The 57671-nt window shown below is 47.1% G+C and carries 48 protein-coding genes and 1 riboswitch (1 of these 49 running past the window's edge); of the genes, 9 read left to right on the top strand and 39 right to left on the bottom strand.

Translation table 11 applies throughout. The features are described 5' to 3' along the window. The 4 genes from HF638_RS26535 to HF638_RS26520 all read right to left on the bottom strand — a co-directional run. Positions 1 to 1464 carry the 5' portion of an ABC transporter substrate-binding protein gene (locus tag HF638_RS26535; RefSeq protein WP_169482966.1) on the bottom strand. It extends 120 nt beyond the left edge of the window, so only the first 1464 of its 1584 coding nucleotides appear in the window; it begins with the start codon at positions 1462 to 1464; its stop codon lies off the left edge, out of view. Continuing rightward, positions 1461 to 2129: an RraA family protein gene (locus HF638_RS26530; protein WP_169482965.1), complete on the bottom strand. Its 669-nt coding sequence runs from the start codon at positions 2127 to 2129 to the stop codon at positions 1461 to 1463. The genes HF638_RS26535 and HF638_RS26530 overlap by 4 nt, the downstream gene beginning before the upstream one ends. Before the next feature lie 314 nt (positions 2130 to 2443). Continuing rightward, entirely contained in the window at positions 2444 to 3217 is a 774-nt protein-coding gene (locus HF638_RS26525; RefSeq protein ID WP_169482964.1) for a sirohydrochlorin chelatase, read from the bottom strand. A gap of 1 nt (position 3218) precedes the next feature. Further along, entirely contained in the window at positions 3219 to 3509 is a 291-nt protein-coding gene (locus HF638_RS26520; protein WP_017690665.1) for a YerC/YecD family TrpR-related protein, read from the bottom strand. Positions 3510 to 3965: 456 nt separating this feature from the next. On the opposite strand from HF638_RS26520, the gene HF638_RS26515 reads away from it, so the two are divergent. Further along, positions 3966 to 4604: a tyrosine protein kinase gene (locus tag HF638_RS26515; protein ID WP_169482963.1), complete on the top strand. Its 639-nt coding sequence runs from the start codon at positions 3966 to 3968 to the stop codon at positions 4602 to 4604. 133 nt (positions 4605 to 4737) lie between these two features. Then, positions 4738 to 5826 carry a DNA alkylation repair protein gene (locus tag HF638_RS26510; RefSeq protein WP_169482962.1) on the top strand — a complete coding sequence of 363 codons (1089 nt, stop codon included), beginning with the start codon at positions 4738 to 4740 and terminating at the stop codon, positions 5824 to 5826. Positions 5827 to 6229: 403 nt separating this feature from the next. Here the strand turns inward: HF638_RS26510 and HF638_RS26505 are convergent, their stop codons facing one another. The 5 genes from HF638_RS26505 to HF638_RS26485 all read right to left on the bottom strand — a co-directional run bounded on the left by HF638_RS26505 (position 6230) and on the right by HF638_RS26485 (position 11101). Continuing rightward, complete coding sequence (locus tag HF638_RS26505) at positions 6230 to 6691, bottom strand: DIP1984 family protein (protein WP_036606052.1); 462 nt, start codon at positions 6689 to 6691, stop codon at positions 6230 to 6232. A gap of 128 nt (positions 6692 to 6819) precedes the next feature. After that, on the bottom strand, positions 6820 to 7779 hold the full coding sequence (gene corA, locus HF638_RS26500; protein ID WP_169482961.1) for a magnesium/cobalt transporter CorA: 960 nt from the start codon (positions 7777 to 7779) through the stop codon (positions 6820 to 6822). Positions 7780 to 8085: 306 nt separating this feature from the next. Continuing rightward, complete coding sequence (locus tag HF638_RS26495; protein ID WP_036668387.1) at positions 8086 to 9075, bottom strand: inorganic phosphate transporter; 990 nt, start codon at positions 9073 to 9075, stop codon at positions 8086 to 8088. A 14-nt stretch (positions 9076 to 9089) separates the two neighbouring features. Continuing rightward, a complete protein-coding gene (locus HF638_RS26490; RefSeq protein WP_017690670.1) occupies positions 9090 to 9710 on the bottom strand; it encodes a DUF47 domain-containing protein in 621 nt (206 codons plus the stop codon). Between the two features lie 317 nt (positions 9711 to 10027). Next, positions 10028 to 11101 carry a DUF3048 domain-containing protein gene (locus HF638_RS26485; protein WP_169482960.1) on the bottom strand — a complete coding sequence of 358 codons (1074 nt, stop codon included), beginning with the start codon at positions 11099 to 11101 and terminating at the stop codon, positions 10028 to 10030. Between the two features lie 338 nt (positions 11102 to 11439). Here HF638_RS26485 and HF638_RS26480 point away from each other — a divergent pair, with 338 nt between their 5' ends. Further along, positions 11440 to 11979 carry a DoxX family protein gene (locus HF638_RS26480; protein WP_062836230.1) on the top strand — a complete coding sequence of 180 codons (540 nt, stop codon included), beginning with the start codon at positions 11440 to 11442 and terminating at the stop codon, positions 11977 to 11979. 158 nt (positions 11980 to 12137) lie between these two features. Beyond that, positions 12138 to 12350: a hypothetical protein gene (locus HF638_RS26475; RefSeq protein ID WP_017690673.1), complete on the top strand. Its 213-nt coding sequence runs from the start codon at positions 12138 to 12140 to the stop codon at positions 12348 to 12350. A 170-nt stretch (positions 12351 to 12520) separates the two neighbouring features. Here HF638_RS26475 and HF638_RS26470 read toward each other — a convergent pair whose 3' ends face one another. From HF638_RS26470 to HF638_RS26460, 3 genes are all read right to left on the bottom strand, one after another. Next, entirely contained in the window at positions 12521 to 13306 is a 786-nt protein-coding gene (locus HF638_RS26470) for a DODA-type extradiol aromatic ring-opening family dioxygenase (protein WP_169482959.1), read from the bottom strand. 103 nt (positions 13307 to 13409) lie between these two features. After that, complete coding sequence (locus HF638_RS26465; protein WP_036606057.1) at positions 13410 to 14240, bottom strand: alpha/beta hydrolase; 831 nt, start codon at positions 14238 to 14240, stop codon at positions 13410 to 13412. A 253-nt stretch (positions 14241 to 14493) separates the two neighbouring features. Further along, a complete protein-coding gene (locus tag HF638_RS26460; RefSeq protein WP_036606058.1) occupies positions 14494 to 14727 on the bottom strand; it encodes a hypothetical protein in 234 nt (77 codons plus the stop codon). A gap of 411 nt (positions 14728 to 15138) precedes the next feature. On the opposite strand from HF638_RS26460, the gene HF638_RS26455 reads away from it, so the two are divergent. Next, positions 15139 to 15951, top strand: a complete 813-nt coding sequence (locus tag HF638_RS26455) for a DUF1129 family protein (RefSeq protein ID WP_169482958.1) — start codon at positions 15139 to 15141, stop codon at positions 15949 to 15951. A gap of 103 nt (positions 15952 to 16054) precedes the next feature. Here HF638_RS26455 and HF638_RS26450 read toward each other — a convergent pair whose 3' ends face one another. Further along, a complete protein-coding gene (locus HF638_RS26450; RefSeq protein ID WP_169482957.1) occupies positions 16055 to 16960 on the bottom strand; it encodes an AraC family transcriptional regulator in 906 nt (301 codons plus the stop codon). Between the two features lie 415 nt (positions 16961 to 17375). Continuing rightward, positions 17376 to 20540: a stalk domain-containing protein gene (locus HF638_RS26445; RefSeq protein WP_169482956.1), complete on the bottom strand. Its 3165-nt coding sequence runs from the start codon at positions 20538 to 20540 to the stop codon at positions 17376 to 17378. 317 nt (positions 20541 to 20857) lie between these two features. Here HF638_RS26445 and HF638_RS26440 point away from each other — a divergent pair, with 317 nt between their 5' ends. Continuing rightward, on the top strand, positions 20858 to 21826 hold the full coding sequence (locus HF638_RS26440; RefSeq protein WP_169482955.1) for a hypothetical protein: 969 nt from the start codon (positions 20858 to 20860) through the stop codon (positions 21824 to 21826). A gap of 149 nt (positions 21827 to 21975) precedes the next feature. On the opposite strand, the gene HF638_RS26435 is transcribed toward HF638_RS26440, so the two are convergent. The 24 genes from HF638_RS26435 to HF638_RS26320 form a co-directional block, all read right to left on the bottom strand. Then, a complete protein-coding gene (locus tag HF638_RS26435; RefSeq protein WP_169482954.1) occupies positions 21976 to 22563 on the bottom strand; it encodes a GNAT family N-acetyltransferase in 588 nt (195 codons plus the stop codon). 14 nt (positions 22564 to 22577) lie between these two features. Further along, positions 22578 to 23870, bottom strand: a complete 1293-nt coding sequence (gene ilvA, locus HF638_RS26430) for a threonine ammonia-lyase IlvA (protein WP_169482953.1) — start codon at positions 23868 to 23870, stop codon at positions 22578 to 22580. A 62-nt stretch (positions 23871 to 23932) separates the two neighbouring features. After that, positions 23933 to 24823 (bottom strand): alpha/beta hydrolase, encoded by an 891-nt coding sequence (locus HF638_RS26425; RefSeq protein WP_169482952.1) that lies wholly within the window; start codon positions 24821 to 24823, stop codon positions 23933 to 23935. Between the two features lie 368 nt (positions 24824 to 25191). Then, a complete protein-coding gene (locus tag HF638_RS26420) occupies positions 25192 to 27483 on the bottom strand; it encodes a glycoside hydrolase family 3 C-terminal domain-containing protein (RefSeq protein WP_169482951.1) in 2292 nt (763 codons plus the stop codon). Positions 27484 to 27695: 212 nt separating this feature from the next. Then, complete coding sequence (locus HF638_RS26415) at positions 27696 to 28301, bottom strand: alpha/beta hydrolase (protein WP_169482981.1); 606 nt, start codon at positions 28299 to 28301, stop codon at positions 27696 to 27698. Between the two features lie 14 nt (positions 28302 to 28315). Further along, complete coding sequence (locus tag HF638_RS26410) at positions 28316 to 29266, bottom strand: ring-cleaving dioxygenase (protein ID WP_211175800.1); 951 nt, start codon at positions 29264 to 29266, stop codon at positions 28316 to 28318. Positions 29267 to 29668: 402 nt separating this feature from the next. Further along, on the bottom strand, positions 29669 to 30751 hold the full coding sequence (locus HF638_RS26405) for a hemolysin family protein (RefSeq protein ID WP_169482950.1): 1083 nt from the start codon (positions 30749 to 30751) through the stop codon (positions 29669 to 29671). A gap of 243 nt (positions 30752 to 30994) precedes the next feature. Next, on the bottom strand, positions 30995 to 32332 hold the full coding sequence (locus HF638_RS26400) for a hemolysin family protein (protein WP_169482949.1): 1338 nt from the start codon (positions 32330 to 32332) through the stop codon (positions 30995 to 30997). 703 nt (positions 32333 to 33035) lie between these two features. Continuing rightward, a complete protein-coding gene (purD, locus tag HF638_RS26395) occupies positions 33036 to 34301 on the bottom strand; it encodes a phosphoribosylamine--glycine ligase (protein WP_169482948.1) in 1266 nt (421 codons plus the stop codon). Positions 34302 to 34430: 129 nt separating this feature from the next. Continuing rightward, a complete protein-coding gene (purH, locus tag HF638_RS26390; protein ID WP_169482947.1) occupies positions 34431 to 35978 on the bottom strand; it encodes a bifunctional phosphoribosylaminoimidazolecarboxamide formyltransferase/IMP cyclohydrolase in 1548 nt (515 codons plus the stop codon). A 335-nt stretch (positions 35979 to 36313) separates the two neighbouring features. Continuing rightward, positions 36314 to 36931, bottom strand: a complete 618-nt coding sequence (gene purN / locus HF638_RS26385) for a phosphoribosylglycinamide formyltransferase (protein ID WP_169482946.1) — start codon at positions 36929 to 36931, stop codon at positions 36314 to 36316. Next, positions 36931 to 37971, bottom strand: a complete 1041-nt coding sequence (purM, locus tag HF638_RS26380) for a phosphoribosylformylglycinamidine cyclo-ligase (protein WP_169482945.1) — start codon at positions 37969 to 37971, stop codon at positions 36931 to 36933. Before purM ends, purN begins: the two co-directional genes overlap by 1 nt. A 367-nt stretch (positions 37972 to 38338) precedes the next feature. Then, the gene (gene purF / locus HF638_RS26375) at positions 38339 to 39817 is read right to left on the bottom strand and encodes an amidophosphoribosyltransferase (RefSeq protein WP_017690692.1); all 1479 of its coding nucleotides are present in this window, start codon (positions 39815 to 39817) and stop codon (positions 38339 to 38341) included. Continuing rightward, on the bottom strand, positions 39802 to 42045 hold the full coding sequence (gene purL / locus HF638_RS26370) for a phosphoribosylformylglycinamidine synthase subunit PurL (RefSeq protein ID WP_169482944.1): 2244 nt from the start codon (positions 42043 to 42045) through the stop codon (positions 39802 to 39804). Before purL ends, purF begins: the two co-directional genes overlap by 16 nt. Further along, the gene (gene purQ, locus HF638_RS26365) at positions 42023 to 42712 is read right to left on the bottom strand and encodes a phosphoribosylformylglycinamidine synthase subunit PurQ (RefSeq protein WP_169482943.1); all 690 of its coding nucleotides are present in this window, start codon (positions 42710 to 42712) and stop codon (positions 42023 to 42025) included. Before purQ ends, purL begins: the two co-directional genes overlap by 23 nt. Positions 42713 to 42716: 4 nt before the next feature. Beyond that, complete coding sequence (gene purS, locus HF638_RS26360) at positions 42717 to 42962, bottom strand: phosphoribosylformylglycinamidine synthase subunit PurS (protein ID WP_169482942.1); 246 nt, start codon at positions 42960 to 42962, stop codon at positions 42717 to 42719. Positions 42963 to 43521: 559 nt separating this feature from the next. Continuing rightward, positions 43522 to 44394: a phosphoribosylaminoimidazolesuccinocarboxamide synthase gene (locus HF638_RS26355; protein ID WP_169482941.1), complete on the bottom strand. Its 873-nt coding sequence runs from the start codon at positions 44392 to 44394 to the stop codon at positions 43522 to 43524. Between the two features lie 251 nt (positions 44395 to 44645). Beyond that, positions 44646 to 45944: an adenylosuccinate lyase gene (gene purB, locus HF638_RS26350; protein WP_169482940.1), complete on the bottom strand. Its 1299-nt coding sequence runs from the start codon at positions 45942 to 45944 to the stop codon at positions 44646 to 44648. After that, a complete protein-coding gene (gene purK, locus HF638_RS26345) occupies positions 45941 to 47143 on the bottom strand; it encodes a 5-(carboxyamino)imidazole ribonucleotide synthase (RefSeq protein ID WP_248278281.1) in 1203 nt (400 codons plus the stop codon). The genes purB and purK overlap by 4 nt, the downstream gene beginning before the upstream one ends. Continuing rightward, positions 47140 to 47625: a 5-(carboxyamino)imidazole ribonucleotide mutase gene (purE, locus tag HF638_RS26340; RefSeq protein WP_017690699.1), complete on the bottom strand. Its 486-nt coding sequence runs from the start codon at positions 47623 to 47625 to the stop codon at positions 47140 to 47142. Before purE ends, purK begins: the two co-directional genes overlap by 4 nt. Positions 47626 to 47818: 193 nt before the next feature. After that, positions 47819 to 47920: riboswitch (purine riboswitch) on the bottom strand. Positions 47921 to 48190: 270 nt separating this feature from the next. Then, on the bottom strand, positions 48191 to 48625 hold the full coding sequence (locus HF638_RS26335) for a universal stress protein (RefSeq protein ID WP_062836206.1): 435 nt from the start codon (positions 48623 to 48625) through the stop codon (positions 48191 to 48193). Positions 48626 to 48868: 243 nt separating this feature from the next. After that, a complete protein-coding gene (locus HF638_RS26330; RefSeq protein ID WP_017690702.1) occupies positions 48869 to 49132 on the bottom strand; it encodes a DUF1294 domain-containing protein in 264 nt (87 codons plus the stop codon). A 126-nt stretch (positions 49133 to 49258) separates the two neighbouring features. Then, positions 49259 to 49396 (bottom strand): hypothetical protein, encoded by a 138-nt coding sequence (locus HF638_RS26325; RefSeq protein WP_017690703.1) that lies wholly within the window; start codon positions 49394 to 49396, stop codon positions 49259 to 49261. A gap of 164 nt (positions 49397 to 49560) precedes the next feature. Further along, a complete protein-coding gene (locus HF638_RS26320) occupies positions 49561 to 51690 on the bottom strand; it encodes a DNA topoisomerase 3 (RefSeq protein WP_169482939.1) in 2130 nt (709 codons plus the stop codon). Positions 51691 to 52061: 371 nt separating this feature from the next. Here HF638_RS26320 and HF638_RS26315 point away from each other — a divergent pair, with 371 nt between their 5' ends. Together HF638_RS26315 and HF638_RS26310 are read left to right on the top strand one after the other, a co-directional pair. Then, the gene (locus tag HF638_RS26315; RefSeq protein ID WP_169482938.1) at positions 52062 to 53996 is read left to right on the top strand and encodes an amidase family protein; all 1935 of its coding nucleotides are present in this window, start codon (positions 52062 to 52064) and stop codon (positions 53994 to 53996) included. A gap of 181 nt (positions 53997 to 54177) precedes the next feature. Then, positions 54178 to 55401, top strand: coding sequence for a hypothetical protein (locus HF638_RS26310; protein ID WP_169482937.1), 1224 nt, complete (start codon positions 54178 to 54180; stop codon positions 55399 to 55401). Positions 55402 to 55567: 166 nt separating this feature from the next. Here the strand turns inward: HF638_RS26310 and HF638_RS26305 are convergent, their stop codons facing one another. Next, positions 55568 to 56569, bottom strand: a complete 1002-nt coding sequence (locus tag HF638_RS26305) for a ketoacyl-ACP synthase III (protein WP_169482936.1) — start codon at positions 56567 to 56569, stop codon at positions 55568 to 55570. Positions 56570 to 56857: 288 nt separating this feature from the next. Between HF638_RS26305 and HF638_RS26300 the strand changes: the two genes are divergently transcribed. Beyond that, positions 56858 to 57421, top strand: coding sequence for an NADPH-dependent FMN reductase (locus HF638_RS26300; protein ID WP_348982169.1), 564 nt, complete (start codon positions 56858 to 56860; stop codon positions 57419 to 57421). Positions 57422 to 57671 lie beyond the last annotated feature (250 nt).

Here is a 57671-nt window from a genome sequence, read left to right as displayed (position 1 = left end):
CGCTTTAATCAGTTGCAGAGCCTCATTGTACGCAGTTTGGCGTTCTTCCTTATCCAGCGCTTGACCACCTGCAAGAATAAGTTCGTCTACCTTAGGATTGTTGTAGAAGGCGTAATTGGACTTGCTTGTGGAGAGGAAACTGTCCCTAAGCAGAGCATCACCGTCGCCAGTAACGGATGACGCGCCTCTGACAAATAGATCATAGCTGTCCGGATTTTTGAGTGCATCGAGATAAGACGCAAGTTCAAGCACCTGTAGCTCTGCTTTGAATCCCAGCTGTTGAAGGCTGTTCTGAACGAATTCAGCAGCTGGACGATCCTGAACCGTATTGGCTGCGAGAATAATACGCAGTGGCGTTCCTTCCGCAACGCCTGCTTCTTGCAGCAGCTTCTTCGCGGCTTCCACATCGTAAGCGTAGGCACCTACGTCCGCATAACCAAAGGAATTTTTAGAAATAAACGAAGTAGCGACTTCAACACGTCCCTCATACAGTTTCTTGACCAACGTTTCGCGGTCGATCGCCAGATTAAGGGCATTGCGAACCTTCACATCATCAAATGGTGCATGCTTCGTGTTAATGCCGATATATCCCACACGGTTGGTCGAACGGGTATTCACCGTAAAGTTGCTGTCATTGGTCAGCCGCTCAATGTCTGTAGCTGGCACTTTATCGATGATGTCAGCTTCATCGGATTCAAGCATGATGACACGAGCGGCATTTTCAGTGACCGTCTTGAACGTAATGCCACTGACATCAGGTTTGCCACCCCAATATTGCTCATTGGCTTCAAGCACAACCTCATTGCCTGAACTCCAGTTCTTCAGCTTGAAGGGGCCCGTACCTACAGGTTCTTTAGCAATACCCTCCTCATTTTCCTGAATGGATTTGGAGCTAATAATACCACCAGAGGTCACTGCAATATTGTTCAGAAAAGCGCCCTGTGGCTCTTTTAACTGGAACACAACCTCGGAATCACTCGGCGCGGTGACGGATTCAATGAACTGCCCCAACGTTGCATATTGGGAAAGCTTCTTATCCGGATTGATCAGACGGTCGAAGTTCACTTTTACTGCCTCCGCATTGAAGGGTGTTCCATCCTGGAACGTTACATCTTGGCGCAGCTGGAAGGTCCACGTTTTTCCATCTTCCGATGTCTCCCAGCTTTCGGCCAGTTGAGGGACAATCTCAAGTTTGTCATTAAATGTAACCAGGCGGTCATAGATCTGATAATTAATAAAGTTGGAGATGGAGTCGGTGGAGTTATGTGGATCGAAACCAATGGCATCCCCCGTTAAGGCGATGGTCAAATCCTTGAGCGAAGCGTTCTCGGCTGAGCCACTGCTATTGCTCGCAGACGAATTGGCATTCGTGTTCGAATCAGCTCCGTTGCCACAGCCAACTGCAAACAGTGATAAGGCAATCAGGATACCGCTAAACTTGTGGATCAAAGGTCTCTTTTTCATCTCGTGGTTCCCCCTTTATGGTCTGTTGCGTGGTGATGGGTGGAATGGGCTGTAAGGAGCTTCCCATATCCGAGTTCCTGTCGGCGTTGTTCTTCCTTACGCTGTTTGTCCTGAGCAATGACCCCGATCTCCTTGGCGTAGCGCGGATTAATGACAAAGACACCATCATCATCACCAACGATCAGATCGCCGGGCTGGATACTGACGCCGCTGACACTCACTGGTGTGTTGACCTCGCCCTCAAGCTGCAATGAACGAGTCGTTAGTGCACTAATGCCTTTGGAGTAAATGGGAAATCGCAGCTCTGTAATCGGACGAACATCGGTCACACAGCCAGATATAATCGCTCCGGCAATTTTTTTGTCCAATGCTGCATACGTTACAAATTCACCCCAACAAGCGCGTTGCTCATCGCCTGACATGTCCACGACGATAATGTCGTTCGGCTGGGCAATCTCAAAGGCGTGACGGATTGCAGATGCGTCAAGGTGAGGAATGCGAACAGTGACGGCATTTCCCAGTAATCGAATGGGACGGAACAGTGGCTGTAAGCCATTTAGAAAACCAAAATCAGTCATATGTCCGATTGTTGATGGACTAATATCCGAATAAAGCTCTAGCAGCTCATCGGTAACCCCCTGTACTCTTGGCTCAATGCGAAACATAAGATGAATTCTCTCCCCGCTTACTAAAATGGTAAATAATAAATCTTATAAGAATAGTAAGATTTAAACTTAATGAAGAGAATAGCATTGCCTGTCCTTGGCAGTCAATGCATTAGCATATAGATAATTCCAATCGTAGAATAGGCGAAAACTATCGATCTTTGTCGTAAAAATGTGTTATCGACAGGGTATTATTCAAGGGATAAACAAGGGTTGAGACTACTTCAATCATCACAAAAAAAACCACGTCCAAGGACGTGGTTTAATTGTTTTATGAAAAAATTAACCTAATGCGTTCGATTCAAGAAGGAAGCCTAAGCTTTGTTACATCTCTCCAGCAAAATCTGGATCTGCCGCTCCATCCACTGCCCAAGCAATGGATGTGGCAACAGCGTCTCACCGCTGTACACATAATCCAGTTCCTTTAGCCGGTTCGGGATTACGTTCCTCGTGAAGTAACCGGCACTCAAAAACAGCGGCGCCACAATGACTCGGTTCCCCCGCTCTTCGCTCCAATACTTCACTTTGTCGTACACACTCTCTGGATTCAGCAATGCATAATCCGTATGGGCTACGCCACTAACTTCCTGCACACGCTCCGCAAGGGAGGCAATTCCCGCTTCCCAACGCTCACGAAATCCATCATGAATACTACCGTGTCCCACCAGCAGAATCGTTTCCTGCTCCGATTGCTGCGAGAGCGATCGGACTTTGTCCCACACCATCACTGCAATATCCGGATCATTATCTACTGGATAACCAAAGTGAACCCGGGCTGTGACCTGGAACGGTTCCAGATCTGTTTCCCGCTCAGGTGCTTCCTTTGCACCAATGGCAAATTCAATTTCATCCACATGTGTACTCCCGGACGAAACGAATAAAGGTACAACTAAGATATCGGTTACGCCTTGCGCTTCCAGTCGGTCGATACCGTCCTGGATCAGGCGTCCTTCCACCAACTCAAGAAATCCGGCTTCAACCGGCAACGGGAGGGGCAGATTCAACCGGGAGATCGCGTCATCGACGGATTCCACCCAGGTCTGCTCCTGAGAACCGTGACTGATGATGAGTACACCCGGCTTCTTCATGTTAGCGTCCCAGGCGTTCCAACGTCATTTTATAACCATCATTGCCGTAATTCAGGCAGCGTTTGACACGTGAAATCGTGGCTGTACTCGCACCCGTCTCAGCTTCAATCTGGTTATACGTATTGCCTTTGCCCAACATACGAGCCACTTCCAGCCGCTGGGACATGGATTGGATCTCGTTTACCGTGCAGAGGTCATCAAAGAAGACATAACACTCTTCAATATCTTTTAGAGTCAAAATAGCCTCAAATAGTTGTTCAATGCTTTTATCATTTAGCTTTTTCAGCTGCATTTCATCATCATCCCCTAGCGGTTACTGTGTACCTACATTGTACTCACCCTGAGTTGGTATTTCAAGCGTTACCGATTTCACGCACTACAGAATAAAAATACATGTTACCGCTTACAAAAGGTACTATTGTCCTCTCCTCGCGCACAACTAGCGAAATTATAGCGCTATATCCCAGTTTTCACCTGTATATTTCCGATTACTTATGTAGGAATTCAATCAACCTAAATGTTACAATTTTGTGTCTAAACTGCATTTTCCTGTATGAAAACCTCACGGCATGTCTACGCGCCCAAATCCGCAAATATCCCGTTTTCCGGGATACCCGCCTACGCCGTCTCTCCGCTAATGACATACAGTATAGCAAAAGGGAGTTCCACTAGGGTCTATGATGTTCATCTGTCATGCAACTCATGGAACGCAATTCCGAAATCCAACATAGAAGGAACGTGATCGTTCATGCCACAGCATTATTATCACCGCCAGCCAGCACAAGGGCAGCGTCCGTCTTCTCATGCTCATCGGCAGGCACATACTTCTGCCTATATGCCGCCCGGTGTGGTTCCGCGGTCTTTGAATGAAACTCAGATCCAACCGATGTATCCTGGCGTAGAGCCCCATTACCCTGGCTTCGGTGAAGTCGAAGCATCAGCCATTGTACCCTATGGGCAAGGTGTCCCTGGCGGGAACTTTTATGGAGGTGGAGCCCAGGTCGTTCCCCCAGCTCCGGTACAGGCGCCTGCTTCAACAGGTGGTTCCGGCTTTTCGTTAGCCAACATTGGTGAGTTAAAAGGAATGATCGACCGCTTCGGCGGGATTGATGGAATCATGAGTGGAATAGGCAAAATGCAGAAGGTCGTCGGCGGCATCCAGCAGATGGCTCCGATGATGAAGCTCGTTATGGGCATTCTGCCTTTTGGAAAAGGAAAAACGAATGACAGCGCGGCTGATGCAGACTATGAAGAATACACGCCGCCCCGGAAACGTACACGCAAGCGTCGGAACAAACCAACGAGTGTTCCACGTCGCCGCAATACGACGCCAACCCGCCGCAAATCCAATTCCACGAAGCGCCGTCCCAAAAGTCGCAAAGGTTAAAACCATCCAGGCACCCCCTTATAGAAGGTGGGTGCCTCAACTCCTTTCTCCAATATACATAGAAAATTCAGGAACTTATGTTCTTATCCCTGTAATTTGAGGTATACTGAATAGTAACTGAAGGAGGCGGACCATGGAACTTTTCAAAGACAAATACACTCCCGCATTAATCGATCGGACCAGTGAATTGTTGCGTCAATTCTACCCGAAGCTGGATACCCAGCAATTTCGTGAATTGGTGTTCGCAGAAGGCTGGGAACTGTTGGAATTCAAAGCACGGATTCGCAGAATCACACTGGCTTTGACCCAAGTGCTGCCCGACAATTATGAAGAAGCATTACATATCATCGAACAAGCTGCACCCCATATGAGAGGCGTTGAATATCTGTTTATACCGGATTTTATCGAAGTGAACGGACTTGACCCAGAGGATTACGAGTTATCCATGAAGTATCTGACCGTCTTCACACCTTATTCCAGCTCCGAGTTCGCGGTACGCCCGTTTATTGATCGTTATCCCATCCAAACCATGAAACACATGATGACGTGGGCAAGTAGCGACAACGAACATATCCGCAGACTTGCCAGTGAAGGCAGCCGACCCCGTTTGCCATGGGGAGCCAAACTCCAGGGATTCATCACCGATCCAACCCCTGTACTGCCTATTCTGCATGCGTTGAAAGCGGACGAGTCCCTCTATGTTCGCAAAAGTGTGGCCAATCATCTGAATGACATCTCCAAGGACCACCCAGAACTGGTGATGGATCTAGCCACCACCTGGTACGGACAACATACACACACGGACTGGATTGTCCGGCATGCCAGCAGGTCATTACTGAAGAAAGGACATCGCAAAGCGCTAAGTCTTTTTGGTTACAACGAGCAGGATGCGATTCACATTGAGCAGCTTCAGCTTGCTCACGATACAGTCGCTATCGGCGAGGATCTTCATTTTTCATTTGATGTGGTCAATGAGAGTGGCGAGTCACAGATGCTGAGAATTGAATACGAGATGGGCTATATGAAGGCGAACGGCAAGCAGGCTCCCAAACGATTCAAATGCTCCGATAAAATGTACCCGACAGGCACATCCAAGGTAGCCACCAAACAATCTTTCAAAGTCATTACAACGAGAAAATATTATGCCGGTCTGCATACGCTAACCATTCTTGTGAATGGCAAAGAAGCAGCTACAGCTTCTTTTGTTCTTGAAATGGAGTAAAAGGAAGTCATCCTAAGTTATACACAGCTTATTGCAGCGGAATAGTTATACACATGTGGATACAAAACTTTCAACACCTTCAGTACTTTTATAGAAGAATCAGAAAGGCCACCTGGCAAACATCATCTCCCGACAGATATTACTGCCTGAGATCATGGCCCAGTGGCCTTCTTCATATGTAGTTCAAACTGCAATTCCCCTTACCCACCCTCACCGCTATCCAAAGACCTGCATATGGTCGTAACAATTAGAAAGATACACGATACATCCATGCTGCGCATTCTTGTAACAATATTGGGCTAAATGATGATGTGGGTTAGACATGGCCCAGCGTCTACCAGGTTTCCAACTTCCCGTTGGTGGGTTATGCTCGCTTCATTTGGATAGGGTTACCGACGCAGTTTTATTCCTCGATTAAGTCTATGGTCCAGTTCTTCTCCTGAATTTTAAAATCCAGTTCCCGGTAGGATTTCGAAAGGCTATCCACTTTATGTTGAATATCTGCTATGTTCACGGTTCGCTCATACTTCACTTCAGAACGACTGTACCGATCCTGGCGAATGGACGCATTCTGCAAAACTTCGTTAAACGATGCTCTTTCTTGCATGATTCCATCCCGCTCTGCAAGGGCATCAGCAAGCGTAACTCCAGCTGTGAAGTCAGTCTGTGCATTGGTCTTATTAATTTTCTTAACCAATACCGTCAGGCTCCGGATCGTATTCTCCAGGTCAATCATAAGCAACTGTGGGTCCTCTGCTGGCTGTTCACCTTCCTGAACTTTAACTACGCGTTCCAGACGTTGCTTGAGCTGAGCTATCTTCTTCTGCTCATCTGCACGCAGTACAAGAGCCTCTGCCAATCTCATCGTATCCCATCCTTCCACAATGATATGTATGGATAATTCATCCAGAATCTATTCACATATCGTTATATTTTACCTGTGGATACACGTTATTACAAGTTTATGTTACTAACATCTGATTACACTGGTTCTCACTTAAACCAGCCCCGCTTCACAAACCAAGCCACCATGCTTCCGCCAAGCACAAACATCAACAGCAACACAGCCCCATACCCAAACTTCCATTGCAGCTCAGGCATATAGGCAAAGTTCATGCCATAAATACCCGCGATCAGTGTGAGCGGCATAAACACAGTCGTAATCACCGTGAGTGTCTTCATGATCTGATTCATCCGGTTGGAGTTCAGAGAAATATAACTGTCACGCAGGTCCGCCGTCATCTCCCGATCAGCTTCGATCATATCTGTCAGCTTTAACAAATGGTCGTAGATATCGGTAAAATAAGCCGTATGTTCGCCTGTTCGCTGCACATGCTGGGAGTTGACCACCCGATAGAGCAGATCCCGCATCGGTACAACGGTTCGTCTGAGCTTCAGCAATCGACTACGCAGGTCAAACACCTGGTTCATCAGATCTTCAACTGACTCTTGTCCACCACGGTTCTCCAGTTCAGCCAGCTCATCCTCAATGGCAAATAGAGACGGGAAATAATGATCGACCAGCTTGTCCATCACCGTATAGGCTGCTGCCACCGGACCTCGCGCCCAGATGGTTCGTTCATGTGCATGGTGCAACAAGCGTTCCCACGCTTCATCCACTTCCTCCAATACACCATGATGAAAAGACACTAGGAAGTTTGATCCGAGAAACAAGTCAACCTCCTCGGCTTCCAGTGTCGACGGGTTCAGTGCATGCAGCACAAGAAACTGCAGATTATCATAATAATCGAGCTTGGGCCGCTGCAACACATGCAGACAGTCCTCTATAGCTAAGGGGTGAAAATGAAAATATGTATCCAGCAAACGGCTTTCCTCTTCCGTTGGCTGGTTAAAATCCGCCCATACCCAGGCGTAATCGTTCAGATCCAGCTGTGTAAGGGGTACGTTCACGGAGACTTGATGCTCTCGTGTAATGGCGAGTGTACGAATCATAAATTAGACCACGTCCTTGTCCTGTATCTTACGTTATTGTACACAGGTACCTTCAAACTCGACAACAAAAAAAGCCAACCCTGTTGGCTTCTCTCATTTCCCTATCCACAGTTCCCTGTATCCACAGGAATATCTTCTTTTGGTTTATCATTCCACGGATGGCTATCCACATATCCAGCCTGTCCACACGTTCATGCACAGGCGTCTCTTGATTTTGGTTGTATAATTGTCCACATATCCCGATATTCACAATGTTATGAACAGTTTGTCTGGTAACCCCGAATTCGTTCGGGATAACTTCTCTCTTTAGAAAATAATCCAGTATAACAATCCTGCCAGTGCCCCTGTAATCGGAATCGTAATGAACCACGTAATAATGATACGTCCAGCAAGTCCCCATTTCACAGCAGAGAAACGTTTCGCGGAACCCACACCCAGAATAGCCGATGTGATCGCGTGCGTTGTACTCACTGGAAGGTGAAGCAACGTTGCTGTGAAAATAACGGATGCAGCTGACAGATCGGCGGCAAAACCATTAATCGGTTCAATTTTAAAGATTTTGGTACCCATCGTTTTGATGATTTTCCAACCACCAATGGATGTACCCAAAGCCATCGCAGTTGCTGCTGAGATTTTAACCCACAGCGGAACATCCAGATTATCCTGCACACCTGCTGCAACCAGAGCAAAGGTAATAATCCCCATCGCTTTCTGTGCATCATTCGTACCATGCGTGAATGCTTGCAGTGCTGCCGTGAAAATCTGTACCGTACGGAAACCTTTGTTCACGTTATGCGGACTGCGTTTGGCGAAAATATATTTGAGAATCGTCATGACCACATAACCGATCGCAAATGCGATCAGAGGTGATAACAACAACCCGCCGACGATATCAATGAATCCGCTCCATTTCACTTTATCAGATCCTGCGCCAACGAGCACGGCACCTGCAAGGGCTCCAATAAGTGCATGTGAGGATGAGGACGGAATACCGAACCACCATGTAACCAGGTTCCAGATAATCGCTGATATCAAGGTGACTATGACGACCTCTATCCCGTTATCCAGCGTGGTGGGGTCGGTCACACTCCCCCCAATCGTCTTCGCAACACCTGTGAACATCATCGCACCGACAAAGTTCATCACCGCTGCCATAAGAATAGCTCGACGTGGCGTCAGCGCTCGGGTTGAGACCGAAGTCGCAATGGCATTGGCCGTGTCGTGAAAACCGTTGATGAAGTCAAACGCCAGTGCAAGGAAGACGACTATACCTAATACCCAAATCGTTGTTTCCATTATTCTCTGGCTCCTTAAGAATTACGCATAATGATGGATTCAAGCACGTTCGCTACGTCTTCACAAGCATCCGTTGTCGTCTCAAGACGTTCGTAAATTTCCTTACGCTTGATCAGTTCAATCGGATCAGACACGGTAGCGAAGAGATGTTTGATACACATGCGCAGCACTTCGTCGCCTTGGTTTTCCAGATCATTCAAACGAATGGTGTACTCACGGATCGCGAGCAATTTTTTCTGGGACAGCAAATGGATCGCCTTCTGAATTTCGTAGGCAGATTGACGCAAAATTTCAGCAAACTGTATGACGAACTCATCATCTGGATCTGTCAGTTGGTACATATAGAAACGGGAAGCTGTTGCTTCAAGTCCGTCCAATACGTCATCAAGTGTTGTTGTCAGCTCCATGATATCATCGCGTTCGATCGGCGTGATAAATGTTTTGTTGAGTTCTGTAATAATCGTATGCACGTAATCATCACATTTCGACTCGTACTTCTTCATTTCATTAGCGAAAAGAGTCACATCCTGAAGGTTGGAAACATGCTGGGAGAAATAATCTGCCGCTTGAACAACCGTATCTGCCATGTTCTCCAGTGTTTCAAAAAATATATCCTTCTTCTTCTTAAGCTTCATAGCTCTATCCCCTTTACGAGAAAAATTGCTGATAACCGATGAAACATGAAATGACAACCTTTGATATCTTATCATATTTGTTTCATGGTTTGTACAAAAGGTGCGATCCTTTTTTATATTCTTATCACATTAATCTGAAATGAATCTTAATTATTTGGAATAATGGCAAATTCAAGCTAAGATTTTACACTGCGTTTACAATTCGACACCGAAATGCAGATCCGACACCATTCTACTTTTCACGCAAGGTTATAATATGATGCCTTTTCGACGAGAAAATGGATACTTGTTTCATCGTTTTCTTTCATTTCATTCTTTTATTGAACAGCCAGCTTCACATGACTCGCAAATTCCGGTTGATTCGGAACAATGCTGATAAAGGTTTTGCCAGGTACAAGAGCCACTTCACTGCCACCCTGAACAAAACGAATAATGTCCCCCTGCTTCCTCACCCACTGTCCACGGATCATCTTGCCCTTCTGAAACAGCATGGCCTCACCGCCCTGCTCCAGATTGACGGACAATCGGCCTACACTGTCGAGCACCTTATGATCTGCACCCGCCACAATAATGTTCGCTGCGCCAATTGGATTACCGTTATCCAGATCCTGATCTGCCTTGCCATTGACCATTCTCATATATCGTCCGCTAACTTCATCATAATCATACGTCACCCGGTAACTATCCAATAAATAATGGATATCGAATTGTTTCACCGTCTCACCTGCGGATGTCGCGCCTTCTTCATTATAGATGTATACCGGCGACTTGAAGTCATGGCTATAGCCCTTGATATCCGCCCCTTCTCTCAGCTTGTCCGCTGAAGTATACAGATTATGCGGAGCTTTACGATCAGAGGAACGCCAGAAATAAGGCCCTCCATTCGAGATTTCATCCATATGCTGTTTCTGCTGCCTTTGTAAAATGGAATACGCCTCCGGACTACCTCCGGCATGAACAAGTACACCATCATAACTCTCGCCCAGCTCAATCAGGTACGGACGTATGCTGCGTACGGGTCCGACCGTCTCAGCACCGCCTTCACTCTGGAAGATGGCTATGAAACGGGTAATGCCTCCCTCTGCGAGGACTTCTAAAATGATATCGGCTGAACTCAGACCCGATTGGGGCCGAGCTGCTGGAGCATTATTAATCATCACGGCGAGTGGACGCCGCGTAATCGCTTCATCTACAGGCAGCCCTGTCAATGGTGCAGTGTAAAGAGACGTGCTTGGCTCCTCCACATTCTGTTCTTCTTGCACAGGTGCTGGGGCCGGTTCTGGCTGAAGTGGCATCTGGGCCACCTCCTGGTTTTGGCAGGCTGCAAGACTCAATGCAAGAATACAAAGGGATGCAGCCGATGCTGCTTTGTTCCATTTAAAAAGCTTCAATATAGGACCTCCTGAACGATATGGCCTGGTTCTAAGTTGTGATATATGTCTCATGCAGGCAACCATTTCACGTATTTCTTTCCATTTAATCACACACCATCTGATTTGTCTGCGCCCAGAAGGCCTTGATACAACGTGAAATTCACATTTGAAACAGCATATCGCCAGAAAAATATGTCCTAAATGTGAACTTCTCAAACCTTACTTAAAATTTGAACTAGATTGTGATTTTAATCACAAACAAAACGACTTTTGAACTATACAATAAAGACATCAAAGGTGATCACTTAGAAAAAACAAAAACAACACACACTAAATTCCATGAAGGAGTGGTTCATATGTTCAGCTTCAACCAATGGCTTAGAGAAAACAAAGTAGCAATGTGGATTTTGACAGTACTTCGGGTGTATATCGGTTACGATTGGATGACTCACGGATGGAGCAAATTGACCGGCGGATTCCAAGCTGGCGGATTCCTCGCCGGGGCAGTCGGCAAAGCAACGGGTGAAAACCCTACAGTTCAAGCATGGTGGGGAACATTCCTTGAGAAATTCGCTGTACCAAACGCAGGATTGTTCGACTTCATCATCCCGCTCGGTGAATTCCTTGTAGGTGTAGGACTCTTACTCGGCTGCTTCACAACACTGGCTGCACTGATGGCTCTCGTGATGAACTTCGCGTTCCTCTTCTCGGGTACAGTAAGCACGAACGCTCAACTGGTTCTGATGCAAATCTTCCTGGTTGTTGCTGGTGCAAATGCAGGTAAAATCGGTCTGGATCACTGGGTACTGCCTTACCTTCGCGGATTGATCACTCGCAACAAAGGTAATCACCCTAAAGACACACCAACAATTAGCCCGACTCAAAAAACAGCTTAAGCAATCATTCATAACATTCTCGGCCCTGCTCCCAATCCCCCTGGAGAGCAGGGCTTTTTGCTTTTCAAGATTAGCCCGGATGACCCCACTTGACTTGCCCTGCCACAGAAAACCGTATTATGATGAACATAAAGTTGAACTTCAAAGGAGTACACGATATGCCGACCCAGCGACGTCTTGAGACCGATGCGGACTTTCAGGAAGCCATGAACATGAAGTATAAGGTTCGCGTTTTCAAAGATAATCACCAGATTGACTCCGGTGGCATCATTATCCGTTTTGACAGTAATACCGTAGTTGTACAATCCAGTGTCAGTGAACTCGCTTATCATTCACGTACAGACTGTGAATTGTTCGAAATCCGCAAATAAAGACCCATGACACAAATAAATAAGGCATGATATCGAAAAAAGGTTCCTGTAGCCCATCAAGCGGGTACAGGAACCTTCTTTTGTTTATATATTTTAATCGTATACTCTAACCCACGTTATCCATACAAATCTAACTTGTTAGCCATAATCAGGCTCTTGTCTGTTCCAAGTTACACGCCGTCTCCAAACTGCCAGCAGTTCAAACTGAGCGTTCCGTAAGGATAAGACTGGAATAGACGCTTCGCCGATCGGGACATGTCCGCTGTACCCATAGCGTAGAATAAAGGCGCAAGGTGTTCTGTACCATACGACGGAACTGCCGTGCGTGCGTGAGGGGCTTTTTTCTCATATTGAAACAGCTCTCTTGTGTTCCACTGCTCCAAACGCTCCCCGATCCAGTTATCAAATTCCACTGCCCACTCTTGCGGCTCATCCGTATTGCCCAGCAATCGCAAATTGTGGACCGTTCCACCGCTGCCAATGATCAGCACATCATCATGACGCAGCAGTTCCAGCATTCGGCCAATATCATACTGTTCCTGCGGCGTACGCAGCGAGTCTACAGATACGGCGATCACAGGGATATTAGCCTCGGGGTACATATGTAGCAGCGGTACCCATACACCATGATCCAGGCCCCGACCTCGAATCGGCTGATGCGCCAGATTGCTGCGGGTGAACAAAGCACATATCTCATTCGCTAGATCTGGCTGCCCAGATGCAGGGTATTCCATGGTATACATCGTAGAGGGAAATCCGTAAAAATCATGCAAGGTCTGATGTGTATCATCCATCGTCACGGACGGTTCGGGACAATCCCAATGCGCCGTAAATACGACAATGGCTTTCGGAGCCGGCAGCCTGTCTCCAAGCTGGTTCAGAAAATGAGTGTAGTCATTGCTCTCCACCGCCAGAGCGGGAGAACCATGCGCAATGAAAAGTGCGGGTAATGTCATTGCTGCCAACCTCCAGACACGGATAGAATGCTTACTCCTCTATTTTACCCCTAAGAAGGCGCTTTTCCAAGCTGACATCCCCAAACAGTTGCAATCCTGCCACTTATATCATCCAGTGCTGCCAATCCTGCTCGATCTTCTGGCGTTCACCCAGCCACTCTCTGGTACGCGTAATCAGCTGTTCCCGCTCTTTACCTGAAGAGAAGGTGTGATCGCCCTGGAAGATGATCTCCTTGTCGCAACGGCCTTCCTGGCGCATCCAGAATACCTTTTGATACAGGAATGCGTAGTCGACAGGGATAATCTCATCTGACGTGCCGTGCACGACTAGGACATCGCCGCTAAACTTAACTGCTTCCTGGAATGGCTGTTGTTCAGCGAGAGACTCGAAGAACGTCGGTGTGAATTTGTATCCCAGATAGTCAGCCGCACCCAGTTTCACGCCTTCATCGTATACTTCCCGCCCTGTAATCTTCACGATATCATTGAATGGATAACCCACGGAGGACCACATAACCAGATTCTTGACACGTTTGTCGCGCACAGCAGTTAATAATGCAACGGCCCCACCCAGGCTATGACCAATTAGCGTAACACGCGTAGGATCTACATCACTGCAATTCACCGCGTAATCCAGCACCGAACGAGTCTGCAGCACCATGGACTCCAGTCCCTCCGCTCCGTACTCCCCGCTGCTCTCTCCGCAACCGATATAATCGAAACGCAGGACCAGATAACCGTCTTCAGCCAGCTCCCGTGCAGTCTTTACAAACAAACGATCCACGCCGATCCGGCTACCAACGAAGCCGTGGCAGATGACCGCCAGAGGGACTCGCTGCTGACTCTTCTCCTCCTTGATATCTTTCACGACCGGATAATGAATCGTGGCTGTTAATTCTTCCTGTCCATGACGGATACTGATCTGACGTTCCATACCGATTTCCCCTTTCCACGCTTAGCCTGTTAACTTCCATTTATTAAATATATATAATCCGATAAGTTTAGTGTGTATTAAGATGTTATTCATATATTATCATCCCGTAACCTTCAAGTCAACGTAAGTAAAAACCTTTCTACGTCGACTACCAATCTACATTTTATCGGATAATAAGCACAAAAAAATGAGCCACGCTGATGACAGCTGGCCCGGATATCATTTGGAATTCAAACCAAGTGTTGCAGGATCGTTATTCGTAGCTTCTACGGAACATCTCGTGGGTCTCCACCCGTCCATTCCACTCATGCTCATGACCCGAATCAGTATTGTCCCAGAAACTTCTTCCCTTCAAATTGCCATCTGTCAGTTCTTCTGCATACTCCGTATCCTCCAGGTTCTCTTCAAAGGATACAACTTCGTCCACGACTCCACGGGAGTTGCTGTTCAGTAGCAGCTTCCGCGTCAATTCTGTTTGTTTATCCATAACAAGCACACTCCAATCTTGGATTTCTGTTGGAAATGCTACTATTGTGATGGAATTGGCTGCTCTTTATGCATACTTCACACAATCGTTAGATCTGTGAGGCGTGAGGGTATTTTTTCACATGAACAGGGGAAAATAAACCAACAATTATAGGCAACATGTGCCTCGGAATCCTTCTGCCGAAAGGAATGAATTCATGGGACATCTACTGGAATGGATTCAACATCACGGAAAACTGGTGCTGTTATGCACCTGTGTCATACTGGCCTGTGTGTGGATATGGGTCCATCATGAGCAGCTTTTTTATAAGGAATGACTTTGCGAAACGAGAGCCCTTCCCGTATACTAAAATACCGTCAGGGTCTTCAGACATTGGAAGATCAGAACGTGTGTAGACAGGGGGAGCAATCATTGGGGATTTCCTATAAGAAGCTTAAAGAAATACAGAATCGGCAAATAACCGAGATGAGTCGAATGACACCTGAAAATGTGAAACTGTATGACCAGATCAGCACAATTGCGCGCCATGCGCCAGCTGACGAGAGAACACAGGAAGAGTGGATTCTCTCCGCAGGAAGAGCGATCGTACAGGCTCAGAAGGATAATAAGCCCGCTCGTGAGCTATATGGACCTGATCTGGAGCAAGACATCTATGCACAGCTCGGGGTAACAGATACCGCACCGGAGAAGACGGCTGCCGTTGAGGTAGCTGGAGCGGCTACATCCGGTAGTACAAGTCCATCTGCTTCAGCGAAAAAGAAAGCCAACGTTGCAGATGCGCAACCAACCGAGAATTCAGCACCAGTGAAACGAACACCGAAGTGGTATGCCATGATCGCTTGGGCGGCTTTATCCTTTGTCATGTTGATCCAGGGGTGTGCCGGATTGTTTGTGGGTTGGACCGGCGGAGATACGGAACCGTTTCAACACATTAGTCTGTTCTCTCTGATCGTTGCAGCAGTTGGCGGTATCGCATTGGTGGAGATGCTTCGCCGCCTTGCTGAGCGACCGGATGATGAAGGAGCGGACAGAAATGAGGTACCTAAGGTCAATATTCGGGGGATCGTCATCTACATCGTGGTCGTGGTACTCGTGCTGTTCGTGGGGTATCCGCTGCGTGATAAGCTTCCGGTATTTGCCCTCGCTCCATGGGTAAGCGCTGTGATCGGAGTTGTTGGACTTGCAACGTTAAGGCCTTTATTTGGAACAAAGAAAACAGGATAACAAGATACATGGACGATTAAGGGGCCTTTTGGGTCCCTTTTTATATTCTGATTGAATTAATCCTTCTGATAATATTCACGCGAAAAAAGGGCACGTGTTTGCTTCACGAATTCGTGAGGTCTTTTTCCATTTGGAGTTGATTGCGATGTTTGATTCCCTTACCCGGCGTCTCTCCAAATTCCCGCTTGAACATCCGGATAAAATAATTCACTTCCATGCCGATAGTTTCTGCTGCCTCCCGTACACTTGCTCGTGGATGCTTATCCAGCCATTCCGAAGCCTTCTGCAAACGTAATCGCTGCATATACTGATGTCCTGTGACATCATAATGCTGATGAAATAATCGATTGAGATGCTGCACCGAATAACCCACTGCGTCAGCTACATGCTTCAATAACAGGTCGTCCTGATAATGTGTATGCATCAATGCTACTGCTCGGATGAGTGCATCTTTGGCCGGATCAGAATCTCGATTAGAATGTGCTACAGGCCTATCCTGTACCTTAGATGATCTAATACCCCCGCTACCAACATCAGAGAGGATTTTGGATCGCGCTATATCCAAAATGAGCTGGTAGATCAGGGTTGATGTGTTCCACATCTCTGTTGCTCCTTGATCCAGCGCGTGCCAGAGATTGGTCATCCGTGACCAGACGATTTCAAAACCGGAGATGTGGTAAGGCTCGATCTGTAGCAAACCCGCGGATTGAAGTACCGATCCAACTGATGCACCGCCAATACCGATATAACCGAGTTCTCCTTTGGATTTGGAATGAGGCACATACTCATGCGCAACCCCGGGTTCCACCACGAACAACTGTCCTGCTCCCATCGTCCATGTCCCTTTTCCCGGAATCCTGAACTGCCCTTCGCCACCGCGTGACAAAAACAACTGATACACCGGAAATCCATCCGGTCTATGCAGAACTTTCTCTTCCTGCGTGCCCACACAATACAGGTACAGCGGCAACCGGGAATCCGGCAGGCCCGTCAAACGAAATGCAAGCATTCCATCATTCCTTTCGGCTCATAGGCTTCTACATAAAGTGAACTAAAGATATTTACACTGGCCACTCCGATGACAGAACAACCTTCCGATCGCTGTTATCCCCAGATTTTTTTTGGTTTTCCTTTTTTAAAAGGTAAAATCCGGGGATAAAGGCGCACGCTTCGCTTCCTCAGGTTATTTCTGCCCTCTCCGTGTCGTGTAAATGTCTAGTTCGATCTATATAGCCAACTTCCCTTTACCTTTATTATCGATTATTTGTTTCCAATGTAACAATGGTCTAAGGAACCTTTTTGGCGACAAATTCTCGCAAAGCAAGTTTGAAAGCCACGCCAGACGATCGTTGTTCAAACATAACGAAAACACCCTTTCCAGATGGAAAGGGTGTTCAGTTTATTTCAGTGTAAATTTTTTACGTTCAGCCCTGTGCAGGTGTTTGCCCATCGCTTGATGCCGGTGGATTGGTAGGAGACGCAGGCTCCTGTGTTGGCGTAGACTGAGCCTTTTCAAGCTTGAATGTATCCGATGGGCCTGAAAGTGTATGTTTATTCGTTGTTGTATTTGCAGCAACTGAAAGAATATACACTTTGTACTCGCTTCCTTCCACAAGGTTGGCTCCGCTTGAATCTTTAGCTGTTGTAGTCAAAGTCACTTCAACGGCTGTAGGATCTCCAATTTGGTAGCTAGTGTTAGAGCTTGCTGTAGTAATATCCAAACTATCTGTTCCTTTAACAATAAAGAATCGGTATGCAGAAATTCCAGTTTCAGCAGTTGGTTTAGTAAAGGTAAGCTTATAACTAGCTTCGGTTACAGTACTTGTATTTTGAAGGCCTGTAATGGTGGCAGTTTGAACCGCATTTGCTTGTGCAAAGATATTAAACTCATTGGAAGCAGCAGATAAATTGGAAGCACGTGATGTACTGTCTGAAACGGACAAGACAAACACTCTGTATTTCTGTCCCGCTACAAGGACACTACCATTAATATCTCGATGTCCACTATTTAGTACTACCGGGCTGCCTGCATTGTTCTTATTGATTTCAACAAAGGAATTAATTCCAAGAGCAGAACTCGTATTAAATCCACTCACTTGGTTAGCAGGTACAATCAAGATACGGTAATTGGAGATATTGGTCTCGCTAGTTGCCTTATTGAAGGTTATTGTTACATCCGAAGGCGTTCCAGACTGTCCTTGATCTTTGACTGTTACATTCACATTGCTCGCCGCCGCTACAGCTGCATTTGAAGTCAATGTGATTATACCAGAGGCTGACGATATTACATTCGCTAAAGACGCGTTATTATTCACAGCCATCACGTACACTCGATAGCCCACATCGTTACGAATCAAGTCACCATCCACTGTTCTCGAACCATTAGATAAGGTAATTGTCTGATTATTCCCCGTTCTACTTACATACGTATAATTCGCACTATTTACTGCATTCGCAGAGCTTAGAGTGAAGCTTCCTGCATTTGCATTTTTCACTACAAACACCCGATAGTGATTCACATTTGTCTCATCTGCGGATTTGGTGAACGTTACACGGAGATCACGTCCATCTCCATTATCACCGATGTCCGTCGCAGCCACACTGCTCGGAGCGGTTACCGCCGCGTTTGCCGACAATGTAATCAGTGAAGAGGAAGAAGATAATACGTTCTGACTGGAGTTTCCGCTGTTGCTCACTGAAAGAACGAATACACGATAAGAAATACCATTGGTAATCCGATTCCCATTCGTATCAACCGCACTGGACGGAAGCGTAACTGACAAGTTACCACCCGTTTTGTTCACCTGCGTATAGTTGTTCGACGCATTAGCTGCGCTCAGCGTAAAGCTGCCCACATTAGCGGAACGAACTACATATACTCGGTAGGCAGAGATTCTGGATTCATCCGCAGCTTTGTTGAAAGAAACCCGCAGATCACGCCCATCAGCGTAGTCGCTGATATCCGCAACAGCCAGGTTGCTAATCACACCTGCATTGCCGTTTGTAGTCAGTCTCAGAACCGTGGATGACGCTGACAGCGCATTGGTGTATCCATTTTGCTGGTTGCCTACCGCCATCACGAAGATACGATAATCTTGCAGATTGGTTACGTTATAACCGCTTGTGTCCTTCATGGATGAAGGTAAAGTCGTTGTAATGTTGTTACCTGTTTTGTTCACCGTATAGTACAGACTGGAGGACAGATTGCTTGCCGTCGTCAGATTGAAGCTGCTGGCAACCGAGTTACGCACCACGAAGACGCGATAATTCGCCACCTTGGACTCATCCGATGAGCGGTTAAAGCTCACCTGGATATCACGACCATCTCCATAATCCGAGTTATCTCTCACCTGCGTAATTACCGGAGACGTTGCTGTGTTCACGGACAACGTAAGTGAAGAGGATGCCGCGGACAACTTGCTATCTGTTGTTGCTTCATTCGTACTTACGGACAAGATGTACACTACATATGCTGTGCCACTTTTGATCAATTCGCCGGACGTATCCCGTGTCGAGGAAGTCAGCTGGCTTTTAACCGCGGCAGTATTGCCTTTGTATATGATCGTGGAGTTTGCACTGGACACTTTGTTCGCTGCAGCCAGATTGAACGCTGAAGAGTCCTTCGCTTTAACGACAAAAGCACGATAATACGTAATGTTAGATGTCGTGCTCGGCTGCGTGAAGTTAATCTCCAGATCGCGGCCATCGCCATAGTCACTAATATCTGCGGCACGCAGGCTTGTAACCGCCTGTACTGTAGATTTCACATTATTAAGCTTCAACGTTTGGGAAGACCACTTCAATGCGTTTTTATAATTATTGTTGCTGTTTCCAACAGTCAGTACATACAGGCGATACGTTTCATTGCTATTGAGCAAATCCCCATTCACGTCACGTGTCTGTGCATTGAGCGTCAGTTTCGGGTTGCTATTATTTGGTGTTACGGATGTATAGTTTGCAGAAGGTACAGCAGATGCTGACGACTCCGTAAAGCTATTCACATCGCGAGTTTTCACCAGCATAATTCGGTAAGCAGATACTGCACTCTCTGAAGTTGGGCGTGTGAAGCTCACGGTCAGATCACGACCATCCCCATTACTTCCGGATACCGAACCATAGATGTTCCATGCAGCATATTGTGTCTCATCCACTGGAGGCGTTGCCGTTGTCTTGATATCTACACGCTGGTTACGCGAGTTCCAGAATACTTTCTCTCCAAAAGCTTCGCTGACAAAACGAATTGGAACCATCGTGTTGCCCTTGATCGTGTTCGCAGGTACATCCAAGGAGATCGCTTCTCCGTTGATGTATGCCGTCTTGGAACCGAGTGTCAATGTAACTTCCTGATCGTCGCGAGTTGCAACAATCGTTTTGGTTCTGTTTGTGTACTGTACCTTTGCATCCAATCCTTCAAAAATCGACCGAAGCGGAACCAGTACGCGCCCTCCTTTCATGACAGGTGCCTGAGCAGATGATAACTCTGCATCATTAATATATATACTGATCCTTGCGGCTGCATCCATAACCGACGTTGGAAGTGCGGACATCAGCATGGCCGATACAGCCAGCGCTGACATTACCTTCTTCACTTGTTTTCCTCCCGCTTTCCTCATATCCCATATCCCCATTCTCGCATTTAGTTAACATCGAAGTAGTTTTCGATGTTCATTTCATTAATTCCTGTATTTACCTGTGCACAACTAAGACGTTCCGATCAGCTCAAAAGTTTCCAGTTGTACAAAAAATATTTTCGCAGAAATCTTCCTCTATCTTCCACCCTCCAAAAGTTAAAAATAACAGAAGAATTTGTCACCATTCCGCAACCACATCCTGCCCCAATTGGGTTAATGTATAGTGACTAGTGAACAACGCCTATCATTTTCTTAACTACGGGAGGTTCATATCTATGACATCATCGTTTCAATCTACCAAACGTAAAGGCATGCGCACCTTCATTACGGCTACCGCCATCCTCATGCTGCTCCAAACAGCCGTCGCTCCATTATCCGGAGTCGCTGCTGCCGCATCTTCCAGTACAGATACCAAAGTCACGACTGCCAGTTCAACAACCATATATAAAACATTTCAGTCCATCCTCTACAAAAAGAACGGCTTGCCTGCCGCGGATACTTATCTCGAATCTCATATCAATCAAGTCACGACTCATCATGCAACCTTGATGGTCTTACAGCTGGAGAATGCACGCAATAAGGCGTTAACAGCCATGACGGACCGCTTACTCGTACCTAATGTTCAAGACAAGATGATCAAGGCCTACAAGTGGAATGACAGCTTCACCCAACTGATGAGCCGCACAAACGACGCCAGTCTGCGTGCACTGCTTCAGCAAGCACGGGATAGCGGTTATCGCCTGGTCATGCTGGAAGGCTCCCTCTATCCGATCATGAGTTATATGGCTTTTCAGAAATATATCTCGTACGTGAAACCGGACATCAAACAATACATTAATATTATGGCGGTCGAAACCAGTAACCTTGCCGCCGATGATGGTGCACTGGTCATTGGTTATCAGGAGATACTCAATCGCGCTTTGAATCAGGAACGATTCCTGAACGAATATCCGAAGTCCAATCGGGTAAAACAAGTGAACAACCTGATGAATAACTATACCTTATATACGTTTTATGGCCTGAATAATACGCCTCTATTTGACTATGAAACGAATAAAATGACTGCCAATGCCCAGAAAGGTTACAAAGCTGTCTTACAACGTAACGCATCCGAAGATAGTGCTTTCCTGACCAAACTCGAAAAGTTCATGGATATCGTCACCGAAGCCAAATTCGAGAAAACAGCTGCTGTGGAGAAATGGCTGGAGCAGAATGTGCCGGTCAGCGATTATGCGAATTATTGACTTAATCTGTTCGCAGGGTTACTATCCGGGCCAAGACTCTGGCTCAATTCCAACAGAAAACCACAACAAAAACCGCCACAGGATTCGCTCCTGTGGCGGTTTCTTCTTGTTTCTATATTCACAACTGACTTAACCCGTCAGCTCCCTACCTATTGAATCGGTTTGACCATATGATTATAATCATGTCCCGCGATGACAATCACATCGTCTTTGACATAGCCCTGCCGTTCGTACAGCATTAGCGCACGGCCGTTGTCCCGTTCTACAATCAGGGATACCTGTGAGTGACCCAGATCTCTGCCCTGCTCCTCAAAAGTAGCCATCAGTGCCCGGCCGATACCCTGCCCCTGATAAGCTTCACTTACCGAGAGAGTGTCCAGATAATACTCACCCGGACGGGTTTCTTTAACCAAAACATACTTCTCTTCCCGGCTTCGTCCAGGACGATTCAGAATCGGCTGATCCAGACGATCTGCTTCACCGCCATCATAGGCTACCAGAATCCCCGCGATTAGCCCATCCTGCTCCATCACTGTTACATGACGATAGCTAATCCGGTTGTCTTCCTGCACATAGAACTCCTGCAAAATCTGCATCGCCTTCTCATGATCCGCCTCACCCGCAAGCGCATATGCAATATCCCCTATCGCCTGATACAGTAAAGGAATGACCTGATCTGCATCTTCTATGCGCGCAGGTCTGATCAGAGGGGATGTTTCTTGGTGATCTGATTGCATACTGGAATGATTCATCAGATTAACATATTGAACAGATTTAGATTTTTGTTCAGCTCGGTATAAGCGATACCTTTGCGGTTCATACGTTCAATGAGCGGGTGGTAATCTTCCTTGTACATCAGCTCGATGCCCACCAAGGCAGGGCCATTTTCCTTATCATGCTTTTTCGTATATTCAAACCGGGTGATATCATCATTCTTCCCTAGAACTTCCTCCAGGAATTCACGTAAAGCTCCTGCACGCTGCGGGAAATTAACCATGAAATAATATTTCAGACCTTCATAGATCAGGGAACGCTCCTTGATCTCCTGCATCCGATCAATATCGTTGTTCCCGCCACTAATTACGCAGACCACCGTCTTGCCCACGATTTGCTCACGATACTGCTCAAGTGCCGCAACAGCCAAGGAACCGGCAGGCTCGACAACGATCGCATTTTCATTATATAACTCCAGAATAGTTGTGCAGGCTTTGCCTTCCGGCACTTTCACAATGTCATCAAGTATACTATTGCAGATATCAAAGGTGAGATCGCCAACCCGTTTTACCGCTGCGCCATCCACGAATTTATCAATATCATCCAACGTCACAACCTGTTTGCGGAACATCGCCTCACTCATGGAAGCTGCCCCAAGTGGCTCAACTCCAATGATGCGTGTCTCTGGACTCACGGTCTTCATGTAGGTTCCCACGCCGGCTGCCAACCCTCCGCCACCGATCGTAACGAACACATAGTCGGCATTCTCATCGAGACTTTCCATGATTTCCATTGCTACCGTACCATTACCTGCAATAATCTTCGGTTGATCAAAAGGATGGATGAACGTCATGCCCTGTTCGTCACATGCACGCATTGCTTCTGCGTATGCATCATCATACGTATCCCCGATCAGCACTACTTCAACGTTGTCTCCTCCAAAGCGTCGCACCTGCTTCACCTTCTGGTTTGGCGTTGTACTCGGCATGAAGATTTTGCCGTTAATTCCGAGCGCATTACAGCTAAAAGCAACACCCTGAGCATGGTTGCCCGCACTTGCACAGACAATACCCTTCTCCATCTCGGCTGGTGTCAGACTGCGAATCATATTATAGGCGCCCCGAATTTTGAACGAGCGCACCACTTGAAGGTCTTCCCTTTTCAGATACACATTACAGTTATATTTGGCAGACAATACAGCATCCCGCTGTAACGGCGTTCTTACAATGACCTCACGCAGCACATGATGTGCGCGCACGATATCTTCCATGCCAACACTGGCACGACCGGGACTTGTGGTTCCCGTTGGTTCTTGTTCAACTGGTTTCATGTTGTCTCCACACTCCGCTTTATGGTCTAGCAATGTCGCGCACTGCTTTTCTTTGTATTGTATCACTTTTGATCTGTTCTTGCGCCTGAGCTCACATCATTTATCATTCGTACAATTTCATCAATAATAACCTGTGGGTCTGTAAACATAACCATATGACCCGATTGATCCGCCCCAATCCATCTCGCATTGGACAGCTGGCTCACCGTCTGGTGATGCGCCGTGATGAGAGCAGGTCTGATTTTCGCTTCTCCCTTGCCCGGTTTCGTACCCGAGATCACGCTGACTTCCAGATCACCCAGAGCCGGAGGATGTTCCAGCAACGCTGCCATGTCATCCAGAAATGTTTTGCCTTCCGCAAGCATCGTGCTGGCTGCCCGTACAGTGAAATCCTCCTTGAGGTGATCCGCTGCCACATCGTCAGGCTGAACACTTCCAGCTTTGCTGCCAAGTTTCTTATATAAGCCAGTCCGCGCCATGATTGGAATAATGAAACCATTGATGGCAAAGCTCTTTTTAGTAAGCTTGGAAAAATACATTTCGCAATGCTCGTCTGATGGATCTACCAGAATAATGCCACGTAATCGAGATAGATGTGCAGCTGCCGCAGCCCGTACAATCGGACCGCCCCAGCTATGTCCAACCAGAATGAATGGGCCCGGGCCCAGAGCTGTCAGCAGTTCTCCAAGATCCCCTGCAATGCGTTTAAGGCTGCGGGGAGCCGAGTCGACATCACTTCGTCCCGCCCCTGCCCTGTCATACACAACTGCACGTGCATGCTCAGCAATGGCTGGTGCAACCAGTCCCCAGTTTGATCTGGAGGCGCCCATACCGGACTCAAATACAACCGTCAGCTCTCCTGTTCCCCTGGACATATAATGTAGTTTGCGACCATCACGGGTCCGAACAAACGCACTTGAACCAAACGTATGTGAGCTAGGGTTAGGATTCATATTCCCCTCCTGATTACGTGCATAGTCATCTTTCACCGAATCTAATTGAAAATGATTATCAATTACTTCATTATAGAATAATCCATGCTATACGACAACCATATTGCTTCATCAAGTTACAGCAGTCCTGTCTCCTCTGTCACGTTGCAAGGAACATCCCTATCCCACCGTTTCGGTAACCCTCTTTTTTCCTTATACAAAAAGAAAACCCGATCCATGATCGGATCGGGTAACTGTACCAGCTACTAAACGGCTGGCCCTCACATACACCATCTTGTTGCTTCGTGCGCAGTTCCTGCACGGATTGCATGGATTGCACAGTCGTTTAATCCAAGGATGGACAAATCTCGGTTTAAGGCCGCAGCCCCTTATCCCCGAATACCATGATCCTTGTTGTTCAGCTGCTCCAGAAGCTCATTCATCGCTTCTTCCGTCATGGCCCCGCCGCTAAACGCAACCAGTGCACGCAGCGGCATATATTTCATCATCGCATCCATCATATCCGCGTGATCACCAGCATCATCACCGCCAAATCCACTAGCCTCCTGGAATTGCTGCAATGCCTGTTCCAACAGCTTTTTATGGGCCGGATCACGTTGGATATCCCCCAGTGTGCTATTACGCGTGTAGGTTGGAAGGAATGTCGCTGTAGACTCTACGTTCACACGTGTGTGCACATGAATGTCCCGTGAGGAACTGCCCACCTGAATGTCGAACTCTCCAGTCTCGACATGCCAGTCCTTCATATCCACGTTGTAATAGGCGAATGAACGTTTGTTTAGCGTAAAGCTCACCACTTCGGATTCGCCAGGTTCCAGAGCTACTTTGGCAAAAGCCTTCAGTTCTTTGACCGGACGAATAACTGTGCTCTCTACGTCGCTGACATACAGCTGTACAATCTCCTTGCCAGCTCTGTCCCCGGTATTGGTGACCTGAACATGCACATTCACCTCATCCTGATCGGTCAGTTCTGTGCGATCTACCTTCAGGTCAGCATATTCAAATGTCGTGTAACTCAGTCCATAGCCAAACGGGAACAGTGGATCCAGCTCTTTTTTGTCATAATAGCGGTAACCAACAAAGATGCCTTCACGGTAATCAACACGATCCCCTTCACCAGGGAAATTCAAATAAGATGGATTATGGCTGAGCTTGGCAGGGAATGTCTCTGCCAGTTTACCGGATGGATTCACCTCTCCATACAACAGATCAGCTATCGCTCCACCAACGGCCTGTCCACCGAGGTAAGCTTCGAGCACTGCTTGTACTTGAGTTAGCCAAGGCATCTCCACTGGAGATCCGTTGCTCAGTACAACGACCACACGTGATTGAACCTTCGCAATCTCTTCGATCAACCGAATATGATTGTCAGGCAGACGCAGATGCGTACGATCATACCCTTCGGATTCATAACGATCCGGCAATCCAACGAACACCACGGCGGTATCCGCTGACTGTGCGGCCTGAACAGCCTCATGCATTAACGTTTCATCCACATCATCCGCTTCAATCCGATAACCCGGAGCATAGGAGAAGGCTACACCTTCGCCAGCCACCTGTGTCATTTCTTCCACAATATCATCCACTTTGGTCGGATTAATGTGGGAACTGCCGCCGCCCTGGAAGCGGGGTTTACGCGCAAATGCTCCGATTAACGCCACTTCGCCTTCACGGCCCAGCGGCAGGAGACCTTCTTCATTTTTCAACAAAACCATACTCTCGGCTGCTACCTTGCGCGCAAGTTGGTGATGCTCATCCTTGTTATATGTAGCCCCTTCTTGCTTTTGATCAACGGCATTGAAGATCAGCTTAAGTAGACGCTCCACTGCCCGATCCAGCTTGTCCAGCGGCAATTGTCCGCTCTCTACGGCATCGATCACTTTACGCTCACCGATTCCACCGCTTGTTGGCATCTCCAGTTCCAGTCCTGCTGCAAGGGAGTCTGCACGTTCATTGACCGCACCCCAGTCTGATACTACAAGACCTTCGTGTCCCCATTCGTCTTTCAGGATATCCGTAAGCAACCATTCATTCTCACCTGCATACGTACCGTTCACCTTATTGTAGGAACACATCACTGTCCACGGCTGTCCATCCTTCACCGCACCTTCGAAGCTCGCCAGATAAATCTCGCGCAGCGTCCGTTCATCTACTACCGCATCAATCGACATGCGCCGTTCTTCCTGATTATTGACTGCAAAGTGTTTGAGAGACGTACCTACACCCTGACTCTGCACGCCCTGAATATGACCGGTAGCCATCTGCGTAGATAACAATGGATCTTCGGAAAAGTATTCAAAATTACGTCCGCCCAGTGGGGAACGTTTAATATTCACACCCGGACCAAGCAGTACCGCTACATCCTCGGCCTGACATTCCTCACCCAAGGCCACCCCAACCTGACGCGCCAGCTCCTTGTCCCATGAACTAGCCAATCCTGCCGCAGACGGGAAACAGGTTGCAGGCACGCTCGACGTTAGACCCAGATGATCTGCACTCCCATCCTGCTTGCGCAACCCATGAGGTCCGTCCGTCACCATGATGGATGGAATGCCAAGACGCTCCACCCCTTTCAGATGCCAAAAGTCCAGTCCCGAGCACATACCCGCTTTTTCTTCCAGTGTCATCCGCTGTACCAGTTCCTTGATGTTACGTTCCACATTAACCCCTCCAGTTCATGATGTTGATGCATAGCTATATCACTAAGCATACAAGGTTATCTACCACACATTCAAATGTTTACCCGGTTAGTAACGGTTACATATCACTAGTCAATCATTTCCTCTTCCTGACGATGACTAAATAAAAAGGAAAAACAGCCAGATCTTCACGATCAGGCTGTCTCTATTTCATAACCGTCTATCCACCCAATTTACGACTGTGTCTTAAACCAAGCTGCCGCAGCTTCTGCCTCGGTACGAGTCAACTGATGACCCTGACGCTCCCAATGCGTGTTTACATCGGCACCTGCACCGCTCAGCAACGAAGCAAGTTCCTCGGTTTCACGTCTTGGTACAATCGGATCGTTCTCGCCCGCACCAATGAACACAGGCAGACCTTTCAGATCCGGCAATTCCAGTCCGCGCAGCGGTACCATCGGATGATGCAGAATTGCACCTTTGAATACATCCGCTTGATGGAAGATCAGGCTCGCCGCAATGTTGGCGCCATTAGAGTAACCTAGTGCATACACGTTGGAACGGTCGAAACCATATTCCACCGCAGCTGCATCGACAAAAGATCCCAACTCCGCCGTACGAGCAATCAGATCCTCTTCATCAAAAATACCTTCGGCCAGGCGGCGGAAGAAACGGGGCATCCCGTTCTCCGATACGTTACCCCGCACCCCAAGTATGCCCGCTCCCGGTGCGATCATCTCCGCCAGACCTACCAGATCATTCTCAGTTCCGCCTGTGCCGTGAAGCAACAGAATTGTTGGAGCATCCGGCTGAGCACCTGCTTTATAGATGTGTTTCATTGTATTGGTTGTGGTCATGATTTGGACTCTCCTTTCCATTCACGTACTTCAATTCGTGGCAACAATTGTTCAATCTGCTCACGTTGTGGCTCATACCATTCAGGCAACATCAGTTTCTCGCCCATGCTATCTGCTGGTTCATCCCGTGCAAATCCCGGAGGATCCGTAGCCAGTTCGAACAGTATGCCTCCTGGCTCCCGGAAATACACAGCGTTGAAGTATTGACGGTCAATGACTGGCGTTGGATGATATCCGGATTGTTCAAGGTCCTGCTGAATTTGTTCATGCTCTACGTAATCTTTGGCACGCCATGCAATATGGTGAACCGTTCCAGCTCCGCCAATCCCGCGTTGGATACCTGTAGACTGAATATCGATGATCTGTCCAATATCGCCGCTTGCCTGAAGACGAAGGAGTCCGTTCTCTTCACCGACCTGCTCCAGACCCAGTTTGCTCACCAATACGTCCATGGTTTTCTCAGGAACATGACTGAACAATACGGCACCGCCAAATCCTTTGATGGCATGCTCTGGTGTTACACCGTTGAAACTCCAGTTGCTTGGCTGACCACCTTCACGCTCAACTAGTTCAAGCAACAGACCGCCTTTGTCGAAGAAACGAATGTACTGCTCACCAAATCTGGTTTTATTTTCATATGGAATATCGAAGGAAGCAAGACGTTCTTTCCAGAAAGACAGGCTTCCTACAGGAACCGCATATACGGTAACTCCAGTCTGACCTGAACCAATGACACCTCTTCTTGAATTCTGCTGTGGGAAAAAGGTAATGATTGTCCCCGGTGCACCCTGCTCATTCCCGTAATACAAGTGATACACATCCGGTGCGTCAAAGTTAATTGTTTTTTTCACCAGTCTGAGCGCTAATACACCTGCATAAAAATCAACGTTTTTCTGTGCATCGTCTACAAAAGCTGTAATATGATGAATTCCTGAAGTTCTGAACATAATCTCCACTCCCTTGGTTTATTTACACAGACACTACGATGACAGAATAACCTTCCAATCGCTGTTATCCCCAGATTTTTTTGATTTCTTTTCCTAAGGGAAAATCCGGGGATAAAGGCGAACGCTTCGCTTTTTCAAGTTTTTTCTGTCCTCTTCGTTACGTGTAAGTTATTAGTTCGACTTATTTTGCTTCTTTTATTTATTTCGTTTCTGTTATTTATCTTTAAATTAAGATTCTTTAAATTTATATTAATCCATTGTACCATGATATGCAAGCTTTTATTTTAAAATTAAGATTTCATAACAAAAACAGGCCCCGATCACCATCGGGAACCTGCTTATCATTAGAACGATTGCGTTACTTCGCTAATCCTGTATTACCTCACTTTGTCTCACTGCTTCTTAAACCAGTTTCATTCTTTTTGGTGGATTCACCAAATCCTTGTGCTCATATTCATCCTTGATATCGCCGACAATCTCTTCAAGGATATCCTCCATCGTAACCATACCTACCGTAGCACCTGCTTCGTTTTTCACGGTTGCAATGTGTACACGGCTTTGCTGCATCTGGATCAGCACATCCTTAATTGGAGAACGCTCGGAGAAACTCGGCGTATTATGAACAAATGTCTCCATATTGAAGGCGCGGCCCGCAGCCACACTGGTCAGCATTTCTTTCGTATTAATAAAGCCAACAAAATGAGCCTGATCCCCATTCGCAATAACAGGGTATCTCGTGTATTCGTGTCGATTCAGCATCTCAATGATCTGATCAAGCGGCATTTCTTTATTCAACGTAACGATTTTATCTCTTGGAATCATAATCTCCTGAAGCAGACGCTCATCAAAAGCAAAAATGTTTTTGAGATAGTCTAGCTCCGTCTGGTTGATCTCGCCACTCTCATAGCTCTGTGCCATAATCAGCTTCAGCTCTTCTTCGGAGTGAACGGTATCATGCCCGGCAGGTTTTACACCAAATATGCCAAGCAACAGACGAGCAGCTCCATTCAAAGCATAGATGAACGGATTCATGATTTTACCGAACCAGTACAGTGGTGGTGCCAGCAACAACGTCATTCTCTCTGCAAACTGGATCGCCAGGGTTTTCGGTGCCAACTCACCAATAACCACGTGCAGGAACGTAATGATTGCCAGAGCGATACCGTAGGAAAGCACAGTAGATAACGCCGCTGGTACTTCCAGTCGCTCAAACAGCGGATGCAGCATTTTCTCAACGGTAGGTTCACCCAGTGCTCCCAATACCAGCGCCGTGATGGTAATCCCCAATTGACATGCAGACAGATAATAATCCAGGTTGTGCGCCACTTTTTTGGCCAGTACTGCCTTTTTGTTGCCTTCCGAGATCAATTGATCGATTCGGGACATCCGTACTTTAAGAATTGCAAATTCAGCTCCAACGAAAAAGGCTGTCAGGCCGATAAATACGGCTACTAAAAATAAATTCAAGGCTATTATTCCGTCCAATGATTTCCCTCAGGTTGAGGGATTCACCTCCATTAAAATTTAAAATAAGGTTGCGCGAGTAACGTTCCAGTGACGGCTCGTTCTTCCGATCGCCATTGCCTCCAAATTTCCCTGATTGTTGTTTTCAAAGGTTTAAAATTGGTTTGCAAACGCGAACGCTTCGCTTCTTCAGAATCGATTCCGTCCCCTACACTGATACGTTGCCAAAACATATTTAAAGTTTCACAAGATTTTCGGCTAACATTACGCCAGATCGCTTGTAGCTTCCTCAACCTGCGCGCCGCTCACTCGTTCCAGAAGAACTTGTTTGATGTGATAATTTTCGGTATCGACAACGGTCCAGACATAATCGCCGTGTTCTACCGTGTCTCCTTTTTCCACACCTACACCCTTCTGGTACTGAATCCATCCGGCCACCGTATCCATCTCTTCATTACCTTCAAAGATAAGCCCGAACTGCCGCTCCACTTCATCCAAAAGTACCCGGCCATTAATGAGATACTGATTCTCTCCGGTCTCCTGAATATCAGCCACCTCATCGGCATCGAATTCATCGCGAATCTCACCGACCAGTTCCTCCAGGATATCCTCCATCGTAATGATTCCCGAAGTACCACCGTATTCATCTACGACCACGGCCATGTGTACACGTTCCTGCTGCATTTTAATCATCGCATCCTGGATACTTGTAACTTCAGAAACGAACGGAATTTCACGAACGAATTCGCTCAGTTGATATGCTCTTGCGGCAACCATGTCAGGCAAAATCTTTTTCACATTCACGACGCCGATAATGCGGTCCTTGTCCCCATCCTCGATGACAGGGTAACGTGAATAGTTATGTTCATCCAGTATAGGAATAATATCGTCATAGGTCATGTATTGATTCAAAGTCACCAGTTCCGTACGCGGCACCATGATGTCTTTGGCGTCACGTTCATCGAACACAAATACATTTTCCAGATATGAAAGCTTGGTCTTGTTGTTCTCGTCCCCTTCATAACTCTGGTTCATGATGATTTTGATCTCATCCTCCGAGTAGGCTTGATCATGTTCTGCAGGCTTCACACCGAATCCTCGCAGAAGAACACGTGAGGTTCCATTAAGCGCCCAGATGAACGGATACATGATTTTACCAAACCAGTATAGGGATGGGGAGAGCATCAACGTCAGTTTTTCCGAAAACTGAATCGCCAGCGTTTTGGGTGCCATCTCACCAATAACCACATGCAAGAACGTGACGAGTATAAAGGCGATTGCATAGGAAGCAATCGACGAGATTGAAGCAGGTACGTCTAAATAATTGAATACCGGATATAACAATCTCTCAACCGTCGGTTTTCCGAGCGCTCCCAGTCCTAGTGCAGTGACCGTAATACCGAGCTGACAGGCTGACAGATAATAATCCAGGTCCGAGACAACTTTTTTGGCTAGTACAGCCTTTTTATTGCCTTCCGCGACCAGTTGATCCACTCTTGATGTACGAATTTTGACTACAGCAAACTCTGATGCTACGAAAAATGCAGTCAATGCAATCAAGATAATAAGTAATGCGATATTCAATATGGTAATTATGTCCAATGATTTCCCCGGTTCTCAGGGATTCACCTCCAGAGATAGTTACAGCATGATCCGTTAACTGTGTTAACCATTCAGCTGTTAGTCTTTCAACACGACGTCTGCCTTATATAAAATCGATTTCAATGATAACTTTTGTATAAGTCTTACGTTTGACCTTGTAAAATTACAAAACAGGAATTCAAGATGAAGTCAATGACTTGCAGAAACTTCTCCATTCAAATCGGGTTACCCCTCATGCTGTCAATTGTTCCTCGCTTAACTCCACCTAGATTCGCCATTTGGACAATTTACAATATCGCCTACCCAATAGATATCCACCTCCCCTCGTACTCATTCCTGTTTCCGAAAAGTATACCATGTTTCCCGCTCAACCATCCAGTTGCACGTTATGGTTTGGAACAAGGTTACAGTATAATGTTCACAAATTAGTCTTTATGTATGTTAGTTACTTTATATAATATGTTTGGTATTACCTTATAATGTGATAATCTTCACATGTTTAGTATAGTCCAATTTATAAAAATACTACCCTTTAATTTAGGGTAGTAAACATGCATAATCACCCTGATCCACTCCTATTTTGTGTCTTTCAATTAGGGACAATTCCGGCCGTTTACATAAGATACATCTATATACGCAGCAAAGAGCCCGCAGGATGCAAATACCTTTCCGGTATACATCTTTACGGGCTCCTGTATTCTTTCTATACGAGTGCTTTGGCAGCAATGTCTGTCCGCTGATGTTTACCATCAAACCGGATACGCTCCGCCTGTGCATAGGCTTTGTTTCTAGCTTCGGCAATATCCGCACCAAGGCCAACTACGCCCAGGATTCGTCCACCATTCGTAACCCAGTCTCCCGCTTCACTACGCGCTGTACCTGCGTGGAATACCACGGCGTCATCTACTTGGTCCAGTCCTTCAATGACTACACCTTTGGCATAAGGCCCCGGATAACCTCCTGAAGCAAGCACTACACATACCGCGGCTTCATCGCTCCATTCAATCTCAATGTCCGCCAGTTTGCCATGAACAGTTGCCCAGAAGATATCGAACAAGTCGCTCTTTAGACGTGGCAAAACGACCTGTGTCTCGGGATCACCGAAACGTGCGTTGAACTCAATGGTTTTGGGTTTGCCATCCGGTGATATCATCAGCCCGGCAAACAATACACCCTGGAACGGACGTCCCTCGGATACCATCGCTTTAGCCGTTGGTTTGATGATCGTCTCCACGGCTTCCTCAATAATCGATGCTGGGATATGTGGCAATGGTGAGTATGTACCCATACCGCCTGTGTTTGGCCCCTGATCATTGTCGAATACAGGTTTGTGATCCTGTGCTGCGGCCATCGGACGAACCGTCTCTCCATCGACAAAGGCCAGAATGGACATTTCCTGCCCTGCGAGGAATTCCTCGATGATGACTTTGGCTCCCGCTTCACCAAATACCTTCTCCACCATGATGCTATGCAGAGCCTGTTCAGCCTCATCACGGGAATAAGCTACTGTCACACCTTTGCCCGCTGCCAGTCCATCTGCCTTGATAACAACCGGAATTGCTTGTTCATTCAGGTATGCTTGAGCCTGTTCGTAATTGTCGAATTTCTCATAGGCTGCGGTTGGAATGTTGTATTTGTGCAGCAGATCCTTCATGAACGTTTTACTTCCTTCGATCTCTGCTGCATTACGACGAGGTCCAAATACCGGAATACCTGTCGAATCAAATGCATCCACGATTCCATCCGCGAGCGGATCATCCGGACCAATAACTACTAAACCCACTCTAAGCTCTACAGCAAGAGCCGTCAGTTTATCGAATTCATTTACCGCAATGGCATGACACTCAGCCAGCTGAGCAATACCTGCATTTCCCGGTGCACAGTGAATCTTGTCTACCTTTGGACTCTTCGCCAGTGCCCAGATAATTGCATGCTCCCGGCCGCCGCCGCCTACTACCAAAATATCCATTCGCTTTGTTCCCCTCCGTGCATAACTGGATTTATTACGCTTTTGCGTGTTGAAAAAAACTAAAAAAGAGGGGGTGTACCATAAGTCATTAGCATGACAGGTGACACCCCTTATTAAACCTTTTTCGTTCTAGTGTTTGAAGTGACGAACGCCTGTGAAGACCATGGCAATTCCGTATTCATTGGCTACTTTGATGGATTCTTCATCTTTGATCGAACCACCCGGTTGAATCACTGCTGTAATTCCGGCTTTTGCTGCCAGTTCCAGCGTATCACCCATTGGGAAGAACGCATCGGATGCCAGAATAGCACCTTTTGCTTGTTCGCCCGCTTGTTCAATCGCAATTTTGGCTGCACCCACACGATTCATTTGTCCAGCGCCCACACCTACCGTCATATCATTCGCAGCAAGTACAATCGCATTTGATTTCACGTGTTTAACTACTTTCCAGCCAAACAAGAGCTGTTTCAGTTCTTCTTCCGATGGCGCACGATCGGTTACCACGTTCAGCTCGCTCGCTTCAATGGAGTGAACATCGGACTGTTGCACGATCATGCCGCCGTCGATAGACGTTACCACGAATTGGCTCTCCCGTTTACGAGCAGCATTCAACTCACCCGTTTTGAGCAAACGAATATTTTTCTTCTTCGTCAGGATATCGAGAGCCTCTTGTGTAAAGTCAGGGGCAAGTACGATTTCCAGGAAAATCTCGCTCAATTTGCCTGCTGTATCGCTGTCGATAATGCGGTTCGCTGCCACAATGCCACCAAAGATAGATGTTGGATCTGCAGCATATGCTTTGCTGTAAGCTTCATAGATACTTACGCCAATGCCCACGCCACATGGATTCATATGTTTAACCGCGACAACGGCAGGTTCTTCAAACTCTTTGACAATCTGCAATGCTGCGTTCGCATCGTTAATGTTATTGTAAGACAACTCTTTGCCATGCAATTGCTCGGCTGTTGTCAATGTATCTTGAGCAGCTAGCGGTTTACGGTAGAAAGCCGCCTGTTGGTGTGGATTTTCGCCGTAACGCAAATCCTGAAGTTTTTCGTAAGTAACCGTCAGACGCTCTGGCAACGGATCACCATTTACGTTGGACAGGTAGTCGGAGATGAGTGCATCGTAAGCCGCCGTATGACGGAACACTTTTGCCGCAAGCCGTTTGCGAGTTTCGAGAGTGGTATCTCCATCGTTTCGCACTTCCTCCAGCACTTGGCTGTAATCAGATGCGTCTACAACGACACTGACAAAGGCATGGTTTTTGGCAGCAGAACGAAGCATGGTAGGACCACCAATATCGATGTTCTCGATGGCATCTTCGTATGCTACATCCGGTTTCGCAATAGTCTCTTGGAATGGATACAGGTTCACAACAACCAGATCGATATAGCCAAGACCGAGTTCTTCCATCTGGCGTGTGTGCTCTTCGTTATCACGCACAGCCAGCAACCCACTATGAACTGCCGGATGCAATGTTTTGACACGCCCGTCCATGATTTCCGGAAATCCGGTCACATCCGAGATTCCGATGACAGGTACGCCTTCCTTCGACAATAGGCTGCTTGTACCTCCTGTCGAAATAATCTCCACACCCATTTGCGACAGCTCGCGGCAAAAGTCCACGATGCCCGTTTTATCCGATACGCTAACCAGCGCTCTTTTGATACTCACAATATGCTCCTCCTTTAATGTCCCATGGCTTCGCGTTTCCTGACGAAACACAGCCGATTTATTTCCCGAGAAATATCACAAAATGCGTACCAATATTCGACTTCTGTTATACAGTTGATAAATAGATTTTCACACTAACACACTACGAGTCCAGAATAATCTTTCGATCGCTGTTATTCCTAGATTTTTTTGATTCCCTTTTCTTAAAGGAAAAATCCGGTGATAAAGACGAAGCCTATGCTTCCGATGCAGCTTTCTTTCAGAAAGCTTTTAGCTTCGCTTCTACAGCTTATTTCTGTCCTCTTCGTTAATGTGTGAAACAGTTTAAAACTATATTAAACCGGTTTGTTAACAGTAACATGACGCCCTTCTAACTGAACCAGACCTTGAGCGAACCAGGATACCACTTCAGGGTAAAGCTGCTGTTCAGCCGCATGAATGGAACGGCTGATTGATTCAGCAGTATCTCCTGGCAAAATAGGAACGGGATGCTGGGCAATAATCGGTCCGGTATCCATGCCACCGTCCACAAAGTGCACCGTCACACCCGTAACTTTCACACCATATTCGAGAGCCTGTCCAATCGCATCCTTACCTGCAAATGCCGGTAGCAAGGACGGATGAATGTTAATCAACCGTCCTGCGTAACGATCTACCATAACTGAAGTCAGCAATCTCATATATCCCGCAAGAACGACCAAGTCGATCTTGCGGGATTCAAGAACTTCCACGATCTCTGCCTCATAGGCTTCACGTGAAGCATAATTTTTCGGAGTAAACAGGTGACAGTCCACGCCTGCATCCTGTGCCCGCTGCACAACGCGTGCAGAAGGTTTATCACATACGAGCAGATCTACGGATGCATCCAGCCCACCGTTTCGTACTGCATCGACCAATGACTGAAAGTTAGACCCTTCACCCGAGGCAAATACAGCTATGCGGTAGTTCGCCATTAAACATTCGCTCCCGTGAAGGTTACTCGCGCATCTCCTTCAGTAACACGGCCAATGATGTACGCTTCTTCACCAGATGCTTTCAGTTGTTGCAGTGCTTCCGTTGCGTCTGCTTCATTAACGACCAGTACAAGCCCAACACCCATGTTAAATGTGGTGAACATATCACGGTTCGAGACAGCACCCTTTTCCTGTAACAGGTTGAAGATCGGCAGGATCGGCCAAGAGCCGTAGTCAATATCCACATTCACGTTGCTCGGCAACATACGTGGGATATTCTCAATAAAGCCACCACCTGTAATGTGTGCCATGCCTTTTACTTTTACCTTTTCCAGCAGGGACAACAGGGGTTTAACATAGATCTTTGTAGGTTCCAGCAGGGAATCACCCAGCTTACCGCCGAGTTCCGCTACTTCATCATGCAGATCAAGTCCCGCATCTTCCAACAACAGTCTGCGTACCAGCGAGAATCCGTTACTATGCACACCGCTGGACGCAAGTCCAATCACTGTATCGCCAGGGGCGATGGTTGTACCGTTGATGATCTTCGCTTTGTCCACGATGCCCACCGTGAATCCGGCAATATCGTATTCGCCTTCACTGTACATGCCCGGCATCTCCGCCGTTTCGCCACCGATCAGCGCACAGCCAGACTGATGACAACCTTCAGCGATGCCCGAAACAATAGCTTCGATTTTCTCAGGAATGACTTTGTCACATGCCAGATAGTCAAGGAAGAAGAGTGGTTCTGCACCCTGTACCACAATGTCATTCACACACATCGCTACCGCGTCGATTCCGATGGTATCGTGACGGTCCATGGCAAATGCAATTTTCAGCTTGGTGCCTACGCCGTCTGTACCGGATACAAGCACCGGCTCATCGTATTTATCTTTGTTCAAACCGAACAGGGCACCGAATCCACCCAGATCCGTCATCACTTCCGGACGGAAGGTACGCTTCACGTGTTTTTTCATCCGTTCAACCGCTTCATTACCTGCCGCGATATCGACGCCGGCCTTTTTATATGCTTCAGACAAGTGGAATCATCTCCTTTTTTTTCGCCCCACCTAAATCCTCCCGCCCGGGAGGACCCCATAGGACCTTGGCAGGCCCTCTGGACACCCGCCAAAAAAGCGGTGCAGAGGTGGCTGGTGTGATCTTGCTATGGTTGATTCGTGCGTGATCTCGCGGGATTGTTCGCCGATTCCGTTGGCTGCAAGCCATCGGTCGGCGAACCCCGCTCAGCTACGCTGCGGGGCAAGCCCGCTGGGCAGCTGCTTCGCCTGGCTGCCTAGCCCCTATTGCTCCGCAAAGCGGGGCTTAAGGGCTCGGGCTAGGCCCGGGGGCAGCTGGCTTCGCACTGCTGCCTGGGCCCCTGTTGCTCCGCAATGCGGGGCTTTACAACTAACAGCTACAGCCGAATTTTTCTTCGCCGTTGAAGTCGAGGCGGGTTGGGTAATCATGATCAAAACATGCGAGACATAGTCCGCCTTTAGGATCATCCTGATTATCTCCCTGAATCGATGCAATCAGTCCATCAGGACTGAGGAACTCCAGGGAGTCCGCATTAATTTCACGGCAAATTTCTTCAACCGACAACTGTGAAGCAATTAATTCACGGCTGTCAGGCGTATCAATACCGTAGAAACACGGATTTTTGAAAGGTGGTGATGTAATGCGCACATGAACCTCGGTAGCTCCTGCATCACGCAGCATGTTCACGATCCGACGAGAGGTTGTTCCCCGTACGATGGAGTCGTCAATCATGACCACACGTTTGCCTTCCACAACGCGACGCACAGCGCTCAGCTTCATCTTCACGCCCTGCTCCCGCAGTTCCTGGCTCGGTTGGATAAACGTACGTCCAGTGTATTTATTTTTGATCATACCCATCTCATACGGAATACCTGTCTGTTCAGCGTATCCAATTGCTGCCGAGATGCTGGAATCTGGTACCCCCGTAACCAAGTCCGCATCCACAAACGACTCAATCGCCATCCGGCTTCCCATCCGTTTACGGGCCGCATGCTGGTTCGTACCATTCATATCACTATCCGGACGAGCAAAATAAATATATTCCATCGCGCATAATGCCTTGCGGTGTTTGTGATGATCAAAACGATCCTCGTGCAAACCATCGGCATCCAGCACAAGCAGTTCACCCGGTTCAATATCACGAATTAACTCTGCGCCGATTGTTTCCAGTGCACACGTCTCAGATGCAAACAGATACGCATCCCCGAGCTTGCCCATCGTGAGCGGACGAAGTCCGTGTGGATCGGAAGCCACGAGCAACTTGTCATTGGTCATGATCAGAAATGCATAACCGCCAACAATGCGCTGGAATGCCTCTTTTGCCGCTTCCACAAGCCCTTTGGAGGATCGTGCAATCAGATGCGCAATGACCTCAGTATCACTCGTTGTTTGGAAAATGGAACCGCTCTGCTCCAGCTCGCGCCGGATCGTTGGTGCATTCACAATGTTACCGTTGGTTGCTACTGCAAGATCACCATCACGGTATTTGAATACCAATGGCTGTGCGTTCGTCAGTTTACTGTCACCACTTGTTGAATACCGGACATGTCCAATGGAAATATCCCCGGTCAACGTCTGCATCAGGTCTTTGGTGAACACTTCCTTCACCAGACCCATGCCGCGATGATAGTTAAACTGGCTGCCATCACTCACACACATGCCTGCACTTTCTTCGCCCCGATGTTGCAGCGCATGCAGTCCATAATAGGAGAGCGAAGCCGCGTCAGGGTGTCTGAACACCCCGAACACGCCGCATTCTTCCTTCAATTTGTCGAGTCCTTCCTTGCCGGACCCTTCATTATAATAATCGCCTGTCCACAACGGTCCTGTCGTCAGTTCATGAGACATGGAATCGCATCCTCCCAGACCTGAGCCAAACCTCCTACAGGTTCGCTCACGGCTGATGTTCCGTTCAATTCAATCGTCAGGTTACTTCCTTCTACACGTCCAATCACAGCTACAGGTACACCACGCTCACGTACAAATGCTTCAAGTTTACCCGCTTGCTCTGGCGTAGCCGACAACAAGATACGGGATTGGCTCTCACTGAATAGGGCGTGATCTGCACGCAGTGCAGTCTCGACATTCACCTGTGCTCCTACGTTACCACTGATACAAGACTCTGCGAGTGCAACAGCCAAGCCGCCTTCAGACAAGTCATGTGCCGAGCGAACGAGACCGGATTGAATAGCTTCCAGCACGGTTCCGAGCAACGCTTTTTCCGTTTGCAAGTTCAGTTCTGGTGGACGACCTTCCGTCTGACCATGAACCGCGTATTGCAGCTCGCTGCCACCCAGCTCAGCTTTCGTTTCACCGAGGAGGATGATAACATCACCTTCGGATTTGAATGATTGTGTCGTGATATGATCCGTATCATGAACAAGACCTACCATACCTACAACTGGCGTTGGATAGATGGAGCCTTTGGCGTTTTCGTTATACAGACTTACGTTACCACCGATAACCGGCGTATCCAGCACACGGCAAGCTTCCGCCATACCGTCTACCGCTTTCTCCATTTGCCAGAAAATATCCGGCTTCTCCGGGTTACCGAAGTTCAGGTTGTCCGTAATTGCCAGCGGCTCTGCACCAGAACATACAATGTTACGCGCTGCTTCACTTACGGCAATCCGTCCACCAACTTCAGGATCAAGATACACATACCGTCCATTACAGTCCGTTGTCATTGCGAGGCCTTTGCGTGTTCCACGAATCGTGACTACGGCTGCATCCGAACCTGGACGAACGGCAGTGCTTGTACGCACCATGTAGTCGTATTGGTCATACACCCATTTTTTACTTGCTACTGTTGGTGAAGCCAGTACTTGTTTCAATGCTCCGCCGAGATCAGACACTTCGTCGTAACGAAGCGTGTCGATGGAAGCACTTTGCTCGTAGTAGGCAGGTACAGAAGATGGTTTGTCATACACTGGACATTCGTCAACCAAAGCCGTTACAGGCATATCTCCGACCACTTCGCCGTGGTGGATCAATTTCAAACGACCGTCATCCGTTACTTTACCGACTTTGGCACAGATTACGCCCCAACGTTCAAAGATTTCCATCGCCTGCGCCTCATCCTTCGGCTCAACAACGAACAACATCCGTTCTTGGGACTCGGACAACATCATCTCGTAAGGTGTCATGCCTTCTTCACGCTGTGGCACCTGATCCAGATACAATTCCAGACCGTTACCCGCTTTACTTGCCATCTCTGCACTCGAACATGTCAGTCCCGCAGCGCCCATATCCTGAATTCCGAGCACGATACCCGTGTCAATCAATTCCAGACAGGATTCCATTACCAGTTTCTCCATAAATGGATCACCAACCTGAACCGCTGTCCGTTGGGACTCGGATTCTTCCGTCAGTTCAACCGATGCAAAGGTTGCTCCATGAATACCATCACGGCCTGTTGGTGGCCCTACATAATACACAGGGTTACCTACACCTTTAGCTACGCCGCGCTGGATCTTGTCATGATCAATCAGACCCACACACATAGCGTTAACCAGCGGATTGCCTTCATAGCTCTCATCAAACATCACTTCGCCACCAACGGTAGGAATACCGATACAGTTACCGTATCCAGCAATACCTGATACAACATGTTCGAACAAATATTTAACGCGATCGCTCTCCAACTTGCCAAAACGAAGGGAGTTCAGTATTGCTACCGGTCTTGCACCCATGGAGAAAATATCACGGATAATGCCGCCCACACCTGTTGCCGCACCTTGATAAGGCTCAACTGCGGAAGGATGGTTATGGCTTTCAATTTTGAATACAACAGCCTGGTTATCACCGATATCCACGATACCGGCACCTTCACCAGGTCCCATCAGGACACGTGGTCCAGTGGTTGGGAAACGGCGCAGTAATGGCTTGGAGTTTTTATAAGCACAGTGCTCGGACCACATTACACTGAACACACCAATTTCCGTGTAGTTTGGCTTGCGCCCCATGAACTCACAGATCAGCGCATACTCGCTGTCAGATACGCCCATTTGTGCGTAAAGTTTATGTTCTGCGACCTGTTCTGCTGTCGGTTCCTTAGCGGATAACTGCTGCGTCATGCCGATCCCTCCATGCTTTCAAAATAGATGTAAACATACGTTTGCCGTCTTCCGAACCAAACAGTGAATCCACTGCACGCTCTGGATGCGGCATCATGCCGACCACGTTTCCAGCCTCATTACAGACTCCCGCGATATCACCCAGGGAACCGTTCGGGTTGTTGCCATACGTAAATACGATCTGGTTGTTCGCTTGCAGACTCGCAAGTGTCTCCTCGTCGCAATAATAGTTGCCTTCGCCGTGAGCAATCGGGATGATAATCTCTTCGCCGGGTGCATAGTCACGTGTAAATGGTGTATCCGCGTTTGCCACTTTCAATACTGTATCGTGACAACGGAATTTCAGGGAAGTGTTGCGGATCAATGCACCTGGAAGCAATCCAGCTTCGGTCAGGATCTGGAATCCGTTGCAAATACCCAAAATATATTTACCTTGTTCAGCAGCTTTCGCTACCTCGTTCATTACCGGTGCAAAGCGGGAAATAGCTCCGCAGCGCAAGTAGTCACCATAAGAGAAACCACCCGGAACTAAAATACAATCATAAGCCGATAGATCTGTAGCCGTGTGCCATACATAATCAACCTCTTGCCCAATCGCATCTTCCACTGCCTTGTAACAGTCGATGTCGCAGTTGGAGCCAGGGAACACAAGAACTGCAAATTTCATGAGATTAACCCTCCAATTCGTAGCGGTAATCTTCAACAACGGTGTTGGCCAGCAGCTTTTCACACATGACTTTCAAACGTTTCTCCGCATCCGCACGATCTGTTGTATCCAGGTTCAATTCCATGACTTTACCGATCCGTACACTTTCCACTTCATTGAATCCCATGGAGTGCAGGGCTCCTTGAACAGCTACGCCTTGCGGGTCGAGTACGCTTTGCTTAATAGTGACATATACGGTTGCTTTGATCATGATCCTTATGTTCCTCCTCAGTAATGAACGGGATAAATGCTTTACGCTGTTAAAAAAGTGACTTGGGGCGCTTGCTCCGGGGCGGATTGTTCTTCCGGTCGCTTGTTGTCCCCAGGTTTTTTGATTATTTTGAACCGCTGTGCGGTCAAAACCCGGGGACAAAGGCGAACGCTATCGCTCCTTTAAGAACAATTCCGCCCCTCCGCTAGTCCATGCGACATTTTTTAAAGGCCTCAACCTTTTACGTTGCACGGTGGGTAATGGTCTAGCCTGACCATTACTTGAAACAATTAATGGTCTTTAAGTTACTTTAGTAATTAGTGAATTTAATTCTCTTAATTTTTCAGGCTTCCCCTACCTATGGGAAGCCACCGCTCTTAATGCCTCACCCACCAGTTTGAACACTGGCGTAGGGAAAGATTTGAGCTAGAGAAACGAAGTGCTCGCCTTTGCAACCGGAATGTTTCCTTTTGAAAAAAGGATTCCAATCAAAATATTCCGGGGGCAACAGCGATCGAAAGCCAAACTTTCTCGTAGCCCGCTCAAACGTTAAACTTTATTATTTCGTTAAACGGTTATAAATATCGACGTATCTTGCGGTTGTTGTCTCTACTACCTCTTGTGGGAGTGGATCGGGTTTGCTGTTCTTGTCCCAATCGGTTCCGGCAAGGTAGGTGCGCACTGGCTCTTTATCCATGCTGTCGATCTCGATGTCGAGTTCATAATTCTCTTTGGCCCAGAAGCGAGAAGCATCTGGGGTGAAGATTTCGTCAATTAGGATGACCTTGCCGTCCACGATACCGAACTCGAATTTGCAGTCTGCCAGAATGATGCCACGCTGATCACAGTAATCACGGGCGAATTCGTACAGTCGCAGGCTTTTTTCTTGTAGCTCAACTGCGAGTGCGTCTCCCACCAGTTCTTTCATGCGATCCATTGGGATGTCTTCATCATGACCAACATCGTTTTTGGCTGCCGGGGTGAAAATGGGAACTTCGAGCTTAGCGTTCTTGCGAAGTCCATCAGGCAGCTTAATCCCATTCACTTCACCGCTTGTCTCATATTGTCTCCATCCACCACCAGTGATGTATCCACGTACGACACACTCAATATCAATGCGTTCCGCTTTGCGAGTTACCATGATGCGGTCTTTGAGCAATTCAGGGTCTGTGATGATATCACCCAGTTGATTTACATCAGTATGAACGACGTGGTTCTCCATCATGTCTCCTGTCAGTTCAAACCAGAAACTGCTGAGTTTATTCAGTACGTTTCCTTTCTCGGGAACTGCCGGGTCCAGCACGTAATCGAATGCCGAGATTCGGTCAGTTACCACGATTAGAAAATGTTCACCCAGATCGTACAATTCACGTACTTTTCCTTTATATAACAGAGGTGCTTTAACGAGATCTGCCGCAGTGGACAGTGCCATGGGCTCACCTTCTTTCAGGAGATGTAAAGTATACGTCCAATTCCCCTCATCACGCGGGGCCACTCCGAATGCAGAATAACCTTCCGATCGCTGTTATCCCCGGATTTTTCTGATCCCTTTCTCAAGGGGTAAATCCGGTGATAAAGGCGAGCGCTTTGCTTCTTCAGGTTTTTTCTGCCTTCTCCGTTCCAGCGTGAACACATAATCAACCTATACTTTTAGGGAGTAGAATAATTCAAAAACTTAATATATTAGTCGTTCAAGCCGAGCTTTTTGAAGATGGTGTCAACGTGCTTCAGGTGCCATGACGGGTTGAATGCATCTGCGATTTCTTCTTCGTTCAGCACTTCCGTGATTTCCGTTGTGGATTTCACGATATCTTGGAACTGACGTTGCTCTTCCCATGCTTGCATCGCACGTGGTTGAACGGTATCGTACGCTTGCTCGCGGCTGAAACCTTTGTCGATCAGCTTTGTCATGATACGACCGGAGAATGGTACACCGTAAGTACGCTCCATGTTGCGTTTCATGTTTTCAGGGAATACTGTCAGGTTTTTCACGATGTTGCCAAAACGGTTCAGCATGTAGTTCAGCAGCATCGTTGCATCTGGCAGAATGATACGTTCTACGGAAGAATGTGAGATGTCGCGCTCGTGCCAGAGCGTTACGTTCTCGTATGCCGATACCATATGTCCGCGAATGACGCGGGACAGACCAGAGATGTTTTCACTACCAATTGGGTTACGTTTGTGCGGCATCGCAGAAGATCCTTTTTGACCTTTTGCAAAAGCTTCTTCCACTTCACGGAATTCACTCTTCTGCAGTGCACGTACCTCTGTAGCAAACTTGTCCAGGGACGTTGCGATCAACGCCAGTGTAGCCATATATTCCGCATGACGGTCACGTTGCAATGTTTGAGTCGAGATCGGCGCAGGTTTCGTGCCCAACTTCTCGCAGACAAACTCTTCGACAAACGGATCGATGTTCGCGTACGTTCCTACTGCGCCTGAGATTTTGCCGTATTGTACATTGTCTGCTGCATGACGGAAACGCTCCAGGTTCCGTTTCATCTCTTCATGCCACAATGCCATTTTCAGTCCAAATGTTGTTGGCTCTGCATGTACACCGTGCGTACGTCCCATCATAGGTGTGTGCTGATAAGCCAGTGCTTTTTCACGAAGAATTTCAATGAAATTCACGATATCCTTTTCCAGAATCTCATTCGCTTGACGCAGTACATATCCCAAGGCCGTATCTACGACATCTGTGGAAGTCAGTCCGTAGTGCACCCATTTCCGCTCCGCACCCAGACTTTCAGATACCGTACGTGTAAATGCGATAACATCATGACGTGTTTCTTGTTCGATCTCATAGATGCGGTCGATATCAAAAGATGCGTTCTGACGAAGCAGTGCTGCTTCATCCTTAGGGATAACACCCAGTTCAGCCCACGCCTCACATGCACAAATTTCAACTTCCAGCCATGATTGGAATTTGTTCTCTTCCGTCCAGATGGCTCTCATTTCGGGTCTGCTATAACGTTCAATCATGAATTTGTATTCCTCCAGAGATTAGTTTGTTCAATCCATTGCAATCCTTCTTCAACATCCTGACAGAGCAGATTCACATGCCCCATCTTACGTCCTGTTTTCGCTTCAGTTTTACCATATATGTGAAGCTTGGGAATCACACCGAGTTCTATCGCTTCTGCATCAGGTTGCCCTGTTCTGGCGATAATGCGTTCCAAATGTTCTCCAAGCACATTGACCATAACGACCGGACTCAATAACGAAGTGTCACCGAGTGGTAATCCGCAGATGGCACGGATATGTTGTTCGAACTGAGAAGTCGCACAAGCTTCCATCGTATAGTGACCGGAATTATGTGGTCTTGGCGCCAGTTCGTTGACGTACAGCCTTCCATCCGCCGCTACAAACAGTTCCACAGCAAGCAACCCCACAGCTTTCATCGATTCTGCCACCGCGGCTGCCAGCTTTTGAGCTTCAATCTGGATGTCTGCAGCAACTCTAGCGGGTACGATTGACGCATGCAAAATGTTGTTCACATGAATGTTCTCCGCTGGCGGGAACGTCTTGATCTCCCCATTTGTACTACGCGCTACAACGACCGATATTTCGCATTCAAACTTGATGAATTGTTCCAACACCAGTTCCGCACCAGTAGCTGCAAGTTCTTCGTATGCCGCAACAGCCTGACTTGCTTCCCGGATCACCCGTTGACCTTTGCCATCGTAGCCTCCAGTCACCGTCTTCAGTACGCAGGGCACTCCAAGTTCGCTTACAGCAGCAAGCATCGTATCCGCACTTGTGATCTCACGATAAGGCGCGACTCTTACTCCAGCAGCTTCAATCGCCCGTTTTTCACGCAATCGATGTTGTGTGGTGTACAATAACGCACTTCCTTGTGGAACGTAGGACTCCCGTTCGAGCAACGCAGCGACTTCTGCATCCACATTTTCGAATTCATACGTAATGACATCGCATTGCCGAGCCAGTTCAAGTGCAGCTTTGGCATCGTCATAACCTGCTTCAATCTGACGAGCAACTTGACCACAAGGTGCATCCACAGCTGGATCAAGAGTAATGAATCGATACCCCATTGCCGTTCCTGCGAGTGTCATCATGCGTCCGAGCTGTCCGCCTCCAAGAATGCCGATGGTTGTCTTCCCTGGCAGCAGGACATGCTGTACTTCTCCTGCCGTACCGGATTGATTCCCTGTACTACTCATAGTTCTTCACTGCTTTCGAGTACTTCTTGTTTGATGCGCTCTCTTCGAGCTTCAGAGCGACGTTGGACATCCGGGTCAAAAGCACCGATCATCTGAGCTGCCAGCAATCCTGCATTGGTTGCCCCTGCCTTGCCAATCGCCACAGTTGCGACGGGAATACCACCAGGCATCTGAACAATGGACAACAAGGAATCGAGACCGTTCAATGCTTTGGATTGAACCGGAACACCAATGACCGGAAGCATCGTTTTGGCTGCAACCATACCGGGTAGATGTGCCGCCCCGCCTGCGCCTGCAATGATCACCTTGAATCCTCGATCAATTGCCTGCTCTGCGTATTCGAACATCAAATCCGGTGTACGATGGGCTGAGACAACCTTTTTCTCATAACCAATCTCCAGTTCATCCAGAACCTCGCACGCATGCTTCATCGTTTCCCAATCCGACTTGCTGCCCATAATTACAGCGACTTGCAGTGACATGAATACATCCAACTCCCGTCTGAGCTTTTTTGATTACATCTGGTATTAATGAATTCTTTTAACGTTTGAAATGAAAAAATCCGCTACCCTCGAAAACATCACATTTTCTTCGGACACCGGACTCCAAGAAATACGTATCCCTCATTTGGGCATGCCAAAAGGGGGCTTGCTGTCCGCATCTGGTTGCATGCGACTCTCAGCCGTATCTCCTCGTAGTCCGGAAATTTACGGTTCCCGGGTAGATACTTCCGGGCCCTATTCCCGGCGTTATACGAGCAAATATCTATTCAAACCATCTTCATTCGTTTTGTAATATCTTGTTACACAATTCGTTCCTACTCGACCTTATTCTTACCTGATCGACACATCTAACATTCTAACAATCCCCTACAGCTAATGTCAACTTAAAGACGAACATTTAACATATTGACAAATATAATGTTCGGGAATTGCTTCATTAAATTCGCTTAGTCATCCATTTCATCCCATAAAAGAAAGCCGGCTCCTCTTCAATCTCTCGAAGACAACCGGCTTCCTGCTCTTTCGTGTGTACACACTTCATCCATTATTTTACGATCAGTACTGGAACCTGAGCATGCTGCACTACATTATGACTGACACTACCCAGGACAAATTCCCTAATTCCACCCAGTCCGCGGCTACCAATAATAATGATATCAGAATCATTTTCTTTGGCAAAATCAAGCAGCACTTCCGCAGCCGCTCCTTGAATCAAGTCCACGTTGGCCGTTACACCCGCAGCCTGGATTCGCTCTTTCGCTTCATCCGTTGTCTGCACCGCCAGATTGTAATAGTCATTATTAAGTGAAGGTGGCAGTGGAGCCAACCCCTCACCAATGAATACACGCGGGAAATCAAAAGCATGAATAACATCCAATACAGCATCCGGGGACACTTTAGCTAACTCAATCGCACGATCGAGTGCTTTATTTGAAGCTTTGGAACCATCATAAGCCACTAATATTTTGGAAAATAACATGTGAATCCCGTCCCTTCCTTTATATGTAGAGCACGCGAAGCAAGCTTCGGTCTGACATCCAATAAACTAACAGAACCATATTACTCCTTAAACGTTCCGGAGCTACTATGAACCATTCATACGAATGAATTTACATATCAGACAAATTAACGATACACCTTCACTTCAGCGTAAGCCTAGTTAGATATCTCCAATCCTACAATTTAAAAACAGAAGGAATGGTTACGTACGTGTTCCATGTGTTCATTGAATAAAGTAACCATAGATTACGGCATTCAGGAACAACAACAACGGAATGCCAATGGTGAAGCTGGGATGTTTGGTTTTATGCCTTTTCCGATACATCGCGATCCAGACTCCCAAAGCACCGCCAATAAACGCAAGCAAGAATAACGTCCGTTCAGGTGTACGATCACGACGTTGCTGTGCACGCCTCTTATCATCTGACATCACCAGATAACCAACTACATTAATAAATAGAAACCACAATATAAGTCCGGTTTGCATATAATTCTAGCGATCCCCCTATCCCGGGACATCTCCCTGTCTCCATTATAATCCTCAACCGAGACTTGTTCAACGCACCGGAAGGGAACCGCAAGTTTCTGTAAGGACGCTAACCTCACTCTGACTCTAGGACTCCTGTTTGGGAATACCGTTCAGGCTTGGCGCTCTTTTGGCAGCTTTGTCCGGACGCACAGCGATACTCTCTTCCCGAATACTGTCTTTGTTTTGCTGGTTATGGATTTTCTCTGGTTTGTTATGCGGCATATAGGTATCACCTCCTTGGCTTACGTTGCCTGAAAACGGAGGATCTTATACGACTTCACATAGATGAGTAGAGAAAAGTTATAATCAGTCCCTTTGGAGTAAATGAGTACACCGTTCGCATGGCTCGTACCGCACGAGGTAAGATCTCAACTACCTCAAGCGTGTTACTCCCCTTTTTTCTCCATAGCCGCCTTCAGCAGATCGCCCAGATTGGAGCCAATCGACTCTTGCTTCGCATACTGTTTCACTAATTTTTGCTGATCGCGTTTGTTCACATGCTGTTTGTCCTTATCCAATGTTTCTGTAATACCACAAGGCAGACATTGCACGTATAACCCCGCCTTGCCTTCTTTGATTTCCATCTTTTTGTGGCACTGCGCACAACGACGGTTGGACAGTCTTTTCTCTGCCGAACGACGATAACCGCAGTCCTCGGTAGGACATACAAGGAATTTTCCACGCTTGCCTTTCTTCTCCAACAACCGTGCGTTACAGTCCGGGCAATGACTATTCGACACATTATGTGGCTTGTACTCCGCCTTGCTGCCTTTTACCGTAGACACCAGTTCTTTCGCCATGGAACGGATACTATCCAGGAATGGTCCCGGTTTCCCTTGCCCACGGGCAATCCGCTCCAGTTCAGCTTCCCAGCGGGCGGTCAGATCCGGTGAACGAAGCTGCGGGGCAGCCAGTTCAATCAACTGCTTTCCTTTACCGGTTGGATGCATGCTGTTGCCTTGACGATCTATTGTATCGGAACTGACCAGTTTCTCGATAATATCCGCACGTGTCGCCGGAGTGCCCAGTCCATGCTTCTCCATTTGGGAAAGCAAAGCAGCTTCGGTATACCGTTTGGGCGGCATCGTCCGTCCACTTTTAATATGACAACGCTGAACCGTTACCGACTGTCCTTGCTGCACATCTGGCAAAAGCGCACGCTCATGGTCGGATGTATCGTCAGCCCGGTCATCGTCATCATCGCTGTAATCGCCGCCGTATACTTCACGCCATCCACTTTCTTTTACCGTTGTACCTTTGACATGGAAAGAGTCGTTCCCCACCTGAACCGTGATCGCAACCGAATCGTACTTCGCTGCCGGGTAGAACAGGCTGATAAAACGACGTACGATCAGATCGTACAATTTGCGTTCCTCTGGATTCAATTGATTCAGAAGCACTGTTTGCTCCGTCGGGATAATCGCATGGTGATCAGTCACTTTGCTGTCATCCACAATACGTTTGGTGATATTCAGATTTTTGCGCAGCAAAGGACGTGCCAGAGACGCATAAGACCCAATGGCTACACTATCAAGCCGTTCTTTCAACGTAGCTGTCATGTCCGAAGTGAGGTATCGACTGTCTGTACGCGGATACGTCACAAGCTTGTGCTGTTCATACAGACGTTGCAGGACATTTGATGTTTGCTTCGCAGAGAAACCATACTTCCGGTTGGCATCCCTTTGCAGTTCCGTCAGATCATATGCCAGTGGATGCGGCTCAACCTTCTCGCTTTTCTTCACTTGGGCAATCGTACCCTTACGGCCGTCTACCCGTTTCTTCAATTCCTGCGTTTCCTGAGGGTCAAAGATTCGCGAATCTCCCCCAGTTGCCCGCCACACAGCCTGAAAATCTCCCAAATCTGCCGTTAACGTCTCATACTCCTGCGAGCGGAAACCGTTAATTTCGTTTTCCCTGTCCATAATCATGCCCAAGGTCGGGGTTTGTACACGTCCAGCAGACAACTGCGCATTGAAACGAACGGTTAATGCACGGGTCACGTTAAGTCCGATCATCCAGTCAGCTTCCGCCCGGCAACGCGCAGATTCATAGAGACGGTCGAACTGACTTCCTGGCTTCAGCGATGCGAATCCGTCTTTAATCGCCTTATCTGTCTGGGATGAAATCCACAGGCGTTTAAAAGGTTTTTTCCACTGAGCCATCTGCATGATCCAACGTGCCAGTAATTCTCCCTCACGTGCCGCATCCGTCGCAATGACCAGCTCACCTACATCCTGACGCTTCATCAGCTGCTGCACCGCTTTATATTGATGGTTGGTCTCTTTAAGCACCTTCAGTTTCGTACGTTCTGGCAGAATGGGCAGGTCCTCCAGATTCCATGTTGCATACTTCTTGTCGTAATCCTCCGGTTCAGCTAATCCAACCAGATGTCCAAGTGCCCAGGTAACGATATATTTCGGGCCCTCCATATAACTTTTATGTTTATCACGCGCCCCCATTACTCTGGCTATTTCGCGTGCTACAGATGGTTTTTCTGCGAGTACCAATGTCTTCACTTCATATCTCTTCCTCTCTGTAATGCCTTATGTCTCTTCTATTCCTATCTTTTCATTATATCATTTCATGGTAAAGGTATGCTCTGTCATGTCTCTTTTCTAAATCCACTTGCATCATGTAACTCATGTTTAATCACGATGTCGCATGCATGTCACTTTTCATTACACAAAGTGATTTGATAGTTTTCCTGAGTACACGGAATTAGAAGCATCAATAAGTATTAGCACTGTACAGCATTGATGTATACGTTTTTTTGGATAAATATAAACATTGTAAGTTTACCTAACATAACTATACAATGTGTCAAAAGCATAGAAACAGAATCGCTGCTAAAACACATCAATGAGACACAGGAAGGGAGCGTGGATGCATGACTTATCATGGATCTGTATTGAAAAAAAGTGGGGCTTTGTTATTGGCGGGAGCTGTTGTTGCCACAACATGGGGAGGAACGGTGCCTTCGGCATCAGCCGCAACGGCAACGCCTACGAGTAAAACAACAGTTGCTGCGGTATCCAAAGGCAAAGCGCCTGCTACTCCGGCAGCATTTGTTCAGGCTATGGAAGAAGCGGCTACACTTGCAGGTGTTCCTTTCACCATGGATAAGCTGTCTGGCACAACCGTACAACGTAAAGATGCTGCGGTCGCCTTGCAACAATGGCTCGAACTTGATTCGACTTCCGAATCATTCAAGGATGTCCCGGATGAAGCCACTTTCGCAGGTGCTGTTGGTGCACTGAATACTGCGGGGTTGATGAAAGGTTATACGGAATCCCTCTTCCTTCCAAACGCTGTACTTACGGAGAATGACCTCTCCATATTGAAAGATCGCATTTATAACTACATAAAACCGTTTGTGCTGGAGGAAGCAACCATCATGGATCTCCAGGCCGCAATGACGCAAGGAAAACTGACATCAAAAGAACTGGTTCAGAAATATCTGGACCGCATTGAAAAATACGATGATCAAGGTGTAAGCATCAATGCCGTATTAACTCTGAACCCGGATGCACTCAAAATCGCGGAGCAATTGGATGAAGAACGTGCAGCTCAAGGTGCTCGTGGACCTCTGCATGGCGTTCCGATTCTGGTCAAAGATAACTTTGATACCAATGACATGCCTACAACCGCAGGCTGTATCTGTCTGAAAGACTCCGTCCCTGCTCACGATGCTGAACAAGTGAAGAAACTCAAAGCAGCTGGCGCCATTATTTTGGGCAAAACGAACCTGCATGAATTCGCATTTGGCATCACGACATCCAGCTCATTGGGTGGACAAACACTGAATCCTTACGCCCTGGATCACTATCCAGGTGGCTCAAGCGGTGGAACAGGTGCAGCCATTGCATCAAACTTTGCTGCAGCCGGCATGGGTACAGACACTGGCGGTTCGATCCGAATCCCATCCAGCTTCAACAGCCTTGTGGGTATCCGCCCAACCATCGGACTGTCCAGCCGTGAAGGCATTATCCCACTGGCTTTGACACAGGATGTAGGTGGACCTATGGCTCGTACGGTTAGTGACGCTGCAATCATGTTGGATGCTACAGCCGGATATGACAAAAAGGATGTTGCTACAGCTTACGCGGTAGGAAAAATCCCTTCCAGCTATACAGACTTCTTGGATGTAAACGGACTGAAAGGTGCACGTATCGGTGTGGCCACAGAACTCATCCCAAGTACCAAAGCTGAAGAAAAAGCCGTTGCTGACGTGATCAACACCGCTCTGGAAGAACTGAAGACACTGGGCGCTACCGCAGTTCCCATTTCCATCCCGAACTTAACTGAGATCAATAAATATCCAAGCCTTAGTGGATATGAATTCAAGTTCCAGCTGAATGACTATCTGGACTCATTGGGTGCAGATGCTCCATATCACAGTCTGTCCGAGATCATCGCTTCTGGAGAGTTCGACAAATCTCAAGAGCAATCCATGAAGACTCGGGATGCACGCCAAACGTTGGAAACTACCGAATACAAGGACATCGTCCTGAAACGTACCCAAGTTACACGTGAGTCCCTGCTGAAAGTTATGGCAGACAATAACCTGGATGCCATCATCTATCCTACGTCCACGCAAGCCGCTGGCGTGATCGGTGAGGGTCAAACATCCGGTGGTAACAACCGTCTGAGTCCATTCTCCGGCTTCCCGGCGATCACTGTACCTGCCGGTTTCACAACCGATGGTTTACCCGTAGGTATGGAATTCCTGGGTCGTGCCTTTGATGAAGGTACCTTGATCAAGCTCGCTTATAGCTACGAACAAGGAACTCATCACCGCCAAGCTCCTAAGCTTACGCCGTAAAATGTTTATAGGGTTAATATAAGTTTGAACCACAAAAGTACACCTCGTTCATGTAATCCATGAATGAAGTGTACTTTTATTAAGTTTCCTCTGTTATACAATTAAAAATTGATCTTACCATCCTTTGTCGAATACAATAAATAGGATGGGATTCTAATTTTTATTACCATAGGAGGTTCAAATGAGGTATCCAAAGTGGAGTATTTTCATTATTATTCTGATTCTCAGTTTATCACCGTTCACTACGTCACTAGCAAACGCAGCTTCAAGTTCAAGCAAATATGAATGGGCCAAACCATCTGTTGAATTTATGGCATCTCATAATGCCATGCAGAGCTTTAAGCAAGAAGAGAAGAATTTAAGCAAGAATGTGTCAAAAGCAGAACTTACTCATATGATTCATCTCTTATTCAAAGAGTTCCGAGTAGATAGTAGTACAAATGTAGAAATTCCTGGTGTTCCTGCAAAAAGTACATATTATCCAATTTTTAGAGACGTATACGGAAGTATACCTAGTAATCCCTCAGGATTAATTGCAGCAGCAGATACAATCAATTACCACAATGAGACGTTTACATATCAACCCAACAAGGTATTATCTCGCTGGGACTTATTAATTACACTAAATACTCTTTTTCCGGATATCGGTCACTCCGTCGATGAAATGTCAGAGAAAGAAGCACTCACCAAGCTGCAAAAATTCAAGGATATTCCTAAAAGATATTTTAATTCCTATGATACTTATGAAAAATGGAAATATGCTTACCAGCCATTAGCACCCGAATTTGGCTTTATTAAATCCAAAAATGATAATCACTTAGGTTCCGACCTTGATTATGTAAAACGTGATGCTCTGCTCGGATTCTCTCAGTTGGGCATGATGAATTCTAATTCAAAAGGATACTTTTATCCGAATCAAAAGGTAACTTTAGCCGAAACGGCAGTGATTCTGCATCGGATTTATAAGTACTATGGTGGAACAGGTTATAAATATCAGCCATCTAAGGATGAACTAATTCCGAATGGAACTCTTACCTACTTCTATAAAAATCAAGTAAGCGGGCTGGGTATGACGGATGACTTCGCTTTGGTTAATGCGGATGACTCTCCAGTGTTGTATCTTGCGATTAAAGCTACTGAACCAGTAGACCTTAAGATCACTTTGAACGGTGAAAGCATCACTTATCCCTATGAGCGACTAAACGTTCTCAATGCACCAGTTATCATACCATTTGACGGTGCGTACTATGCCGAATTTTATCCCATCTTGAGAAGGACAGGCAAATTGGTTGGAGACCATGAGGCTATCGGAGAATTAGAATCTTATGATGAAATAAATTTACAATATTTTTTCTCTGATCATTGGACCGACTTTAATGAATTTGATATGCTTTGGGAGGATTAAACATTAAGGGTATGACTCGATCACTTGAGTCATACCCTTATTATCTTGTCTTTGACAGACACCTATCAACGATTTATCTTTGATAGGGTTGAGCAAAACTACATTCAAGCCGCTCTTAGCGGTTGGCTATTCCTTATCACACTTGCTCATCGACACTTTATTACGATTACTCCTTGTCGGGTACACCCCATTTAAGAACCAGACCGGAATAGGTCAGTCCTCCTCCAAAACCGAACAGCGTAACATGTTGTCCATACTTCAACTTCCCTTCATCCACTGCAAGCTGTAAAGCAAGCGGAATAGAAGCAGCAGATGTGTTCCCACGATACTCGACACTGGTTAAAGTACGTTCCAAAGGAACTGGACCACGTTCGCAAACAGCTTCAATCATTCTCATGTTGGCACTATGCGGGACAAACCAGTCAATCTGCTCAGGGCTTAATTCAGCTTTCGTTATAAGTTTACCCAATTGCTCTGGAATCGTACGTACAGCCCACTTATAGATCTCTCGGCCATTTTGAACTAAACAACCTTCACCCTGTAAAGGCACACCATTCATCTCTGAAGACAAGCCACTCTTATAGAGATGTACACCGCCATCTCCATTCGTACCTGATATGGCTGCCATAAAGTCACCTTCAGCACCCGCTGATCTTTCCACCAAGAAGGCTCCCGCTCCGTCACCAAACAACACACAAGTCGTGCGGTCTGTGTAATCCGTAATTTTGGATAATGTCTCTGCTCCAATAACCAATACTTTGCGGTACATTCCACTGGTCACCAGACTGTCCGCTAGCTGTAGCCCATAGGTAAAACCTGCGCATGCAGCATTTAAATCCAGTACACCAGTGTGTTGAATCTTAAGATTAGCCTGTACTCTGGATGCGGTACTTGGAAAAGCATATTCAGGTGTACTTGTAGCCACAAGGATCATATCCACATCTTCTACACTTACTTGGTATCGGCGTATCATATCTTCCACAGCCTTGGTAGCCAGGTCAGATACAAACTGATCTTCAGCTGCAATTCGCCGTTCTCTCATACCTGTACGCTGTACAATCCACTCGTCACTTGTCTCGACCAACTTCTCCAGATCAGCATTCGTTAATATTCGATCCGGTACATACGTCCCCATTGCCGTGATGGTTGCCTTTGATTGATGATTCATACCGGTAGTCACCTCATTTGTTTTTTATCATTATAGCACTAAGTATTAGTACTTGGTACTAATTTTAAAAAAATATTTATGATGATTCTTTCGTCAGTTGTTAATTGTAAGTGATCTCTTCATCCTATTACCCAGAGTAATACAAACTATCGCATGCATTTTTGATGAAAAATGGTGGATATCTCCTGATTAACATGAAGAATGTCTTAATTAAATGCGTTTTCTATAGACAGCTCATTGCAACAGGAGGAAAATAAGCAGATTGCCCTACATCACTAAAGAATAGAGATGATCTATACCCATGAAAAAAGAATTAAATATCCTTGCCATTTCCGGAAGTCTGCGCAACAATCCTCCAATACGTTACTAATGCACGCCATGATTAAGCTGGCTACGCCTAACCTTAAGTTTGAAGTATATGATGGATTAAATGATCTGCCGCATTTTAACCCTGACATCGATGTCGAGGAGGGTCCAGTGTCCGTACAGAACTTGAGAGCCCAACTTAAGCATTCGGACGGTGTCCTTATCTGCACGCCAGAGTATGGAAATGGCGTTCCTGGGGTCTTAAAAAACGCACTAGATTGGGTTGTATCTTCTGGAGAATGGCTCAATAAACCCACCATTGCCATCACTGCTTCCCCAAGCCCCATGGGAGGTGACAAAGCCCTTGCTTCCTTGTTGCTTACACTAAACATGATTAATGCACACGTTCTACAGGAGGGCTGCTTAACCATTCCTCACATTACATTGAAAATGAACAAACAAGGCGTCATCACTGATTCGGAAACCCAGCATGCATTGCAGAACTCCCTTACGATCCTTGGGGAGGCTTGCAACCTGAAAGGCTAGACAGACGTTGCACTTAAATCGATGATAGAGAAATGAACAATTTAAAGTTATTTAGCATTCTCATAAATATTGAAATAAAAAAAAAGCCTGGTGGATAACCAGGGCTGTTAAGATTTATATAAGCATTTAAGAGAAATGAAAAAGACACACTCGATATCATCAAGTGTGTCTACATATTGCTTGGCGGCGTCCTACTCTCCCAGGACCCTGCGGTCCAAGTACCATCGGCGCTAGAGGGCTTAACGGTCGT

It is taken from the genome of Paenibacillus sp. SZ31 (assembly GCF_012912005.1).
Lineage (GTDB): Bacteria > Bacillota > Bacilli > Paenibacillales > Paenibacillaceae > Paenibacillus.
This window is presented reverse-complemented; position numbering and strand designations above follow the sequence as displayed.

What these genes read in the sequence shown, in the direction of transcription:
- HF638_RS26530 (WP_169482965.1), bottom strand. Translation starts at nt 2,129, where the DNA reads ATGTTTCGCATTGAGCCAAGAGTACAGGGGGTTACCGATGAGCTGCTA.
- HF638_RS26525 (WP_169482964.1), bottom strand. Translation starts at nt 3,217, where the DNA reads ATGAAGAAGCCGGGTGTACTCATCATCAGTCACGGTTCTCAGGAGCAG.
- HF638_RS26520 (WP_017690665.1), bottom strand. Translation starts at nt 3,509, where the DNA reads ATGCAGCTGAAAAAGCTAAATGATAAAAGCATTGAACAACTATTTGAG.
- HF638_RS26515 (WP_169482963.1), top strand. Translation starts at nt 3,966, where the DNA reads ATGCCACAGCATTATTATCACCGCCAGCCAGCACAAGGGCAGCGTCCG.
- HF638_RS26510 (WP_169482962.1), top strand. Translation starts at nt 4,738, where the DNA reads ATGGAACTTTTCAAAGACAAATACACTCCCGCATTAATCGATCGGACC.
- HF638_RS26505 (WP_036606052.1), bottom strand. Translation starts at nt 6,691, where the DNA reads ATGAGATTGGCAGAGGCTCTTGTACTGCGTGCAGATGAGCAGAAGAAG.
- corA (WP_169482961.1), bottom strand. Translation starts at nt 7,779, where the DNA reads ATGATTCGTACACTCGCCATTACACGAGAGCATCAAGTCTCCGTGAAC.
- HF638_RS26495 (WP_036668387.1), bottom strand. Translation starts at nt 9,075, where the DNA reads ATGGAAACAACGATTTGGGTATTAGGTATAGTCGTCTTCCTTGCACTG.
- HF638_RS26490 (WP_017690670.1), bottom strand. Translation starts at nt 9,710, where the DNA reads ATGAAGCTTAAGAAGAAGAAGGATATATTTTTTGAAACACTGGAGAAC.
- HF638_RS26480 (WP_062836230.1), top strand. Translation starts at nt 11,440, where the DNA reads ATGTTCAGCTTCAACCAATGGCTTAGAGAAAACAAAGTAGCAATGTGG.
- HF638_RS26475 (WP_017690673.1), top strand. Translation starts at nt 12,138, where the DNA reads ATGCCGACCCAGCGACGTCTTGAGACCGATGCGGACTTTCAGGAAGCC.
- HF638_RS26470 (WP_169482959.1), bottom strand. Translation starts at nt 13,306, where the DNA reads ATGACATTACCCGCACTTTTCATTGCGCATGGTTCTCCCGCTCTGGCG.
- HF638_RS26465 (WP_036606057.1), bottom strand. Translation starts at nt 14,240, where the DNA reads ATGGAACGTCAGATCAGTATCCGTCATGGACAGGAAGAATTAACAGCC.
- HF638_RS26460 (WP_036606058.1), bottom strand. Translation starts at nt 14,727, where the DNA reads ATGGATAAACAAACAGAATTGACGCGGAAGCTGCTACTGAACAGCAAC.
- HF638_RS26450 (WP_169482957.1), bottom strand. Translation starts at nt 16,960, where the DNA reads ATGCTTGCATTTCGTTTGACGGGCCTGCCGGATTCCCGGTTGCCGCTG.
- HF638_RS26440 (WP_169482955.1), top strand. Translation starts at nt 20,858, where the DNA reads ATGACATCATCGTTTCAATCTACCAAACGTAAAGGCATGCGCACCTTC.
- HF638_RS26435 (WP_169482954.1), bottom strand. Translation starts at nt 22,563, where the DNA reads ATGCAATCAGATCACCAAGAAACATCCCCTCTGATCAGACCTGCGCGC.
- ilvA (WP_169482953.1), bottom strand. Translation starts at nt 23,870, where the DNA reads ATGAAACCAGTTGAACAAGAACCAACGGGAACCACAAGTCCCGGTCGT.
- HF638_RS26425 (WP_169482952.1), bottom strand. Translation starts at nt 24,823, where the DNA reads ATGAATCCTAACCCTAGCTCACATACGTTTGGTTCAAGTGCGTTTGTT.
- HF638_RS26415 (WP_169482981.1), bottom strand. Translation starts at nt 28,301, where the DNA reads ATGAAACACATCTATAAAGCAGGTGCTCAGCCGGATGCTCCAACAATT.
- HF638_RS26410 (WP_211175800.1), bottom strand. Translation starts at nt 29,266, where the DNA reads ATGTTCAGAACTTCAGGAATTCATCATATTACAGCTTTTGTAGACGAT.
- purD (WP_169482948.1), bottom strand. Translation starts at nt 34,301, where the DNA reads ATGGATATTTTGGTAGTAGGCGGCGGCGGCCGGGAGCATGCAATTATC.
- purN (WP_169482946.1), bottom strand. Translation starts at nt 36,931, where the DNA reads ATGGCGAACTACCGCATAGCTGTATTTGCCTCGGGTGAAGGGTCTAAC.
- purF (WP_017690692.1), bottom strand. Translation starts at nt 39,817, where the DNA reads ATGTCTCATGAACTGACGACAGGACCGTTGTGGACAGGCGATTATTAT.
- purL (WP_169482944.1), bottom strand. Translation starts at nt 42,045, where the DNA reads ATGACGCAGCAGTTATCCGCTAAGGAACCGACAGCAGAACAGGTCGCA.
- purQ (WP_169482943.1), bottom strand. Translation starts at nt 42,712, where the DNA reads ATGAAATTTGCAGTTCTTGTGTTCCCTGGCTCCAACTGCGACATCGAC.
- purS (WP_169482942.1), bottom strand. Translation starts at nt 42,962, where the DNA reads ATGATCAAAGCAACCGTATATGTCACTATTAAGCAAAGCGTACTCGAC.
- HF638_RS26355 (WP_169482941.1), bottom strand. Translation starts at nt 44,394, where the DNA reads ATGGCACTGTCCACTGCGGCAGATCTCGTTAAAGCACCTCTGTTATAT.
- purB (WP_169482940.1), bottom strand. Translation starts at nt 45,944, where the DNA reads ATGATTGAACGTTATAGCAGACCCGAAATGAGAGCCATCTGGACGGAA.
- purK (WP_248278281.1), bottom strand. Translation starts at nt 47,143, where the DNA reads ATGAGTAGTACAGGGAATCAATCCGGTACGGCAGGAGAAGTACAGCAT.
- purE (WP_017690699.1), bottom strand. Translation starts at nt 47,625, where the DNA reads ATGTCACTGCAAGTCGCTGTAATTATGGGCAGCAAGTCGGATTGGGAA.
- HF638_RS26335 (WP_062836206.1), bottom strand. Translation starts at nt 48,625, where the DNA reads ATGTTATTTTCCAAAATATTAGTGGCTTATGATGGTTCCAAAGCTTCA.
- HF638_RS26330 (WP_017690702.1), bottom strand. Translation starts at nt 49,132, where the DNA reads ATGCAAACCGGACTTATATTGTGGTTTCTATTTATTAATGTAGTTGGT.
- HF638_RS26325 (WP_017690703.1), bottom strand. Translation starts at nt 49,396, where the DNA reads ATGCCGCATAACAAACCAGAGAAAATCCATAACCAGCAAAACAAAGAC.
- HF638_RS26315 (WP_169482938.1), top strand. Translation starts at nt 52,062, where the DNA reads ATGACTTATCATGGATCTGTATTGAAAAAAAGTGGGGCTTTGTTATTG.
- HF638_RS26310 (WP_169482937.1), top strand. Translation starts at nt 54,178, where the DNA reads ATGAGGTATCCAAAGTGGAGTATTTTCATTATTATTCTGATTCTCAGT.
- HF638_RS26305 (WP_169482936.1), bottom strand. Translation starts at nt 56,569, where the DNA reads ATGAATCATCAATCAAAGGCAACCATCACGGCAATGGGGACGTATGTA.
- HF638_RS26300 (WP_348982169.1), top strand. Translation starts at nt 56,858, where the DNA reads ATGATCTATACCCATGAAAAAAGAATTAAATATCCTTGCCATTTCCGG.